At 32.8% G+C, this 53,097-nt stretch carries 44 protein-coding genes, 3 pseudogenes and 1 riboswitch (1 of these 48 cut by a window edge); of the genes and pseudogenes, 28 read left to right on the top strand and 19 right to left on the bottom strand.

Annotation, left to right across the window (positions count from 1 at the left end):
* Positions 1–144 precede the first annotated feature (144 nt).
* The 7 genes from AC1Q7N_RS04410 to AC1Q7N_RS04380 form a co-directional block, all read right to left on the bottom strand.
* Positions 145–2,109: a fructose-1,6-bisphosphatase gene (locus AC1Q7N_RS04410; RefSeq protein ID WP_002438166.1), complete on the bottom strand. Its 1,965-nt coding sequence runs from the start codon at positions 2,107–2,109 to the stop codon at positions 145–147.
* A gap of 173 nt (positions 2,110–2,282) precedes the next feature.
* Positions 2,283–2,897: an undecaprenyl phosphate transporter UptA gene (gene uptA / locus AC1Q7N_RS04405; RefSeq protein ID WP_001831584.1), complete on the bottom strand. Its 615-nt coding sequence runs from the start codon at positions 2,895–2,897 to the stop codon at positions 2,283–2,285.
* A gap of 107 nt (positions 2,898–3,004) precedes the next feature.
* Positions 3,005–4,003, bottom strand: a complete 999-nt coding sequence (gene thiF, locus AC1Q7N_RS04400) for a thiazole biosynthesis adenylyltransferase ThiF (RefSeq protein ID WP_001831616.1) — start codon at positions 4,001–4,003, stop codon at positions 3,005–3,007.
* A gap of 1 nt (position 4,004) precedes the next feature.
* Positions 4,005–4,772, bottom strand: a complete 768-nt coding sequence (locus tag AC1Q7N_RS04395; RefSeq protein ID WP_001831506.1) for a thiazole synthase — start codon at positions 4,770–4,772, stop codon at positions 4,005–4,007.
* Position 4,773: 1 nt separating this feature from the next.
* Positions 4,774–4,974, bottom strand: coding sequence for a sulfur carrier protein ThiS (gene thiS, locus AC1Q7N_RS04390; RefSeq protein ID WP_001831588.1), 201 nt, complete (start codon positions 4,972–4,974; stop codon positions 4,774–4,776).
* On the bottom strand, positions 4,958–6,076 hold the full coding sequence (gene thiO, locus AC1Q7N_RS04385; protein WP_002438170.1) for a glycine oxidase ThiO: 1,119 nt from the start codon (positions 6,074–6,076) through the stop codon (positions 4,958–4,960). The genes thiS and thiO overlap by 17 nt, the downstream gene beginning before the upstream one ends.
* Entirely contained in the window at positions 6,069–6,668 is a 600-nt protein-coding gene (locus AC1Q7N_RS04380; RefSeq protein ID WP_002438172.1) for a thiamine phosphate synthase, read from the bottom strand. The genes thiO and AC1Q7N_RS04380 overlap by 8 nt, the downstream gene beginning before the upstream one ends.
* A 69-nt stretch (positions 6,669–6,737) precedes the next feature.
* Positions 6,738–6,847, bottom strand: a riboswitch (TPP riboswitch).
* A 492-nt stretch (positions 6,848–7,339) separates the two neighbouring features.
* Here AC1Q7N_RS04380 and AC1Q7N_RS04375 point away from each other — a divergent pair.
* The 5 genes from AC1Q7N_RS04375 (at position 7,340) to AC1Q7N_RS04355 (ending at position 12,591) form a co-directional block, all read left to right on the top strand.
* Positions 7,340–8,614, top strand: coding sequence for a pyruvate MFS transporter (locus tag AC1Q7N_RS04375; RefSeq protein WP_002438175.1), 1,275 nt, complete (start codon positions 7,340–7,342; stop codon positions 8,612–8,614).
* 152 nt (positions 8,615–8,766) lie between these two features.
* Positions 8,767–9,057 (top strand): putative quinol monooxygenase, encoded by a 291-nt coding sequence (locus AC1Q7N_RS04370; protein WP_002438178.1) that lies wholly within the window; start codon positions 8,767–8,769, stop codon positions 9,055–9,057.
* A 161-nt stretch (positions 9,058–9,218) separates the two neighbouring features.
* On the top strand, positions 9,219–11,135 hold the full coding sequence (locus AC1Q7N_RS04365) for an FUSC family protein (RefSeq protein ID WP_001831490.1): 1,917 nt from the start codon (positions 9,219–9,221) through the stop codon (positions 11,133–11,135).
* A 77-nt stretch (positions 11,136–11,212) separates the two neighbouring features.
* On the top strand, positions 11,213–11,626 hold the full coding sequence (locus AC1Q7N_RS04360) for a DUF2188 domain-containing protein (RefSeq protein ID WP_002438182.1): 414 nt from the start codon (positions 11,213–11,215) through the stop codon (positions 11,624–11,626).
* A gap of 263 nt (positions 11,627–11,889) precedes the next feature.
* Positions 11,890–12,591, top strand: a complete 702-nt coding sequence (locus AC1Q7N_RS04355; protein WP_002438184.1) for a GTP pyrophosphokinase — start codon at positions 11,890–11,892, stop codon at positions 12,589–12,591.
* 119 nt (positions 12,592–12,710) lie between these two features.
* On the opposite strand, the gene AC1Q7N_RS04350 is transcribed toward AC1Q7N_RS04355, so the two are convergent.
* Positions 12,711–13,628, bottom strand: a complete 918-nt coding sequence (locus AC1Q7N_RS04350; RefSeq protein WP_002505813.1) for a phosphatase PAP2 family protein — start codon at positions 13,626–13,628, stop codon at positions 12,711–12,713.
* 305 nt (positions 13,629–13,933) lie between these two features.
* Here AC1Q7N_RS04350 and AC1Q7N_RS04345 point away from each other — a divergent pair, with 305 nt between their 5' ends.
* Both AC1Q7N_RS04345 and AC1Q7N_RS04340 read left to right on the top strand, forming a co-directional pair.
* Entirely contained in the window at positions 13,934–14,809 is an 876-nt protein-coding gene (locus tag AC1Q7N_RS04345; protein WP_002505812.1) for an alpha/beta fold hydrolase, read from the top strand.
* An 85-nt stretch (positions 14,810–14,894) separates the two neighbouring features.
* Positions 14,895–15,611, top strand: a complete 717-nt coding sequence (locus AC1Q7N_RS04340; RefSeq protein ID WP_032603497.1) for a MerR family transcriptional regulator — start codon at positions 14,895–14,897, stop codon at positions 15,609–15,611.
* A 157-nt stretch (positions 15,612–15,768) separates the two neighbouring features.
* On the opposite strand, the gene glpT is transcribed toward AC1Q7N_RS04340, so the two are convergent.
* Positions 15,769–17,127, bottom strand: a complete 1,359-nt coding sequence (glpT, locus tag AC1Q7N_RS04335; protein WP_001831473.1) for a glycerol-3-phosphate transporter — start codon at positions 17,125–17,127, stop codon at positions 15,769–15,771.
* A gap of 367 nt (positions 17,128–17,494) precedes the next feature.
* Between glpT and AC1Q7N_RS04330 the strand changes: the two genes are divergently transcribed.
* From AC1Q7N_RS04330 to galU, 4 genes are all read left to right on the top strand, one after another.
* Positions 17,495–18,175 (top strand): GntR family transcriptional regulator, encoded by a 681-nt coding sequence (locus tag AC1Q7N_RS04330; protein ID WP_021298771.1) that lies wholly within the window; start codon positions 17,495–17,497, stop codon positions 18,173–18,175.
* Positions 18,176–18,198: 23 nt separating this feature from the next.
* The gene (gene gntK / locus AC1Q7N_RS04325; protein WP_021298769.1) at positions 18,199–19,740 is read left to right on the top strand and encodes a gluconokinase; all 1,542 of its coding nucleotides are present in this window, start codon (positions 18,199–18,201) and stop codon (positions 19,738–19,740) included.
* A 49-nt stretch (positions 19,741–19,789) separates the two neighbouring features.
* On the top strand, positions 19,790–21,148 hold the full coding sequence (locus tag AC1Q7N_RS04320; RefSeq protein WP_021298770.1) for a gluconate:H+ symporter: 1,359 nt from the start codon (positions 19,790–19,792) through the stop codon (positions 21,146–21,148).
* A 248-nt stretch (positions 21,149–21,396) separates the two neighbouring features.
* Positions 21,397–22,263: a UTP--glucose-1-phosphate uridylyltransferase GalU gene (gene galU / locus AC1Q7N_RS04315; RefSeq protein ID WP_021298772.1), complete on the top strand. Its 867-nt coding sequence runs from the start codon at positions 21,397–21,399 to the stop codon at positions 22,261–22,263.
* Between the two features lie 217 nt (positions 22,264–22,480).
* Here the strand turns inward: galU and AC1Q7N_RS04310 are convergent, their stop codons facing one another.
* A complete protein-coding gene (locus AC1Q7N_RS04310) occupies positions 22,481–24,121 on the bottom strand; it encodes a phospho-sugar mutase (RefSeq protein WP_002502572.1) in 1,641 nt (546 codons plus the stop codon).
* A gap of 217 nt (positions 24,122–24,338) precedes the next feature.
* On the opposite strand from AC1Q7N_RS04310, the gene AC1Q7N_RS04305 reads away from it, so the two are divergent.
* From AC1Q7N_RS04305 to AC1Q7N_RS04290, 4 genes are all read left to right on the top strand, one after another.
* Positions 24,339–25,829 (top strand): glycosyltransferase, encoded by a 1,491-nt coding sequence (locus tag AC1Q7N_RS04305; RefSeq protein ID WP_021298777.1) that lies wholly within the window; start codon positions 24,339–24,341, stop codon positions 25,827–25,829.
* 358 nt (positions 25,830–26,187) lie between these two features.
* A complete protein-coding gene (locus tag AC1Q7N_RS04300) occupies positions 26,188–27,654 on the top strand; it encodes a Sau3AI family type II restriction endonuclease (RefSeq protein WP_021298779.1) in 1,467 nt (488 codons plus the stop codon).
* Positions 27,655–27,752: 98 nt separating this feature from the next.
* A complete protein-coding gene (gene dcm / locus AC1Q7N_RS04295) occupies positions 27,753–28,991 on the top strand; it encodes a DNA (cytosine-5-)-methyltransferase (RefSeq protein ID WP_021298778.1) in 1,239 nt (412 codons plus the stop codon).
* A 271-nt stretch (positions 28,992–29,262) separates the two neighbouring features.
* Positions 29,263–29,454 (top strand): hypothetical protein, encoded by a 192-nt coding sequence (locus AC1Q7N_RS04290; RefSeq protein ID WP_001831457.1) that lies wholly within the window; start codon positions 29,263–29,265, stop codon positions 29,452–29,454.
* Between the two features lie 282 nt (positions 29,455–29,736).
* Here the strand turns inward: AC1Q7N_RS04290 and AC1Q7N_RS04285 are convergent.
* Positions 29,737–30,033 (bottom strand): annotated as a pseudogene (locus tag AC1Q7N_RS04285) (DUF1413 domain-containing protein).
* Between the two features lie 187 nt (positions 30,034–30,220).
* On the opposite strand from AC1Q7N_RS04285, the gene AC1Q7N_RS04280 reads away from it, so the two are divergent.
* Both AC1Q7N_RS04280 and AC1Q7N_RS04275 read left to right on the top strand, forming a co-directional pair.
* Entirely contained in the window at positions 30,221–30,913 is a 693-nt protein-coding gene (locus tag AC1Q7N_RS04280) for an SDR family oxidoreductase (protein ID WP_001831420.1), read from the top strand.
* A gap of 88 nt (positions 30,914–31,001) precedes the next feature.
* Complete coding sequence (locus AC1Q7N_RS04275) at positions 31,002–32,258, top strand: acetylornithine deacetylase (RefSeq protein ID WP_080296709.1); 1,257 nt, start codon at positions 31,002–31,004, stop codon at positions 32,256–32,258.
* Positions 32,259–32,425: 167 nt separating this feature from the next.
* Here the strand turns inward: AC1Q7N_RS04275 and AC1Q7N_RS04270 are convergent, their stop codons facing one another.
* The gene (locus tag AC1Q7N_RS04270) at positions 32,426–34,591 is read right to left on the bottom strand and encodes an RNA degradosome polyphosphate kinase (RefSeq protein WP_047500621.1); all 2,166 of its coding nucleotides are present in this window, start codon (positions 34,589–34,591) and stop codon (positions 32,426–32,428) included.
* Between the two features lie 62 nt (positions 34,592–34,653).
* Entirely contained in the window at positions 34,654–36,186 is a 1,533-nt protein-coding gene (gene ppx, locus AC1Q7N_RS04265; protein ID WP_002489160.1) for an exopolyphosphatase, read from the bottom strand.
* A gap of 313 nt (positions 36,187–36,499) precedes the next feature.
* On the opposite strand from ppx, the gene AC1Q7N_RS04260 reads away from it, so the two are divergent.
* Complete coding sequence (locus AC1Q7N_RS04260; RefSeq protein ID WP_001831606.1) at positions 36,500–37,318, top strand: SDR family oxidoreductase; 819 nt, start codon at positions 36,500–36,502, stop codon at positions 37,316–37,318.
* Between the two features lie 162 nt (positions 37,319–37,480).
* Here the strand turns inward: AC1Q7N_RS04260 and AC1Q7N_RS04255 are convergent, their stop codons facing one another.
* Together AC1Q7N_RS04255 and AC1Q7N_RS04250 are read right to left on the bottom strand one after the other, a co-directional pair.
* Entirely contained in the window at positions 37,481–37,669 is a 189-nt protein-coding gene (locus AC1Q7N_RS04255) for a hypothetical protein (protein WP_002456665.1), read from the bottom strand.
* A gap of 16 nt (positions 37,670–37,685) precedes the next feature.
* Positions 37,686–38,762: a M42 family metallopeptidase gene (locus AC1Q7N_RS04250; protein WP_002500576.1), complete on the bottom strand. Its 1,077-nt coding sequence runs from the start codon at positions 38,760–38,762 to the stop codon at positions 37,686–37,688.
* Positions 38,763–38,945: 183 nt separating this feature from the next.
* Here AC1Q7N_RS04250 and AC1Q7N_RS04245 point away from each other — a divergent pair, with 183 nt between their 5' ends.
* The gene (locus AC1Q7N_RS04245) at positions 38,946–39,413 is read left to right on the top strand and encodes a YehR family lipoprotein (RefSeq protein WP_002500575.1); all 468 of its coding nucleotides are present in this window, start codon (positions 38,946–38,948) and stop codon (positions 39,411–39,413) included.
* Positions 39,414–39,465: 52 nt separating this feature from the next.
* Here the strand turns inward: AC1Q7N_RS04245 and AC1Q7N_RS04240 are convergent, their stop codons facing one another.
* Positions 39,466–41,043, bottom strand: coding sequence for an FMN-binding glutamate synthase family protein (locus AC1Q7N_RS04240; RefSeq protein ID WP_002500574.1), 1,578 nt, complete (start codon positions 41,041–41,043; stop codon positions 39,466–39,468).
* A gap of 144 nt (positions 41,044–41,187) precedes the next feature.
* Between AC1Q7N_RS04240 and lnsB the strand changes: the two genes are divergently transcribed.
* The 5 genes and pseudogenes from lnsB to AC1Q7N_RS04215 all read left to right on the top strand — a co-directional run bounded on the left by lnsB (position 41,188) and on the right by AC1Q7N_RS04215 (position 45,325).
* Positions 41,188–41,970 carry a CPBP family lipoprotein N-acylation protein LnsB gene (gene lnsB, locus AC1Q7N_RS04235; RefSeq protein WP_002500573.1) on the top strand — a complete coding sequence of 261 codons (783 nt, stop codon included), beginning with the start codon at positions 41,188–41,190 and terminating at the stop codon, positions 41,968–41,970.
* A 17-nt stretch (positions 41,971–41,987) separates the two neighbouring features.
* Positions 41,988–42,281, top strand: a pseudogene (locus AC1Q7N_RS04230) (CPBP family intramembrane glutamic endopeptidase); the annotation flags it as partial.
* A 295-nt stretch (positions 42,282–42,576) separates the two neighbouring features.
* Positions 42,577–43,239: an ABC transporter ATP-binding protein gene (locus tag AC1Q7N_RS04225; RefSeq protein ID WP_001831406.1), complete on the top strand. Its 663-nt coding sequence runs from the start codon at positions 42,577–42,579 to the stop codon at positions 43,237–43,239.
* Entirely contained in the window at positions 43,232–44,008 is a 777-nt protein-coding gene (locus AC1Q7N_RS04220) for an ABC transporter permease (protein WP_002469550.1), read from the top strand. Before AC1Q7N_RS04225 ends, AC1Q7N_RS04220 begins: the two co-directional genes overlap by 8 nt.
* Positions 44,009–44,146: 138 nt before the next feature.
* On the top strand, positions 44,147–45,325 hold the full coding sequence (locus AC1Q7N_RS04215) for an MFS transporter (RefSeq protein WP_492712833.1): 1,179 nt from the start codon (positions 44,147–44,149) through the stop codon (positions 45,323–45,325).
* Between the two features lie 82 nt (positions 45,326–45,407).
* Here AC1Q7N_RS04215 and AC1Q7N_RS04210 read toward each other — a convergent pair whose 3' ends face one another.
* Together AC1Q7N_RS04210 and AC1Q7N_RS04205 are read right to left on the bottom strand one after the other, a co-directional pair.
* A complete protein-coding gene (locus AC1Q7N_RS04210; RefSeq protein WP_002470191.1) occupies positions 45,408–46,763 on the bottom strand; it encodes a carboxylesterase family protein in 1,356 nt (451 codons plus the stop codon).
* A gap of 315 nt (positions 46,764–47,078) precedes the next feature.
* Positions 47,079–48,758: an APC family permease gene (locus AC1Q7N_RS04205; RefSeq protein ID WP_002438244.1), complete on the bottom strand. Its 1,680-nt coding sequence runs from the start codon at positions 48,756–48,758 to the stop codon at positions 47,079–47,081.
* A gap of 194 nt (positions 48,759–48,952) precedes the next feature.
* Here AC1Q7N_RS04205 and AC1Q7N_RS04200 point away from each other — a divergent pair.
* Positions 48,953–49,207, top strand: a pseudogene (locus tag AC1Q7N_RS04200) (DUF1801 domain-containing protein); the annotation flags it as partial.
* A gap of 150 nt (positions 49,208–49,357) precedes the next feature.
* Here the strand turns inward: AC1Q7N_RS04200 and AC1Q7N_RS04195 are convergent.
* Positions 49,358–50,410 (bottom strand): 2,3-butanediol dehydrogenase, encoded by a 1,053-nt coding sequence (locus AC1Q7N_RS04195; RefSeq protein ID WP_002438246.1) that lies wholly within the window; start codon positions 50,408–50,410, stop codon positions 49,358–49,360.
* A gap of 489 nt (positions 50,411–50,899) precedes the next feature.
* Between AC1Q7N_RS04195 and AC1Q7N_RS04190 the strand changes: the two genes are divergently transcribed.
* The 3 genes in view from AC1Q7N_RS04190 to AC1Q7N_RS04180 are tightly spaced (at most 16 nt apart) and all read left to right on the top strand, a layout consistent with a single transcriptional unit that may run on beyond the window.
* Positions 50,900–52,156 (top strand): betaine/proline/choline family ABC transporter ATP-binding protein, encoded by a 1,257-nt coding sequence (locus AC1Q7N_RS04190; protein WP_001831407.1) that lies wholly within the window; start codon positions 50,900–50,902, stop codon positions 52,154–52,156.
* A 2-nt stretch (positions 52,157–52,158) separates the two neighbouring features.
* Positions 52,159–52,794, top strand: coding sequence for an ABC transporter permease (locus AC1Q7N_RS04185; RefSeq protein WP_001831629.1), 636 nt, complete (start codon positions 52,159–52,161; stop codon positions 52,792–52,794).
* A gap of 16 nt (positions 52,795–52,810) precedes the next feature.
* Positions 52,811–53,097 carry the 5' portion of an osmoprotectant ABC transporter substrate-binding protein gene (locus tag AC1Q7N_RS04180; protein ID WP_002470137.1) on the top strand. 658 nt of this gene lie beyond the right edge of the window, so only the first 287 of its 945 coding nucleotides appear in the window; it begins with the start codon at positions 52,811–52,813; its stop codon lies off the right edge, out of view.

Raw genomic sequence — 53,097 nt, 5'->3', positions numbered from 1 at the left:
AATAAAGAAGCCAGTAAATGAATTTATAATAAACTCATTTACTGGCTAATTTGTTAGAAATTATGTCCCAGCCTCTTTCAATTTAAGTTATTAGGAGATAAGATATGTTATTACACATCAACTTACAAAATATGTTTGAAGATATTATGTTAAATATCGGTCGTGCATTAAAATTTTGAGGATATCAATTTGATCTTGAAGTTGTTTACCGATATTGGTATCTCTAATTTTTTTACGTTGCAATTCTTCATCTACAACGCGTTTCACTGACAATTCATCTGCCCCCATTGATAACACTTTTTCTTTTCTATTGAACTCTTTATGTGCAACCAATTGCATACCAAATGAATTATATAAAAGTGTGTATCCGGCAATACCAGTTGTTGATTGATAAGCTTTTGAAAATCCTCCATCTATGACTAACATTTTACCATTAGCTTTAATTGGATCTTCACCATCAATTTCTTTAACAGGCGTATGACCATTTATGATACGTCCTTCATCTGGATTAAGACCAAAATCCTTTAACATTTTACGTATCATATCAACATCTTCACGTAAGTAATAATAAGGATTTTTCTCCTCTTTATGAGATGCTTTATCTTCTATAAAATAACGTTCAAACGTTGTCATGGCACGTTTACCAAATAAAGATGAATATTTACCTGTCCAAAGATACCATACTAAATCTGTAGAAATGTCTTCGGTAGATTCTTTATGGTCAAAAGCTCTTCTTACATGATATTCAAAAACATCGAGTAGTTCACGACCACTTAAACGTTCACCTTCAATTTCAAATGATTCCATTTCTCCATTTTCATCGACGGGAATACAACCGTGAATTAAAAGGTTGCCATTATATGGAAGATATAATTTTCCTTTTCGCATAAGGAAAGACATATGACGTCTTAATTTTTCAGATTGTTGGAATGAAAGTAATAGCTTATCCATAACTTCTTTTTCCTCTGCTAGTAACTCAGCGGGATTGTTAGGGTTTACAGTTTGGAAACAAGTATCTTTAAGCGGATATGTTTTATTATATATAGTGATTTCATTATTATCATAATCTATTTTTTCTAAAACTAAACGTTCTTCCATCTCAAAAGAAGGACGGCGCTTAATAATAGGCATTTCAAGTTTAAATTGAATCATCGCAATTGCTTGATGAATTTTTGTGATTTGACTTTCTTCGCGTTTTGTAAGACTGACGTCTTTATCTGGTCGTTTCTTAGGTTTAAACGCTGGGTTTTCAGCATCGTAATACTTTTCAGCAAGCGTAAGTAAAGGACGTAGATTGATGCCATATGCATCTTCGATAATATCTAAATTATCATAACGTGCACAGATTCGTAGTAGGTTAGCAAGACATACTTTTGAACCAGCATAGGCGCCAATCCATAATACATCATGATTTCCCCATTGGATATCTACAGAATGATAATTTATTAATGTATCCATAATTTTATCAGGTTTAGGACCACGGTCATAGATATCGCCCACGACATGAAGATGGTCTACGACTAGACGTTGTACAGTATAGGAAAGGCCAATGATCAAATCATCTGATTGTTCTAATTCAATAATTTGGTTAACTAATGTTTCATAATAAGGCTTTTTATTATGAAATTCATTGCTCTTGTAAAGTAGCTCTTCAATAATATAAACGTATTGTTCAGGTAATGCTTTGCGTAATTTTGAACGTGTATATTTTGATGAGCAATATGTAATTAAATCAATTAATCGTTGAATGGTTGTAATATACCAAATATTTAATGTTCCGATTGAATCGAAATTATTTTTAACTAATTTTAGTTTTTCTTCCGGATAGTATACTAATGCTGCTAAGTCGTTGATTTCTTGCTGGGATAATTTATCTTTGAAGATATCATTAATTTTAGCACGCACATTTCCAGATCCGTTTCTTAAAACATGTTGGAAAGATTCGTATTCACCATGAAGGTCACTAACAAAATGTTCAGTCCCTTTAGGTAATTCTAAGATTGACTCTAAGTTAATAATTTCAGTAGCAAGTTTTTCTGCACTGTCAAATTTTTGTGAGAGTAAATCTAGATATTTTTGTTTCATTTCACTTTCTGTAATATGGGTCATGCATAGTCACCTCTAATTATATTTTCCGACCTAACGATACGATTATTTATAATAATGCGCTTACATAGATTATCTTGAAAAATCAATTAATTTTCAATAATTGCGTATCATAAAATTAAAATTAATAAAAAAGCTAAGTTAACCGTTAAGAAACGGAAAACTTAGCATAACATTTATTTAACACTCCGACGACGTTTCATTAAATAACGTATAACAAAATATATGACTGCAATAATAATAATGACATACATGATACGTGAATATGTATGAATACCATTCATCAAAGCGTCAAAACTGTCACTGAGCAAACGACCGAGCAGTATTAAAGCAAAATTCCAAATTGTAGTACCTATTAAAGATAAAGTTGTAAACTGTATAACGTTCATTCGATTAATGCCAGCAGGTATTGTAATTAATACTCGAAGTACTGGGACAAAACGACATAAAAATACAGCCCATGCACCATACTTTTTAAACCAATCATTTGCCCGTTTCAAATCTTTACTTTTTAACTTCATCCACTTACCATGTCGATCAACGAAACGATATAATTTCTCTTCTGAGATAAGTCTACAAATATAATACAAAATGAGTAAACCAATGAATGAAGCAATTGTTGCTATGATTAATAATGTCCAAATAGATAAGTGTGATTTCACAGATAATAAGCCTGCAAAAGTTAAAATAATCTCAGATGGAACGACAGGTAATACGTTCTCTAATAAGATTAAAATGAATATCGCTGTATAACCCCACTTACTAATAAAATCAGTGATAATTTGTTCCATACAACGTTAGTTTCTCCTTTTAAATTAATCGAGTTGTCGTAAACTTGATGTTAAGTATAAGTCATTTTAACAAGAAACAGGTTGAAAGGGTAACAATCTTACTTTAATTAGCGTATGGATTTTAACAACGTATTGTATAGGTGATGTGCTTCTTCATCATTGTGTATACCATATGCATTCATACGACCATCTTTAAACAAGGTGAATTCATAAGTTTGATATTGAATTAATTTGGCAAAGGAAGTAGATTTCACCATATTCCCAGGGAAATGGGCAGCGTGTTTAAAAGCTTTAGGTGGGAATCTAAATAAATAAGCATTCCCACACAAGTCCTCAATAGTACGTTCTTGTTGGCTTTCTAGTAACGTATATTCATGTTTTTCACACACTGGGCAATCTTTATTTTTGAGTGCATCTACATTCATTGACTTATAATTGATATTAAATGCATCAATAGTGATTAATTGCTTTGAAAATCCTTTTCCTGAAAGATAACGTACGGCCTCTGCTACTTCATAGCTTGCAATCATTGATATAACAGGGGGAATTACGCCATTAATAGCGCAACTTTCCCCTGTGTCAGGAATTGTTTGCAATAAACATTTTAGACATGGTCCTTGGTGATCTATTCCATATACTGATCCTTTACTACCAACAGCTGCACCATAAACCCATGGGATTTGATACTTGTGACAAACCTCATTAATCAGGTATCGTATTTTGAAGTTATCCATGCCATCAATGATGATGTCTGGTTCGACATTTTTTATCAAATTTTCGATATTTGATGAAGTAACTTCTAAATCATAAGTTGTTAGATTGACATTTATATTAATTTGATTAACCTTATGCTTGATTGCTTCAACTTTGGATATTAAAGTATGTGCGTCTTCTTCATCGAAGAGTGTTTGTCGATGTAAATTTGAAATTTCAACAATATCCATATCGACGATTGCAATATGATGAGCCCCCATGCGTGCGAGTTGATCTACAATATGGCTTCCTAAAGCACCAGCGCCAAAAATAAGTATTTGAGAGGAGGATAGCTTTTGCTGACCCTCTTCTCCAAATGGTGCAAAGCGTGTTTGACGTTCATAACGCGACATTTTACAAGAACCCTAAACCTTCTGATGGACTAGATGCTTGTGCAGTATACTTAACAGGAATGCGTCCAGCTTCATATGAAAGTCTGCCAGCATTTATACCTAATTTCATTGCTTCAGCCATTTTCACAGGATCTTTTGCCGCTGAAATGGCTGTGTTGAGTAAAATACCATCTGCGCCAAGCTCCATGGCATGACACGCATCTTTAGGGGAACCAATACCAGCATCTACGATTACAGGTACACTAGCATTTTCGATAATATAACTTAAATTTAATGGGTTATTAATACCTCTTCCTGTACCAATAGGGGATGCAAGTGGCATAACTGCGTGTACACCCAATTCTTCTAAACGTTGAGCTAAAACTAAATCGTTAGAGATGTAAGGACAAACAGTGTAACCTTTTTCTAACAATACTTTGCATGCCTCGTATGTTTCGAATGGATCAGGTAATAATGTTTCGTCATCACCAATGACTTCGACTTTAATCATGTCACATACACCTGCGTGATTAGCAATTTCAGCAATTCTGATAGCTTCTTGAGCTGTTTTGGCACCTGCAGTATTTGGAAAAGTGATAAAATCTTTTAAATTAACGTTTGCAAGTGGGTTAGGTAGGTTACGATCATATAAATTCATACGTCTTACTGCAAATGTAAGTACATTTGTTTCAGATGCCTCAATTGCTTTTGACTGAACCTCTTCATTTTCAAATTTTCCAGTACCTAAAAGTAAACGAGATTGTAATTCTAAATTTCCTATTTTAAACATATTAACCGCCTCCAACAATTTCTAGTAATTCTAATCTGTCGTCTTCTCTTACAGTATATTCTTCATATTTGTCTTGCTTGATAAGTTCTTTGTTTAGTTCAACAATCACTCGTTTTGGGTCTAATTCAAGTGAATGTAAAACCTCTTGTATCGATTGATTCTGATCGAAAGTGAAGAGGTCGCCATTAATGATACACTTCATGATTATTCCTCCTTGTAACTGTAAAACTTGAATAACGTGATGGTTTAATACCAGAAAGTAGCCAATTGGCAATGTCACGACCGATAATAGGTGACAATAATATTCCGTTTCGATAATGACCACTTATCACGTATAAGCCATCATCAATTTGATCCATGACTGGCATTTCTTTTTCTGTGTATGGTCTTACTCCTGACCATTTCTTCAGTATATGACTGTCTTTTAGTTGAGGGACACGATGATATGCATGGCGAAGAAGCCAATCCATACCTTCATCTGTAGTACCGACAGAATAATTATTAAATTCACTCGTCGCACCAATTAAAAAACGATTGGGTTGTTTTGGAACGATGTAACAACCATTAGTCATAAATAATGTCTCAGTAAGTGAAAGATCGTTATTTTCTAATAAGATAACTTCACCTTTAACGCCAATCACTTGTCGTTGTAGATGATATTGTGTTAATAATTGCGAAGACCATGCGCCACCTGCAACGATAATTTTGTGCGCTTCAATTGTTGAAGATTGATCGGTTTTCACTGAATAATAGCCATTATGCCGTTCTATTGAAGTGACCTCTGTAGACTCATAACGCTTAATCTCTCTTAACTTCATTGATTCTACTAATGCCAGTGTGTAATGATGTGCATTAATTTGACCATCGTGTGGTATGTGAATGGCCGCGTATGAAGGTTTAACTTCACCATGTGTAAGTTGTAGCAAATCATCATCTGATAATTGTTTGACACTACGGTCTTGACTATTCAGAAATTGATATTGTCGTTTTATAGATGAGATATCATCGTGTTCATTAGCAATTTTGATAAGTCCTGAATTTTTAAATTGAATGTCTATGCCTGTTTCATCTAATAATGATTTACTTAATTGTGGAAACATAGCACGAGATTCGATGGCTAATTGAAACAAGTCACTATCCTCTGTAAATTCATTTTGTGCACCAAGCATACCTCCAGCTTTATATGACGCATGCTTTCCAGGTACATCTCTATCTATGACTGCAACATCTAAGTGTGTTGCACTGAGGTGTCTAGCAATTGACATACCAATAACTCCTGAACCAATGATTAGTACATCATGCATGAGTAGACCACTCCTTTCTTAATTGTTTAATTTCTTCTAGTGAAGCATTGTTAAAATATGATATGGCACATATACCTTTAAATCCAGGTGGCATCTTTTGAAGTGAATGTTCATTAATACCACCAATAGCATAAATAGGGATAGGAACATTTAATGCCTGTTGGATAGCTTCTTTAGAACGCGGTGGTACATTTGGATGTGAAGAGGTAGGAAAAATATGTCCAAAAAAGACAGAATCCAAACCATTTTCGTAACATCGTTTTACTGTTTCAACGTCATGTGTAGACATACTTACACAAATATCAGGATGAGCTTCTTTATATGTGAAAGCAGTTGTGTCATTTTCTTTAAAATGGATACGTTTAAGGTGTAAATCCTCTAACAGTGTCACATCGCTATGAATAATTATTTTATCTTTACTAAAACCCAATTGAAGTAAAGATTGAATCATGTCCTTGTTTTCTTCGTTATTCATGGAAGTGCGAAATAACAAGCCATCAATAGCTTCTTCGATATGTTTATAATGCTGTAAATCGTCCCTAGTCAGTTGTTTATGATATGTAATCGCAATAAATATAAATATCCCCCCCAATTTCTACAATAAAAAACGCCATTTCCCTTATATTGGGAAATAGCGTTGAGCTTTAGTATGACTTCATAAAATTGAGCGTCGCCACTTCCCTACGCCAGTATGAACTGGATCAGGTTCCAGGAATTATAAAGTCAGTTCTTTACTCTCAGCCTTAAACAAAGGCACTTCCAGTGGTTAAATATGAAATTAATTTACAAGATATTAAATGTTTCGTTTACAATATTTTACTACCTTTAATAAAAGACTTCAAATTTCTTTACAATTTCTATTAAGAAGATTGTAGATATCGTATTCATTTAAAAGTTATTATTATCATTTGCAAATCATTTTTAACTTTTATTGGTCAATTACATATTTAGAAACCATTTTTAAAAAATCAATAACTAATGATTGCTAATATATTGTGAGAATAGGGTGTAAGGGGCGCGGTAAAAGATATAAAAGTGTATGATGCATCTAAAATGCACAAAAAATATTAAAAAGTTCAAAAAAAATTCACAAAAAGTATTGTAACCGTTTACACTACGTGCTATATTAATAAAAAATTGTAGCGCTACAACTTAACAGTTGTTTTAAAAATTGAAGTTAAAACAGTCACCAGAGGGGATTTCTGAAACATAACGACATCATAATAAGAAACAACATAATACAAATGGAAGTAGGAAACAAATATGAAAGAAAAACGTAGTAATGTTCGTTGGTATTTTGCAATAGGGTTCTTCTTTATTGGGGTTATTGCTTACATGGATCGATCTAACATATCTTATATTGCAGTACCGATGATGAAAGATTTGGGGTTAACTAAGACACAATTTGGTTTATTAGCATCATTTTTCTCCCTAGGATATGCATTAATGCAAGTACCTTCGGGGATGTTAGCAGAGAAGTTTGGACCACGTAAAATGATTACTGTCGCTTTAGTTTGGTGGAGTGCATTTACCATCTTAACAGGGATGATTAAACATCATGGTTTACTTTACTTTATTAGATTCTTATTTGGTGTTGGTGAAGCGCCAATGTATCCATCCAATGCAGTTTTTAACTCTTTTTGGTTCGCTAAAAATGAAAAAGGTCGTGCATCTAGTGCGTTGTTAGCAGGATCTTATTTTGGTCCAGTTTTAGCACCTATCATCACGATAGCCATTGTCAATGCTTTTAACTGGCAAGCCGTTTTCTATATTTTCGGGGTTGTAGGAATTTTAATGGCAGTTCTTTGGGCAATTATTGCTAAAGACTTACCAGAACAACATAAAATGGTAAACGATGCCGAGAAAAGATTTATTACTCAAAATCGTGATATTGTCGCAACTGAGAAATCTTTACCACCGTGGAAACGTTTTTTAAGTCATTTCAGTTTCTACGCAATCGCATTGCAATACTTTGTAGTTCAGTTTGTTATCGCGTTGTTCCTAATATGGTTACCAACATATTTAACTGAACAATATCATGTGAATTTCAAAGAAATGACTATCAGTGCATTACCTTGGTTATTTATGTTCTTCTTAATTTTATTTGCTGGAGCTATTTCAGACAAGATTTTGAATACAGGTCAATCACGTTTTGTTGCACGTGGCGTAATTGCGATTGCGGGATTTGTGGTATTCTCAATTTCAATTTTCTTAGCAGTACATACAGACAACTTATATGTAACCATTTTCTGGTTATCACTTTGTTTAGGTGGCGTAGGTATTTCTATGGGAATGAGTTGGGCTGCAGCCACTGACTTAGGTCGTAATTTCTCTGGAACTGTGTCAGGTTGGATGAACTTATGGGGAAATGTTGGCGCACTTATTAGTCCTTTACTTGCAGGAATTGTTGTAGATCATTTAGGATGGTCAATGACATTACAACTCTTAATCGTTCCGGCTATTATAGCAGCAATTCTATGGTTCTTCGTTAAACCAGATAAACCTCTTATTGTTAGTGAAGAACACGTTAATAAATAATATTTTTCAAACACATGCAATGACATTCGTATCATTGCGTGTGTTTATTCTTTTATTATGTGGTATAGAGCATGGAAGCGATAAGCGAATTGTTTTTTTTATCAGTTATAAACTGCTAAACTTATAATTAATATGTATAGGAGTTGACTAAAATGATTATAATTAATGCTAAATTAAAAATCGATGCTAATAAACGCGAGGATTATCTAAAACTTATGAAAGAATTAGTCATAAATTCTAGAAAAGAAGATGGTAATTTATTCTATCATCATTACGAAGATGTAACTGAGAAAAATGTCTTTGTCGTAGTTGAAAACTATAAAGACGAACAAGCGGTTCAAGCACACAATCAATCAGATCACTTTAAAGTTTTTAGTGATAATATTAGTCAATATTTAATTGAAGAACCTCAAATTGATGTAAGTCAACCTATTCAATTATAATCACAATCTGTACTTACTCTAAAGTGAAAATGTGATAAAATAATAACTAAATATCATAATTCTCAACAATGTTGATGAAGGGCAGAACAATAAATGTATGAAGTATATGTTCTGTCCTTTTTTAATTGAATTTGTGGGATGTTAGAGAAAGGAAGATTGGGATGCAACAAATCATTAACTCTTTGATACACTTCGACCGTTCAAAAATTGATATAGCTAAAGGAATACGACAAGGATTTTTAATGATACTACCAGCATTGATAGGTTACTTATTAGGATTCCCTATGTTTGGTATTTTAATATCAACAGGTACGCTAGCACATGTCTACGTTTTTAGTGGATCACCGCAATCTATGTTAAAAACAGTCATCACCTGTTCACTATCATTTACTATTTGCATGATTCTTGGCACCTTAACAGTATCTCAGCCTATTTTATTTGGATTACTATTACTGGTTGTTGTTACAATCCCATATTATACGTTTAATGCACTAAAAATCGCTGGTCCATCATCGACATTCTTTTTAGTAACGTTTTGCTTATCTATAAACTTACCGATAGCCCCAGAAGAAGCGCTTTTACGTGGATCTGCAATTCTCATTGGTGGTATATTGGCTACCATAACAGTAATTTTAACAATCATATTTGCTAAAGAGAAAGCAGAAGACAGAGCAATTCATGCGGATTTTAAAACATTACATAACTTGCTACATCATTTTGATGAGCCAGAGGATTTCAAAGCATATGCTCGAAACGCTGTTACAGAATTTAGAAATTCTGAAAAACTTTTAATTACCTCAACATCAGGTGGTAATGGAAAATTAAGTAAAAGGTTTCAGAAATTAATTTTATTACACACATCAGCACAAGGGATATATTCAGAATTACTAGAACTCAATGAAAATCATATTCGTCCATTACCAAGTGACTTAGTTGAAATGATGGATCATATCATTAATAGTGTTCAACAACCTAAACAACAATATCGACCGTGGTCAAAAGTTGTTGATGTGGCACCAGAATTTCAAAATTTAATGGATCATATTTTGAAAATAGATGAAATGATTCACGCAAACGATAATCAAATTAAATATGAAGCAGATATTCGCAAGCCTTTATATAGTAAGCGAATATATCAAAATCTAACTTTCGACTCAATTGTATTTAGAAATGCTTTGCAATATACAGTTATTATGGCAGTAGCTATATTTATTGCTCTAGCGTTTAACATTCAAAAAGCGTATTGGGTGCCATTGTCAGCGCATACCATCATGTTAGGTAATGTGACAACGATTCGTACGTTAGACAGGTCACTTGCTAGAGGTATTGGAACGATAATCGGGACTATTGTTTTGTCGGGAATCTTGGCATTTCATATCGATCCTATTTTCGCTATTATCATTATGGGATTTTCTGCCATGATGACGGAAGCGTTTGTGGCATCTAACTATGCATTTGCAGTCATTTTTATTACGACACAAGTCATTATGCTCAATGGTCTAGCCTCTCAAAATTTAAATATTGAGATAGCGTACACCCGAATTATTGACGTTCTGATAGGTATAGCTATTGCAGTTATTGGTATATTCATACTCGCGCGTAAAACTGCATCCTCAATGTTATCTGATGCTATTGCCGAATTGGTACGTAAAGAAGGTATTTTATTTCATTATTTATTTTCAAAAAATAAACAGGAAACGAATGAACGTGATAGGGTAGAAAGTTTAAATTTAAACGTCAAAATCAGTAATGTGACACAGATTTACAATTCAGCGAATGGTGAATTGTTTAGTAATAAAGAAGCGGTAAGGTATTACTATCCAAGCATATTTGCTCTAGAGGAAATAAGTTTTATGCTAGAGCGTGCCATGAATAATAAACATCGACAAACAATAAATGATGATTTAATGGGTGAATATTTAGTCGTATTTGAAAATATAGCTAAGCATTTCCAATTTCAAGCAGATTTAAATCTCAGAGACATGCAACCATTACCTCAATACAATTACATCCGTGCTTCCCTTATGAATATACAACGTAATTGTGTTGAACAACGTCAGGCCATCACAAAAGATTAATTAATACAGATGTCTCGTATTGTTTAATTAAACAAATTTAGTGGTAAGGTTTAGTAAATTATTGAGGAGGTAAGACGATGCCTTGGACGATGGAAGATTATCCTCAAAGTTGGAAAAACTTTGAAGAACTCGAACGGAAAAAAGCGATTGATATTGGTAATGCGATGCTCAAAGATGGCTATAAAGAATCTGATGTGATACCTATTGCTACAAATCAAGCTGAAAAATGGTATGAACATGCTTCAAAAGAAGAATTAGAGACGTTAAAAAACAAACATATCACGCAACATCAAGAAGATGAATCAGCTAATCCTAAACTTAACGAAGAAAATGTTCATGTATATTATGAAGATCAGCTATGGAAAGTAAAATCTACAGAGGCTAGACGAGCTTCAGATACATTTGACACAAAATCTGAAGCAGTTAACCGTGCACAACATATCGCAGAGAATAAAGGTACCAAAGTGATTGAGCATCGAAAAGATGAGTGATTTTAAACAAAGTAATGGCGATGGATGTATGTTGAAGTGATAACTTCATATAAACATTTGGTATTGGAACATAAAATCTAATAAATATATGAAATTGAATTATCAATTATTAAAAATATGTACGTTACCTGAGACAATTATTGTTGTCTCAGGTTTTTTTATCTATAAATGATATATGATAAAACTGTAATATGACATAAAGTTTCTATATTAAATTTTAATTCGCTATAATGGGTTTGAAGAGAAATCGGAGGTTGAGAAAGATGTATGTAGAGAGAAAGCCTGCACTTTATATCGAAGATTTACGAGACGAATTCAAAAATAGCTTAAAACATTTTAAAGATGATGATGAAGCATTTAATACATTAGTTGGATTTGTGGAACTGGACCACCTATATTCTTCAGCACTTAAAGAAATAAGTACAAAATTAAGTATTTTAGATGATAACTTTAACTATCAATATAAACACAATCCAATTCATCATATGGAACGACGAGTAAAAGAGATGCACAGTTTAGTTAAAAAGTTGAATCGTAAAGGATTTGAAGTAAGTGCACAAAGTGCTAAAGATAACATTATGGATATTGCTGGTATACGGGTCGTATGTAACTATTTAGACGATGTTTATGTCATTGAAAAAATGTTATTAAGACAAGAAGATGTTAAATTATTAAAACGTAAAGATTATATCACACATCCTAAAGAAAACGGCTATCGAAGTTTACATATCGTCGTATCTATTCCAGTGTTTTTAGCAGATTCGGTAGAAGTAACACCAGTAGAAATACAAATTCGTACAATCGGCATGGATATGTGGGCAAGTTTAGAACACAAAATTCGTTATAAAAATGATACAGACACTGAAAAATATAAAGGACTATTAGAACAATGTGCATCAGAAATTACAAATGTAGAAAGTAAAATGCAACAAATACATTCAGAAATTTCAAATCGAGAGAAGTAGTGTGATTTTTTGTTTTAAATCATATAGGAGGAATTAAAAAACGGTAATTTTCTTGTTAATACAAAGAAAATTACCGTTTACTATATTAATTCATTTAAATTATGATTAATATTTTAATTCTAGACTTTACTTAGATTGTTTTTATATCTAGATATGATTTGATTAATGATAAAATCTGCAATAACCATGAGTGAAAACATAATAAGCAAGCTCATTGTTACATCACTAGTGAAATGTGCACCAATACGAATTCTGCTCAATGCCATTAAAATGCTATAACATAATCCGATACTAAACACTATTTTTTGAGTGCGTAATTTTTTAAAGTAAAATGCGATAAACATTAGAAATGCACCATTTCCAGTGTGTCCTGAAGGGAAGGAACTATGTCCAGTGTTTCCATTTATTGTAAGCCAGTGAGTGAAATGTCCAGCTTTGTCAGTGATTTCATATGGTCTAAAACGTCCCCATAAATGTTTCAAGCTATCAACGAGTTCTAATCCAATAAATAAAATCATAAAGCTAATAAGTGAAACTTTGAATAAATGATCAAGTTCTTGGTTATTTGTATGTTTTAACCAAAACTGATAACAAATAATAGTGATAATTATAATGATAATCAAAGAAATAAAAAAACTCATTCCTAAAGATAAAGCATTTCCAGCGTTTCCTTCATTATTTGCCATACCCATTGGCTTATGATTTTTGATGTTTTCTGATGTAGATAACATATATTGAGCGGTTTCTGACACGAATTCATTGGTTTTTATCAACGTAAAGATAAAAGATAAAATCAAAGTTAACGTTTTTGCTAATTTATTTTGAAATGTAGTTAAAATATAATAATTTAAAATTACAGTTGAAATAATTAATATGAGCGTAGGTGGAAATAAACCGTAGTTTTGAAATAAAGTACCGAAAATTGAATCTTGATTCATGAAATAATTTGAAATCTGTTGATCGATCAGAGGTGAACTTAAAAGAATACATATTAAGATACCTATAGTGATAAATGCTAATTTCTTTGAAATAACCATGAAATGCCTCCCTAGATGATGAAAATGTAAATGATGTTGTGCAAAACGTATAAATTATTTATAAGCAACGGTCGTTTCCTAATATTAAGAATAGTAATAAAATGTTAATTAATTATGAGGATAATATTAATTTTTTATTAAGACTATTGGTATGATTCAAATTGTTTAAATCTATTTAAATAGAAAAATCAGTTTTAAATATGTAGTAACATAAAGAGGATGGACATATGATTAGTATAATTATAAAAAATTAAATTATATGATATTATTATATTAATTAATGTATTAAGAATAAGAGGATGTATATGATTAAGCAAAATTTTACAACTAAAGTTTATCCACTTAAACAATTTGAGGGAGAATATAGTGAAGTTGCCTACGCAGGAGATAGCCAAGCTGATGATGTGATTGTATTTATTCATGGTGCACTTTTAACATATAAAATTATGACGATGTTCGAACCTTACTTCAGAGATTACAAATTAATATTTATTAATTGTCCAAGTCGTGGTAGAAGTTCAGATTTAGATCGTGACACACATACATTAGATGATTACGCTGCACGTATATATGATGTATTAACGCAAATTGTTAAGGAGCAACAAATAAAAGAACTGAGTATTGTCGGTTATTCAATGGGAGGAATGATTGCGACACGGTTACTTAAGTATAATACATTACCAGTCTCTCATCTTATTTATTTACATAGCGCAGCGAAAATTAGTCCAGATGCAAGTATGTTAGCACGATTATTTACTAGTGAGAGTAAGAGAGCAGTATTAAAAGATGAAATTAAGGCAGTGAAAAATCTTCCTCAATATATACTAGATAAAACGATTTATGCACAAAAGGAAAACGCACTTGATTTGGTGCAATTTATTGCACCTATTAAAACTATAATTACGGATATGATTTACACGATTAATACAGATTATTTACCAGATATCGATGAGATTAAACAATTTCCGAAAATCTTATTTATGTCTGGAAAAGAAGATCAAATTATTCCTTATACGGATTCTCAAGCTACGTTAGAAAAATATAAGGCGTTAGGTGGAGAAACTAAAGAAGTTATTTATCCAGGAATTGGCCATATAGATTTCCCGAGTGTTTTAGAAACCCAATCGGATGGACAAACTGGCGTGGTAGATGAAATTAAAGCGTGGATTTCCAAAAAATAAGACGTCCGGACGTCTAGAAATGAATAAAGTTATTGATAATGACGTAACGTTATCGAGTACACTTTGACTAGGAGGTGAGATGTCTATGTCGATTTATACTTCAGGAGATATAGCTCATAAATGTCATGTGTCAACACGCACTATTCAGTACTACGATAAACAAGGAATCTTATCGCCAAACTATACTTCTGAAACTAACAGACGCTTTTACACTGATAAGGAAGTGAAGAAACTTGAACTGATTTTACTACTTAAGGAAATAGGTTGCACAATTAAAGAAATTAAAGTGTTATTAAAAGATGATTCATCAATGAAATCTCTTTACACTCTTCTTCAAATCAAAAAGCATGAGATACAACAGTCAATAACAGATAAAGAAAACAAGGTACGAAAAATAGAGCAAATTCAACGCTATGTTCATCAAAATTCAATTTCTCCAATTCATTATTTACAAGATATAGCTATTTATATGGAAGAATCTCATAGACTCAAAGGTGTCAGAAAGAAATTATGGTTAAGTATAGCTCTGATTGGTTCATTACAATATGGTGGTTTGATCACCTCAATTGTAACTCAAAGGAAAAAGCCTTTCTTGTCGATGATGCCTGTGGTAGCTATGTATTCACTTTGGTTAACGAAAAAGTATAAAAAGAATGTTTCATATGTCTGTCCTAATTGCCACCATGTGTTTAATCCTAGTGTCATTCATTTTGTAACAGCATCACATACACCTAAAACTAGAAAGCTTCAATGTCCTGATTGTCACGAAATGCATTACTGTGTAGAAATTGCTAAGCAATGAATGTAATTTGGATATATTAATAAGAATTCATATATGCAACATGACGCAAAGCACAAAAATAGCCTGAGACGAATAGTCTTAGGCTATTTTAATATATAGTACATGGCTGAATAGGACATATGCGCATCGTAATCAATGATTAAGCGTACTCAGGATACTAGTCGATTTGTTCTTGACCACGTTTATTCCAAGTTAAAATGAAACATAACATAGCGAGTATGCTGATGACTGTTAATAACACAAAGCCAATATGCCATCCAAAATGTTGAACTACAAACCCCAATACAATATTAGCCATAACTGCACCGAATAAGTATCCAAATAGACCAGTTAGACCAGCCGCAGTGCCAGCTGCTTTTTTAGGAACATAATCTAACGCTTGTAAACCAATTAACATGACTGGACCATAAATTAAGAAACCAATACCAATTAATGAAAGATTATCTAACCATGCGTGACCTGGTGGATTTAACCAATATATAAGGATAAAGATTGTTACGCCTAACATAAAGAAGAAGCCTGCTGGACCACGACGACCTTTAAATAGTTTGTCAGATAGATAACCACAGAGTAGCGTGCCCGGAATTCCTGCCCATTCGTATAAGAAGTAAGCCCAACCTGAAGCGCTTAAATCAAAATGCTTTTCCTCACTTAAGTATGTCGGAGCCCAGTCCAAAACACCATAACGCACAAAATAAACGAAAATGTTTGTAAAAGCAATCGCCCATACCCATTTGTTATTAAGTACATATTTAAATAATATTTCTTTAGTAGTTAGTTCTGTTTCAATTGTTTGTTTAGTTGAAGTGGCATAATCATTTTTATACTGCTCAATTGGTGGTAAACCCTGAGATTGTGGTGTATCTCTAATTAGTATGTAAGACAAGATGGCAATAATGATAGCCAATAGTGCAGGGTATATAAAGACGCCTTCAAACCCTTTTAAATAACCGAAGTTGTATAATGCAGTCATGGAAATACCCCACGTAGCAATAGGTGCCATTAAACCTCCGCCTACATTATGTGCTACATTCCATATTGACGTTTTGCTTCCGCGTTCGCTGACACTAAACCAATGAACTAACACACGTCCAGATGGTGGCCAGCCCATTCCTTGGAACCAACCAACTAAAAACAGCATGATAAACATAATAGTTATGCTTGAAGTAAAGAATGGAATAAATCCTAATAATAAGTTAATAATTGCTGTCAATACTAAACCTAAAGTTAAGAACATCCGAGCATTACTTCGATCGCTGACAGTTCCCATTACAAATTTACTAAAGCCATATGCGATAGATACTGCAGATAATGCAATACCTAATTCACCTTTACTAAAGCCTTGCTCAATTAATGAGGGCATTGCTAAAGAGAAGTTCTTTCTTAATAAATAGTAACCAGCATAACCGATAAATATTCCTAAAAAGACTTGAAAACGTAGTCTTTTATACGTATCATCTACTTTTTCTGATGGCAATGATTTGATATGTCTAGCTGGTTTTAAGAAATTAAACATGTTGTAACCTCCTAATCGTATGATGATGTATAAAACTGAAAAATAATTACGAGTAAATTTTAAGTATCCAAGTAAGCGTTGTCAATATAATTATGTTTTTTTATGAAATACAAAATATATAATTGAATAATAAGAAACAAACAATAAGTAAGTATGGTTTAAGTGTATTTTACATTATTTTATAAACTGTATTGATAGGATGAAAAGTGAACGAATAAAAGATGGATGTAAATGATTCTAAGAAATAGTTTGTTAAATTGTGTTTAAAATGTCAAAACACCTAAAAGAAAGCGCTTGCACAACAAATTTTTGTATATTAACATACTTGTATACAAGTAGAAGTGCATTGAATTGAGGTGGATAGAACGTGACGTATGGTTATCCGAAAAAGTGGAAGGAAAACATGACTTCAGGACAAGTAATAGCTGCTGAGTTACGTTTAGGAATAGTGAGTGGTGAGATTGAATCCCATATACAACTAAGTGAAAATCAAGTTGCACAACAATTTAATGTTAGTCGTTCACCAGTCAGAGATGCATTTAAGTTACTTCAAACAGATCAACTGATTCAATTAGAACGTATGGGCGCTCAGGTACTTCCTTTTGGTGATCAAGAGAAAAAGGAAATGTATGATTTGCGTTTGATGCTCGAATCATTCGCCTTTTCAAAATTAAGTGGAACAGATACACAACATATTGGTAAGGAAATGAAAAAGCAATTAGAAATGATGAAGGTTGCAGTCCAATTTGAGGATGCTGAAGCATTTACACAACATGATTTTGAGTTTCATGAGGTGATGATTCAAGCAACAAACCATCAGTATCTTAAAGTGTTTTGGAATCACCTTAAACCTGTTATGGAATCACTCATACTCATTTCAATGAGACAAAGAATGGCAAATGACCCCAAAGATTTCGAGAGAATTCATAAAAATCATCAAGTTTTTATAGATGCTGTTGAGAACGATGATGCCTCCATATTGAGAAAAGCATTCCATTTAAATTTTGATGATGTAGGAGAAAATATTGAAGCATTTTGGTTACGTTAATTTATAGAAAAGAGGGATGAAATATGAAATATATGATTGGTGTAGATATGGGGACAACGAGTACGAAGGCTGTGCTATATGATGAAAATGGTAAGTTTATAATGAAACATAATATTGGCTATGACTTACATACACCAAACGTAGATGTGTCTGAAGAAAATCCTGATGAAATATTTGATGCTGTGCTTATGACGGTTAAATATATTGTAAGAGAATCTGGCATCGCAAAAGAAGATATTAAGTTTATTTCCTTGAGTGCACAAATGCATAGTTTGATTGCTATGAACGAGAATAATCAACGTTTAACTGAAAATATCACTTGGGCTGACAATCGTGCGAATGATTATGCTGATTTAATAGAAAAATCATATGGCGGTTTTGAATTGTATCAACGAACTGGTACACCGATTCATCCTATGTCACCATTATCTAAAATCTTTTGGATGAGACATGAGGAACCGAAAATATTTAAACAAACAGCTATGTTTGCAGATTTAAAAACATACGTACTGTTTCAATTATATGAAAGATTCGTCATTGATTATTCTTTAGGATCAGCTACAGGTATGATGAACTTAGAACAATTAGATTGGGATAATAAAGCTTTAGAATTGTTAGGTATTGAAAGAAATCAGTTACCACAACTTGTTCCAACTACACATGTTTTAACTGGAATGAAAAAACGCTACGCAACGTTGATGGGGATTGATGAGCAAACGCCTGTGATTGTCGGAGCGAGCGATGGCGTATTATCTAACTTAGGTGTAAATAGTTATCAAAAAGGTGAAGTTGCTGTAACTATTGGCACATCGGGCGCAATTCGTACGGTAATTAATCAGCCAAAAACAGACGAGAAGGGGCGTATTTTCTGTTATATTCTCGATAAAGATCAATATGTGATTGGCGGTCCCGTCAATAATGGTGGTGTCGTCTTGAGATGGTTACGAGATGAAATTTTAGCGAGTGAAGTTGAAACGGCTAAAAGGTTGGGGGTCGATCCTTATGATGTGTTAACTCAGATTGCCAGCAGAGTAAAACCAGGTGCAGAAGGATTAATTTTTCATCCCTATTTAGCTGGAGAGCGCGCACCATTGTGGAACGCTGACGCTAGGGGTTCATTCTTCGGATTGACATTATCTCACAAGAAAGAGCATATGATTCGTGCAGCATTGGAAGGTGTATTGTATAACTTATATACAGTTTATCTTGCATTAATTGAAGTGATGAATGAAACACCGACAACAATTAAAGCAACGGGTGGTTTTGCTAAAAGTGAAATTTGGCGACAAATGATGGCAGATATTTTTGATACAGACTTAATCGTACCTGAAAGCTACGAAAGTTCATGTCTAGGTGCATGTGTACTTGGAATGAAAGCTCTGGGAGAAATAGATGATTTTTCAGTCATTAAAGATATGGTTGGTACAACACATGCCCATGAACCTAACCAAGAAACAGTTGCCATCTACCAACAACTTGTTACCATTTTCATTAACATTAGTCGTTCTATGACTGAGAATTACAGTGATATTGCGAATTTCCAACGAGAACATTTAAGTGATTAATTGATTATATATTATATGAATAATAAACGAGAGAAAGAAGGGGAATGCGATGTTTGGAGAGATTTGGCCACTCATCAGTGTTGTATTAGGAATTATTATCTTATTAACATTAATTATTGGATTGAAGCTTAATACGTTTATTTCATTAATCATTACCTCAATGATAACGGCGTTATTATTAGGTATGCCACTTAACAAAGTTATGGAAACCATTGAAAATGGTATGGGTAGTACGTTAGGTCATATTGCTTTAATCTTTGGCTTAGGTGCGATATTAGGTGAATTATTAGCCGACGGTGGTGGCGCAACACGTATTGCTGATACACTTATTGCAAAGTTTGGTCAGAAACATGTTCAATGGGCTATGTTGATAGCAGCATTTATCGTTGGTATTGCGCTATTTTTTGAAGTAGGTCTTGTACTATTAATACCACTCGTATTTACAGTAGCTAAACGCGCAAATGTATCAATATTAAAATTGGGACTACCAATGGTTACAGCGTTATCTGTTACACACGGATTCTTACCACCACATCCTGGACCCGTTGTCATCGCTAAGGAGCTTAAAGCAAATATAGGTGAAGTTTTGTTATATGGTATGATTATTGCTATCCCTGTAACACTTATTGCAGGTCCAATCTTTAATCGATTTGCACAAAAGATGGTTCCAACAGCCTATACGAGAGAAGGGGATATTTCTTCTTTAGGTACTCAAAAGGAATTTAAAGAAGAAGAGATGCCTGGTTTCGGAATAAGTTTATTGACTGCTATTTTACCTGTTATTCTTATGTTGATTTCTACAATTGTGCAACTGATTACAGGACACGAAGAAGCAACAAATGTATTCGAACAAATTGTTTACTTCATAGGAACTGCTGGTACTGCAATGCTTATCGCAGTGATATTTGCAATCTTTACAATGGGAATGAAGCAACAACGAAAAATGGAAGACATTATGAAATCAGTTACGCATGCTATTTATCCAATCGGCATGATGTTACTCATCATCGGTGGTGGTGGTACATTTAAACAAGTGCTCATCGATGGTGGCGTAGGTGATACAATCGCTAAGATGTTTGAAGGAACAAGCATGTCGCCCATTTTATTAGCATGGATTGTAGCTGCAGTCTTAAGGATTTCATTAGGATCAGCTACAGTTGCTGCCGTATCAACAACAGGCATTGTGTTACCACTTTTAGAACATTCAGATGTTAATGTAGCTTTGGTCGTTCTTGCAATAGGTGCAGGTAGCGTAATTCTCTCTCACGTCAATGATGCTGGATTCTGGATGTTTAAAGAATATTTCGGGCTGACAGTCAAAGAAACATTTTTAACATGGTCGTTATTAGAGACAATTATTTCAGTATCTGGTATTTTATTTATTTTATTTATCAGTTTATTTGTATAGAGAAAAAATTCCTGAAGCTCTCATTTTAAAAATATAGCGAGTGTTTTTCAGTAGATGTCTGTCACCGATATATTTAAAATAAAGTTAATTTCTATTCGAGTATTTTTAATTTCTAACTCAATTCTTGATTAAGTTAATGTTAATATTGAAAAAGATTGTGGTGAAAAAACACTACTATGAAAGCATTTTAAATAGTGATACACTTTATTAAGAGTTTAATTACGTAAATAGGTAAAGGAGTTTATAGATTGAAAAAGATAAAAAAAGCAATAATTCCTGCCGCTGGTTTAGGTACTCGTTTTTTACCAGCAACTAAGGCGATGCCAAAAGAAATGTTACCAATATTAGATAAACCAACAATCCAATATATAGTAGAAGAAGCTTCTAAAGCAGGGATTGAAGATATTATTATAGTGACTGGCAAGCATAAACGTGCAATTGAAGATCACTTTGATAATCAAAGAGAATTAGAAATGGTTCTTGAAAATAAAGGAAAAGCAGACCTGCTTGAAAAAGTACAATATTCAACAGATTTAGCTAATATTTTTTACGTACGACAAAAAGAACAAAAAGGGCTAGGACATGCAATACATACTGCAAAACAGTTTATCGGTAACGAACCATTTGCAGTGTTATTAGGAGATGACATTGTAGAATCTGATACACCAGCTATTAAACAATTAATGGACGTTTATGAAGAAACAGGCCATTCAGTAATAGGTGTTCAAGAAGTGCCAGAATCTGATACACATCGTTATGGTGTGATTGATCCTTCTGCTAAAGAGGGAAGTCGATATGAAGTACGTCAATTTGTAGAAAAGCCGAAACAAGGTACTGCCCCTTCTAATTTAGCAATCATGGGTCGTTATGTATTAACACCAGAAATTTTTGATTATCTTGAAACACAACAAGAAGGTGCTGGAAATGAAATTCAATTAACTGATGCGATTGAACGAATGAATAGCAAACAACAAGTATATGCATATGATTTTGAGGGTAATCGTTATGATGTTGGAGAAAAATTAGGATTTGTTAAAACAACGATTGAATATGCTTTAAAAGATCCAGAAATGAGTCAAGACTTAAAAGCATTCATTAAACAACTAGATATTTAAATTCAATAAAAAATGCCTGGGACAACTATTTTGTCCTAGGCATTTTACGTATTTATAGTGGATGATTGGATTGAGTATTCACTGTCATCAAGTTTTAATTACTAGAAAGGATGGTCCCCAATATCGTGAGTACCACCTAGCAATTTTACTAACCATGTTAATTCTATTTCTTTCGATTTTAAGATTGCAAAGAGAATACATTTCCATCTTATTCTACTTAAGAGTTAAATATAGCATCATTCATTTTTTGTGCAACTACGTCAAAATGGTCACAAGAAAGTGATACATAAAGTTTAATTTTAGGCTCTGTACCAGAAGGACGCAAAGCAATAAATCCTTCATTAAAGTATATCTTTATTACATTCGCTTTAGGTAAAGTTATATCGCTGACTTCATCATTTTGTAAGTCAGTCTTTTTACCTGTTTCAAAATCTTCGATTGCAATGACTTTAAGACCACACATTTCCGAAGGTGTTTCACTTCTAAATTGAGTCATAATATTTTCGATTTTTGCCTTGCCTTGAGTACCTTCAAATGTATGTGAGAAAAGCTTGTCATTAAAGTTACCGACATTTCGAGTAATGTCTTCTAATTCATCTTTAAGCATGCGTCCTTTGTTTTTTAATTCAGCTGCATACTTAATCATTAATGGCACAATTTGAATCGCATCTTTATCTCTCACGAAAGGACGGGCTAAGAAGCCATAACTTTCCTCGTAGCCAAAAATAAAGTTTTGTTCAGGAGACAGATGTCTTATTTCAGCTGCGATATATTTAAAACCTGTCAAAACTTCTTTGAAATTGACATTATGATATTGAGCAAGAGATTTAGCTAAGCCACCACTGACAATTGATTGGAACATAATTCTGTTAGGTAATTCTTCTGTTTGTTTGATACGATAATTTAACAAAAGTGCACCAATCTGATTTCCATTGTAATAGTGGATGTTACCTTCAGCATCACGTTCAACTATTCCTAAACGGTCTGCATCGGGATCTGTACCAATAAGTAAATCAGCATCAATCTTATTAGCGAGCTCTATCGATTGATCAAAGGCTTTATGATCCTCTGGATTTGCACTGGCTACAGAGCTGAAATCTGAATCAGGTTCACATTGTGATGCAACTAACTCAAATTGATTAAAGTTAAGGGAAGATAAGATGTCAGGTACAACTGGCACACTCGTACCATGCAAGCTTGTAAAGACAACTTTTAAATTAGACTGTGGAATCGTTCCAACTAAGTCTTGTACGTTTCTGAAATAATCTTCTCTGACTTCGCTCGGGACTGAATGAATTAATGATTGTTGTTCAGTAGTTAAACTAGGTAAATTAATATGAAGCGGATGACCTAACTTATCGATATATGTGCTTAGTCGTGCGGAATCGTCGGTTGATAATTGAGCACCATCTTTTCCATAAACTTTAATTCCATTGTAATCTTTAGGGTTATGGCTAGCTGTAATCATAACACCCGCATCAGCCTGTAAGTATCTGACTGCAAATGATAAATCAGGTGTTGTTCTGTATGTATCAGCAAGATAAACTTTAATATCATGACTTGCTAGAATATTAGCGATAATTTGAGCAAATTCAGGTGATAAGTGTCTTGTGTCATAATGTATGACGACGACAGGATGCACGATACTTGATGTTAAATAATGGGCAAAGCCTAACGCTACTTTAGATACTGTGAACTTATTTAATCGGCCTTCACCTAAACCGAATTTCCCTCTAATACCAGCCGTGCCAAAAGACAGTGTAGTATTAAGTCCTTCTTGTTGCTCTTCGGAAGTTTGATTATTATAAAAATCTTTGACTAAACTTTCATCTAATACATCTATCCAATTATTTTTCATATTTACAAATTCCTCTTTATTAAAATTAAAATATACATTATACTATATTTTTAGTTTATGTTTATTTTCGAAAACATAAAAAGTTCTTAGCTTATTTTAAAACAACATATAAAATACTTCTTAAATCACATTATAAAATTTCTAGCTTCAAAATGCATCAATATTTTTATAATTAACTATAAAATAGCATACATCTTAAAAGGTGGGGATTAAAACAATGATATATACAGTAACAAGCACATTACCCTTAGTGCACGGAGGAAGAACTAAATCATTATTAACAAGAATTCGATTTCTTGATAAAGAAATGGGCATTCACAATAAAATATTAACAACGAATTATAACGCTAATTATAATGAAGTTTATCAAAAGTTCGAAGAGAATCAACTCATAACGAAAAATACGCAAATCGAAAACATATATGATTGGTTATCTGATTTCAAATTACTTTCAATACCTAAAACAAGATTTAAGAAAAAAACGCTTTACTCTGAAAAAGATAGAGACATAGAAGGTTTAACTTCTAAAGCATTCAATGATGGCAATGTGATGAGATATTATGATCAAAAAACTTATGTTTTATATCGGAAATTTTATGAAGATACAAATATCATAGAATTTGAAGACGTGATGTCACCAATTTCTAAGAAAAAAATTGAACGTAGAGAATATAATCACTTCGGTCAATTACATAGAAAGATTTACTTCTCAAGCCGCACATATCACAAAATTTTGGAAGAATATTTTGACACAGAGGGAAGTATTTACTGTAAAAAATTCTTCAATTCACAAAAGGCAAATGAATTAGATTTTATTCAAATTTTTAAAAATCAACGTATCATGAAGGCTTTTAAAAACGAAAAAGATCTCTTTAAATATTATTTCGAACATCGCTTTAAACAAAATGATATTGTGTTTAATGATGCTAGACTTCTAGATAAACCACTTTTAAATAATTGTATGAACACAAAAAATGTGCTTGTATTTCATAATAGCCACATTGATGGCGATAATATTAAATCTTCATACAAAATTGCACTGGAAAATTCTGATAAAGTAGCTCAATACCTCTTGCTCACACATATGCAAAAAGACGATATACAACATGCATATGGTATCAGCGATGAAAAAATATCGATTGTACCTCACTTTATTAAAAGCTATGGACAAAAATATACTCATGATAAAGAGGATAGATTCGTATTTATTGGTAGACTAGGCAAACAGAAACAAGTGGACCATTTAATCAAATCTTATAATCAATTCTTAAAATATGGACATCAAACGAAATTAGCTATTTATGGTGCAGATGAACAAAATCAAAAACAAGTCATACTAGATTTAGTTAAAGAATATCAAATTGAAGATAAAGTTGATTTAAATGATTTTACCAAGCATCCACTTGAAGAATTTAAAAAATCTAAAGCCTCACTATTAACCAGTGAATACGAAGGTTTTGGTTTAACCGTTATGGAAAGTATTGAAGTAGGTTGCCCAGTCATTGCTTATGACGTAAGATACGGTCCTGGTGAAATCATAGAGCCCGGTGAAAATGGCTATCTTGTTGAGCCGGATAACATTGAAGCATTCGCTGCCTATATGGATAAAATAATTAAAAATCCACTAACAAAAGTTGAAACAAAAAATGCACTCAAGTATGAACAAGCAAAGAATAACTATCAAAAGTTGTTTGAGAGAGTAAAGTAATTTAAATAAGGTTCATATTATAAGAAAATATTAATAACAATAAGACTAAATTACAATTTATTTTGAACTACACGCTGTTAATAATCAAAAACAGCGTGTATTTTTAGATTATTAAGATAAATTAATTTAATAATTTATCTAATATTTTCTCATATATTCACTAATAATAGAGAAGGAATAGTATGGTTGGAACAATTAAAAGTGATATTGTTTGTCTAATAAATTCGATATAATATTAAAGAAAAGGAATCTATTTTCAAAGAATAATAATTTTATTGTTTTAGAATATATATCTTTGAAAGATAATTATGTCATAGAATTTTAGTATCGCATGATAATTAAATAAGGATGATGGAATATGGAATTTTTAACTAAACAAGAAGTTCATAATAGAGCAAAGGAAGCTGTAGGTAAGACAATAAAAGAATTAAATGATGGCTTTTCTGTTTCAGAAACTAAAAGTTCTGTGGGGGATGCTTTTGAAAATTGGTTTGGGAAAAGTAAAGATAGTGAGAGTAGACCTGATATGGAAGAGGCAGGTGTTGAATTAAAGGCAACACCTTTTAAAAAATTAAAAAGTGGTAAATATAGTGCCAAAGAAAGATTGGTTTTAAATATTATTAATTATGAAAAAGTAGTACATGAAAAATTCGAGACTAGTTCATTTTTAAATAAAAATAATACTATAGAGCTAGCGTTTTATGAGTATAAAAAAGATGTATCTAGAGATGACTGGATTATACATGAGGCTGTTTTATATGAAATGAAAAAAAATCCAATTGATTATGAAGTAATAAAAAATGATTGGGAATTAATACATAATTATATTAATGATGGTAAAGCACATGAATTAAGTGAGAGCTTAACAACTTATTTATCCCCTTGTACGAAAGGAGCAAGTGCTAAATCTGTTAGAACTCAACCATATTCAAACATAAAAGCTAAACAGAGAGCATTTTCTTTGAAGTCTGGATACATGACATCGATATTGAGAAAGTATATTTTAGGCAATGAAGAGATTGATTCTATTGTTAAATCACCGTTTGAGCTAAAAAATAAATCTATTGAAGATATAGTGCTTGAAAAATTCAAACCATATTATAATCAAACTATAGATTCCATAGGAGAAAAATTTAATGTAGATAGAGGTGGGAAAAATTACCATAATCGCATTGCTTCTGCTATTTTAAATTTAAAAGGCAAAATTAAAGGAAATGAGACTTTTCCAAAGGTAGACGAATTTGAAAAAGCATCTATAGTTGTTAAAACAGTAAAATTTAATAAAAATAATATTAATAAAGAAAGTATGTCATTCCCTGCTTTCAGATTTAAAGATTTAATTAAAGAAAAATGGGAAGATGAAGATGGTAATCCACTAGCTCAATGGCATAATTTTCTTCTGGAAACGAGATTTCTCTTTTTTATCGTCAAAGAAGAAGAAGGTACTGAGGTGTTTAAAGGCGTTAAATTCTTTTCAATGCCAGAAGACGATATCGAAGGTCCTGTAAAAAAAGTATGGGAAGACACAAAAAATAAGTTATTAAAAGGGGTGTGTCTCAAAGCAACTTATAAAAAGGATGGTAACGTATATAGAATTGAAAATAATTTTATTAATAAATCAGATGAAATGATATGTCATATACGACCCCATGAAAGCTACTCTGACTATAGGGTGAACGGTAAATATGCAGATGAATTGCCATCTCGTGCAAATTGGATTAATCGACCTAATGATACATTAAAATATTCAGATAAATGGATGACGAAACAATGTTTTTGGATAAATAATACTTATATTAAAGAACAAGTCAAAGAATTTCTTTAGGCTATTTATGTTACAATTAATTTTGTTATCTTTTAAGTAGAACGATCGTTCGGTTTTATGGTATAATTATTGATATTCAAAAGTGAGGAGGTTGCCAATTGAATAATTTAAAAGTAGCAGAATTATTTGCAGGGGTAGGTGGATTTCGTTTAGGTTTAGAGAGAACAAAAAATAAAATGTTTGAAATTACTTGGGCTAATCAATGGGAACCTTCAAGGAAAGTACAACATGCCTTTGATTGTTATAATAAAAGGTTTAAAAACGGTGTACATATTAATCAAGATATAGCAACAATAAGTAATGAAGAAATGGCTAATACGAGAGCTGACATGATAGTAGGTGGATTTCCCTGCCAAGACTACTCTGTAGCTAGAAGTCTTAGTGGAGAACTAGGTATACAAGGAAAAAAAGGCGTGTTATTTTGGGAAATTATAAGATTTATTCAAAATACTTATCCAAAATATTTATTATTAGAAAATGTAGATAGGTTATTAAAATCACCTTCAAGACAAAGAGGAAGAGATTTTGCAGTAATGTTATCAACTCTGAATGAATTGGGATATTCAGTTGAATGGAGAGTGATTAATGCTGCTGACTATGGAAATGCGCAAAGACGAAGACGAGTATTTATTTTTGGTTACAAAAAAGATCTTGAATATGGTAGAAAAATGAGTAAATTTAGCTTAGAGAATATTATTTATGATGAAGGATTGTTCGCTTCAGGGTTTCCAGTAGAAAAAGTACCTAATAAAGAAAGAATAAATAATATAAAAATTGATAATGATATAGTAGAAATTTCTAATAATTTTAGTTTCGGTTTTTTTAATAGTGGAGTAATGAGAAATGGAGAAATACTTACCATTGATACTATACCTAAATATGAAAAACCCACTCCACTAAAAGATGTTATTCAAGGTGAAGTAACTGATAATTATGAATTGAACATAGATCAAATAAATAAGTTTAAGTATTTAAGAGGTCCAAAAAAAATTAAAAGAACATCTAAGGATGGTCATGAATATTACTTTTCAGAAGGAGGAATGTCTGAAACTGATTCTTTAGACTTGCCTGCAAGAACCATGTTAACTAGTGAAGCTTCTGTAAATAGAAGTAGCCATCTATTAAAGGTTAATGATACCTATAGAACACTGACTCCGATAGAAGCAGAAAGACTGAATGGATTCCCGGATAATTGGACTGATACAATGCCGGATAGAATGAGATTCTTTTGTATGGGAAATGCTTTGGTTGTACCAATAATTACTAGAATTGCTAATCAGATAGAAATTATTGAAATAAATAATAATGATAAATATAGCCAATTAGAATTATTTTAACAGAGGTGTGTAGTCCTCTGTTTTTTTGTTTTATTTAATATAATAAATATATATTACAGATAAATAATAAGGAGGCGTAGATATGAAAGAGCCAGAGTGGAATAAAGATTTACAGAATTAAAAAGAAGTAGCTAAATTCTTAGATAATTATTTTTCTTTATAAACAAATAAGTGATACTTTTGTGAAATGTATCACAAAATGCTTTTAATTTACATAAAATGATGTAATATATGAAGTGTAAGGAAAGAGTAAATTATTGAGGTGATGACTATGAGAAATGCTATAGAAGAATTAATCTTCTCCGATGTAAGTAGTTATGACATCTATGTAAACACAGGCGTTAACCAAGGGTTGGTTGGAGACATTAAAGATGGATATTTGACGATTGATTCTATCCCGTATATTGATGCTGAAAGATTATATTATTATAGTTTAGAGCGCAAAGCCCTCGTTACAAGTTGATTTTTAACGAACTCCCACAATGTTGAACTCGCTTGCTCTCAAAGAGTAATTGAGGGCAAAATTGACACTCTATATACCCCTAAAATCTAAATTAATGTGTTAGGAGACCGTAACTTACTACCCCTGTGAGTTATGGTCTTCATTTTTGATCTGTGATTCAACGATGATTTACATTAATTTTAATGTGTCATATTTTCTCACACAAAATATCCAATGATTCCATCAAATATTTTATTTCTCAACATATTTTAGTCATCACAATGCAACCTGTCTTGATAATTATTAAACGTTTCGACCTCTAGGATTTCTAGAGTCTTCAGCCTGTTTAAAGTTTTTTACGGCATTGTAAGCATAAATAATATTAAACAACTTATTTTTAGCATCGTTTTCACGTGAAAATGTCATACGTATATACTCTCGCTTGTTCACTTCGCATCAAAATGCTTTTTCTTGTTTCTGACGTTCTGCTAGCGATAATGCGCACCATTATTCATTTGAAAATAACTCTTCAAAACGAAATTCAAAAGCAGTACGATGATTATTTTCACCTAGTTTTAATACCCGTTCATAAAACGACATTACTGTTTCTCCTAAAGTTTGACTTTTATTCTTTAGTTACTATGTTTTCTTTATAATGAAAATGACTAAATATATGTTTGATTCTTTTGTTTAAAGTTGATTTCTAAATCACATTAATGTCCTATTCTCTAACAAAACGTTATGATAAAGATGTTCAAAATAATTCTATGATAAGGAGTAATGATGTATGGCAAAAGTTAAAGAGAAAGTTGCAGTCGTTACAGGTGCGAGTAGCGGTATAGGAGAGTCGATTGCCAAAAAGTTAAGTCAACAAGGTGCATCAATAGTTCTGGTTGGTCGTAACGAACAACGTTTAAACGAAATAGCCCAGCAATTAAATACCCCGACTAAAGTTGTTTCAGCAGATGTCACTGTAAAATCGAACATAGATGATATGTTAAAAGCTGTAATAGACCATTTTGGTCATATCGATATTGTTGTGAATAGCGCAGGTCAAAGTTTATCATCTAAAATTACAGACTATAATGTTGAGCAGTGGGATACTATGATAGATGTAAATATTAAAGGTACACTCCATGTTTTACAAGCAACATTGCCTTATTTGTTAAAACAATCTAGTGGGCATATCATCAATCTTGCATCAGTATCAGGATTTGAACCAACAAAGACGAACGCCGTTTATGGTGCAACAAAAGCAGCAATACATGCAATCACACAGTCTCTTGAAAAAGAATTAGCACGTACAGGTGTTAAAGTGACTAGTATTTCACCAGGAATGGTTGATACCCCTATGACGGAAGGTACTGATTTTGGGGAACGCAAAAAACTTGAAGCACAGAATATTGCTGATGCTGTAGTATATGCTTTAACACAACCTAGTCACGTTAATGTTAATGAAGTAACGATAAGACCTGTTTAAATGATGACATTTCTCTATTTAAAATAGCATTTTTGTTTCATGTTACACTTAAATTGTTACGTTTGAATTCAACCACTTTACACAAAGGATGGGATATCAATTGGATAAACGTCAATTTGAAATTTTAGATATGCTAGTGAGATTTAATACTGAAAGTCCACCTGGACGTAATACAGATCCATTGCAAGATGAAATCGAAACGTTACTTAAACAACTGGATTTTTCAATACAGAGAGAACAGTTATACGACAATGATAGTGTGATAGTAGCTACCTTAAAAGGGCACAATCCTAAAGCGCCAAAACTGATATTGAATGGACATGTTGATGTAGCTTCTGTAGATGACGATCAATATTGGCAGTATCCACCTTTTAAACTTACCAACAAAGAAGAATGGTTATACGGTCGTGGCGTTAGCGATATGAAAGGTGGTATGTCTTCATTATTCTACGTCTTGGAGCAATTACATCAAGAGGGGCAACGTCCAGAAGGTGATATTATTGTTCAATCAGTAGTCGGTGAAGAAGTAGGTGAAGCAGGAACTAAACGTGCATGTGAAATAGGACCTAAAGGTGACTTAGCCCTTGTCTTAGATACGAGTGAGAATCAAGCACTTGGGCAAGGTGGCGTGATTACCGGATGGATTACAGTTAAAAGTAAAAATACAATACATGATGGTGCGCGTAGTCAAACGATACATGCTGGTGGGGGCTTGTTTGGTGCAAGTGCCATTGAAAAAATGACAAAGGTGATTCAATCGCTTAATGAACTTGAAAGGCATTGGGCTGTCATGAAGAAGAGCCCTGGAATGCCTCCAGGTGCGAATACAATTAACCCAGCTGTCATAGAAGGTGGACGTCACCCTGCATTTATTGCAGATGAATGTCGATTATGGATTACTGTTCATTACTTACCGAACGAAAGTTATGAATCTGTAGTTAATGAAATAGAGCAATATTTAAATAAGGTTGCAGAAGCAGATGTATGGCTCAGAGAGAATCCACTTGAATTTGAATGGGGTGGTACATCCATGATTGAGGATAAAGGAGAAATCTTCCCAAGTTTCACTGTTCCGACACATCATCCAGGTTTTAAGCAATTAGAAGAAGCACATGAACATATTCATAATAAAAAGCTTGAACATGGTATGAGTACAACTGTAACTGATGGAGGTTGGACAGCACATTTTGGCATTCCCACGATATTATATGGCCCAGGTAGTTTAGAAGAGGCACATAGTGTAGATGAGAAAATAAAAGCAAAGGAATTAGCTCAATATAGTGATGTTTTATATACATTTTTAAAAGAGTGGTATGCACACCCACAATCCTATAAATCATCATAGATAAAAAAGAGGTACAAGCACGACCTTTTATACTCACAAAATGTTGAGTTAAAGTGATGTGTTCTGTACCTCTTAATTATTATAAAGAATAACAAGTTGTATATTTATAAAAAGATATTTATTAATTTCGTGTTCATTTCATATAAAATACAATTGTCAAGGTGAGTTTATCTTTTAAATGTACTTTTTAATTTTCGTATCCAACTACCACCACGTCTAGAATGAACGGGTTGTCCAGAAGGTTGTACCGATTGTTTTTTTAGTTCTTCTCCATACTTAATTGCTTCTTGCATCAAGTAAGATTGAGAGTTTAAAGGAGATGAATTGTTTTCGACATAATGATAAACGCCTTGTGCATCTTGGTAACGACCTTTTTGGTTGTCAGATAATTGTAAATTCATATAGTTAACTAATCGTTGTCCTATTGATTTATCTTCAACAGGGAATAATATTTCGACACGTTTAATCATATTACGTGTCATAACGTCAGCTGAAGATAAATAAATATGCGCCTCACCATTATTATGGAAGTAGTAAATACGTGAATGTTCAAGCAAACGACCCACAATACTAACAACCTCTATATTTTCGCTAATACCTGGAATGCCTGGTTTAAGACAACATATACCACGAATGATGAGTTGTATTTTAACGCCTGCTTGGGATGCTTCGAAGAGCTTTTCGATAATCGTTTTATCGGTTAAAGAGTTCATTTTCATCATAATTTTACCGTTACCATGTTGTAAATGACTACGTATTTCTTTATCGATACGATCAATGAAGACGTCTCGAATATCGTATGGTGCTACAATCAATTTATTGTATTCTGGTTTTGTTGAGTAACCACTCAAGTAATTAAAGAAGTTAATTGCATCCTCAGCGATATCTTTATTTGTCGTGATGATACCCATATCTGTGTATAATTTAGCAGTTTTATCGTTATAGTTACCTGTGCCTAAATGAACAAATGACGTAAGTTTATTGTTGATGCGTTTAACGACTAGCGCAATTTTACTATGCGTTTTTAGATGTGTCATACCATAAATAACGTGACAGCCAGCATCTTCTAACATACGTGCCCAATGTACGTTATTTTCTTCATCAAAGCGTGCTTTTAATTCTACGAGCACCGTTACTTGCTTGCCGTTTTCAGCGGCTTCTTTTAAGCTGTTAATAATCGGCGAATCCTTACTCACTCGATACAAGGTTTGTTTGATAGCGATTGTATTTGGGTCATCTGCTGCTTGTCGAATAAAGTCAACTATTGGTTCAAATGATTCATACGGATGGTGGAAGAATATATCTCTTTCTAATGATAATTGATAGATATTCTTGTTGCCTAATGATCTAGGTGGTTGAGGGGTATATTTCTCATACGTTAAATATTTGAGCTTATGAGATAGATGATCAACCAATCCAAATAAGAATGTTAAATCAAGTGGACCATCTAAATAATAAATATCATTATCTTCAATTTCTAATTGATCGATTAACCATTCTACGTTCTCTTTTTCAGAAGTGCGACAATCTAATTCTAAACGTACAGCCGAACCACTCTTACGTTCTTTTAAGAAACGTTCAATTTCTATAAGCAAGTCCTCAGCGCCATCTTCATGAATGGTTAAATCTGCATTACGTGTGATTCGGAAAGTAAAAGTATTTAGTACTTCGTATCCTGTAAATAAATAATTGATGAAATACGTAATCACATCTTCTACCATGACAACGTATTGTTTTGTACCCTCATTTAAAGTTAAAAAGCGTGGAATTAATGAAGGAATTTGAACGATAGCTGAATTAATGGCATCTTCCGTATCGATATCAACAAAAATATTTAAACTTTTATTATTTAACTTTGGAAATGGATGATACGCATCAATGCCTAACGGAGTGAGTGTCGGCAGGACACTTAACTTGAACTCTTTTTCTAATTTTTCTATCAATGCATCTGATAAGTCTTCAGGTTTTACCATCTCAATATCGTAATTGGCTAATTCTTTAATTAATTCGTTATAACGTTGATATTGAGTGTTCACATAGTCTGTATTTTTAATTTTAATAGCATCAAGTTGTTCTTGAGGCGTCATTTGTGCTTTATTTTCAGGTTTGTCATATCCCATTTTGACTTGGTCTTTTAACCCAGCCACTCGAACCATAAAGAATTCATCTAAATTTGAACTGAAGATAGAAATAAAATTAAGTTTTTCAAGCAACGGATTATTTTTATCATATGATTCTTGTAATACCCTATAGTTAAAATCTAGCCAACTTAACTCCCTATTGTTGTAATACTGCGGTAAATTAATATCTTTTTCTCCCAATCGAGTTTGCATACTATACATACACCTCATTAATTTATCTTTATTATGCACCAATCTAAAATATCATAATAATTTTAAGATTTTGTAAATATAATAGAAACCTTACCTTTTAATATTTTTTCAATATGCTTTTTCTGACGATTTGCTTGGTATTCTTCTGCAATAGGTGAACCTTTGTAATAAACTAATAAATCGTATTTGTCATCTTTCTTTGCTTTTAGTTTAACTTCCTCTACAAAACTAGTATGTGAGATATTCAAGGTGTTTGCAAATTTAATAATCCCCCCTAAAGCTTGTATTGTATCTATTTCTTTATTACTAAACCACTGTGTTTCTTTGCAATAAAATTTAAGTAAAGATTTGTTTTTAAAACTAGCTAACAAAGCTAATTTCACACGATCTTTATGCGAAAAGCCGTTAATCATTGAATTTGCGATTAAGTAATACGTATTTGGTGAACTTGAGTCTGAATCAATGAAACTACCTAGGTAATAAATGTAGGCACCTTCAATAAATAATTCTTTTTCCATTGCTGAAATATTAAGTGATCGTTCACTTATAATTTGATTCAATAAGGATTGAGCTAATTTCACACGACGATTAGCACTCGTTTCTTCAATATGATATTCATTCGCTAAATGACGTAATGCATCTTTACGTACGTTACTTTTATTAAACTCATCAGGATATCGTTTGCTGATGTGGTTCATAATAAATCCTTCACGAATTCCTTTTCTTGAGAAGGTGAATTGTGTGGCGTCAATTTTTTTGAAAAGTGTTTTAAAGACGGAGATAGCCGGCAGAATAATATCGACGCGATCGCGACTTAAACCGTCTAAATTTGTAAGTTCATCGCGAGAACTTTTACGGATTAGATCATAAACATTGTTAATATCTTTCGAAGTCATCGTATAGTTATGAACGCCACCGATTGGGTATGCATGCGCTGATTGATGAATGCGTGCAACATTACGTGCAGAACCACCTACTCCTACAAGTGCAATATGTTGATTGGATAGCCAGTCTAGCTGACTAAATTGCTCACGTAAAAACTGTTCCATATTTTTAATGGCTGTTTTGTCATTGTGTGCTTTATCACCAAAAAACTGACGCTTAAGTGATACCACGCCGAATGGAAAGCTATGAGCCTCTTTAAGTTGTTTGTCTTTGAAAAGGGTAACTTCGGTAGAACCGCCACCGATATCGACAGAAATTCCATTTTCAATATCAGTAGTATGTGTAATCGCATAGTAACCGTAAAATGCTTCATCTTCTTCAGGTACAATTTGAATTTCTATATGAATATCTTGTTTAATTTCTTTAATGATAGCTTCACGATTTTTTGATTGACGGATAGCAGCTGTTGCGATGGGATATAATGCATCAACGTTAAATTTATCCGCAACTTTTCTAAAACTGCTTAATGTTTCTTTTAAAACATGAATACCTTCATCATTCATTTCATTGGACTTAGTGAGATATTGACTTAATCGTGCAGGTGTCTTTATATTCAGTATTTCATTGAGCCCAGTTTTTTTATTGTAGCCAAATATAACAAGTCGAATCGTGTTGGAACCAATGTCTATCAAACCAATTCTTTCTTCCATGTTTGCCTCCTATAATTGAAACAATGCGTTTAAAATAATCCCTATTTAATTTTATTGTACATGATATAGATAAATTGAAAAGAACTTACAGTTAATTTTTCTGAAATATTTAAGATGATTGATAAGTAATTATATTTAAAAATTAATATTAGAAGTTAAGTGGTTTTCGGAAGTGTATTGACTCCCTAAAAAATAATAGGTTTTCCGTCTTATTCTTATCACTGTTTAAGGTGATTCACATCGTGGAAAACTAAAAACTAACATGATACTTAATTATATTAAGTATGTACAAGTGATAGGAGAGTGAGTTTGGATGGAACGTTTAGAAAACAAAATCGCAGTGATTACTGGTGCGAGTACTGGTATTGGACAAGCATCAGCCGTGGCGTTAGCAAAAGAAGGAGCACATGTGTTAGCGCTTGATATATCAGATCAATTAGAAGAAACTGTGCAGTCTATTAATGATAATGGTGGGAAAGCAACTGCATATCGCGTAGACATTTCAGATGATAAACAAGTCAAACAATTCTCAGAAAAAATAGCACAAGAATTTGGACATGTAGATGTTATTTTTAATAATGCGGGTGTAGATAATGGCGCCGGACGTATTCATGAGTATCCAGTTGAAGTGTTTGATAAAATTATGGCTGTTGATATGAGAGGAACGTTTTTAGTAACTAAATTTTTATTACCTTTAATGATGAAACAAGGTGGTTCTATTATTAATACAGCTTCATTCTCTGGACAAGCTGCGGATTTATACCGTTCAGGGTATAATGCTGCAAAGGGCGGTGTCATTAATTTCACAAAATCTATCGCTATAGAATACGGACGTGAAAATATTCGTGCTAATGCCATAGCACCTGGAACAATCGAAACACCACTTGTTGATAATTTAGCAGGTACATCAGATGAAGAAGCCGGACAAACATTCCGAGAAAATCAAAAATGGGTAACACCATTAGGTCGACTAGGAACACCGGATGAAGTCGGGAAACTTGTAGCATTTTTAGCTTCCGATGATAGTTCATTTATAACTGGTGAAACTATTCGTATAGATGGTGGCGTTATGGCTTATACATGGCCTGGAGAAATGTTAAGTGATGAAAGTTGGAAAAACTCTACTAAATAAAATTATAGAAAATAATGCATGCCTAAGACATCATTTCTTGTCTCAGGCATGTTTTAATATATTGTCAGGTAATCAATGAAATAAATTTAATTTTTGTTATTGAGATGTGGTAGTAAATTCTCATATGAATGTTAACTTAATTCATTTGTGCTCTGGTAATGCTTATTCTGAGCAGTTTTCACACAATTTATACTGTGCATCAGCCCAACTTGATAAGTGAGTATAACCTTTTAATTCTTTAGTATTGATTTTGATGGTAATATTTTCATCATTATTGAGTGTCTTACCACATTTTGAACAAGTCATAGCTCCAAATATAGTCTTTTTAGCTTTATTACCAGTAGAAAACATGATACGCCTCCTTCATTTACCACATAAGTGCTTGATAACTGTCATCATTTAATGATCGAACAATCTCAGTAATTAAGCGCACTGAATTTGTATAATCATCAATGTTGAGCACAGATACATTAGAGTGCATATATCTTAATGGTACGCCGATTGTAATCGTTGGGATACCTTCATTGGCTACATGAATGCTACCTGCATCTGTACCACCACCAGGTGTTGTTGCCCACTGTACTGGAATATTATGATGCTCAGCAACGTCTTTAATATGTTTGCGCAAACCATCGTGAGCGATACTAGTAGCATCCATTAATATTGCTAATGGACCATCGCCCAACTTACCTTCATTTTTTTCACTCGTCATACCTGGAACATCGTATGCAACCCCGACGTCCACCGCAATTGCTAAATCAGGTTTAATCAAATTTGCTGCAACTTTAGCACCACGTAAACCTACTTCTTCTTGTACAGTTGCACCGGCATATAAATTGATGTCTATGTTTTCATCTTTTAGTTGTTGAAGTACTTCAACAGCGAGTGCACATCCATAGCGATTATCAAAAGCTTTAGCAGTTAAGTATTTATCATTCGCTAAAGATTCAAATTCGCTATAAGGTGTAATCATATTACCTAATTCGATTCCCGCTTCTTTCGCTTCTTCTTTATTAGGCACACCAATATCGATGTACATATTTTTAATATCAACTGGTTTTTTGCGTTCTTCCGGCGAGAGGGCGTGTGGAGGTTTAGAACCAATAATTCCACGTATCTCTTTGCCACTTTCAGTAGTAATCGTCACTTTTTGAGATAACATGACTTGATTCCACCATCCACCAATTGGCGTGAAATAAATGTATCCTTGTTCATCAATTTGTGTAACGATAAAGCCAATTTCATCTAAATGGCCAGAAATCATTAAAGATTTAGTTCCATGAGTAGCATTCTTTTTACCAAAAATACCACCTAATTGGTCTTCAACGATATCATCGCTCACAGGTGTTAAATAATCTTTCATTAAAGATTTAACTTGCATTTCATGTCCAGAAATACCATTAACATCTGTTAAAGATTTAAGTAACGCTTTAGATTCTGGCATAGTCATTCCTCCATTAATAAGTCTTTAAGAGTAGTATAACATTCTAAGTAGTGAAATTCTGAATACCATGTTTATAGATGTTTAAATTTTCGAAATAAAAAGATATTTATCTTCATATAAGTAACATATTCAAATTAAAGATGATATAATTAACATGATTAAAGATGAGAGAAGGCGACTACTATGAAAAAAGTCATATCGCTTTTAGTAGTATTAGTTATAAGTGCTGTATCTCTTTCGGCATGTGGGAAAGAACGCACAAAAACTTATGAAGGCGAAGTCAACGGAAAGCAAGTGATTACATCTTTGACATACAAAGATGATGAAGTTCTCAAACAATCTACTATAGCAACAATTAAATATGATGATTTAGGCATCGATAAAGATGAAGCTAAACAAATGTTTAAAAATGATGAACAAGCATTCAAAGGGATAGACGGGGTTACATATAAAACAGATTATAAAGAGCGAAAGGCCATCGAACATATCGATATTGATTATAAAGATGCGGATATAGATCAGCTTAAGAAAAATTTAGGTTTCATATCATCAGATGCCAAAAAAGGTGACCATGTGAGTGTGGATAGGGTTGTTAAACAACTCAAACGTAATGGTTTAAAAGATAAAAGTAAAATGAATGAAGATAATTAAATTGAAAATGAGCGAGACAGCATTCTGTCTCGCTCATTTTCGATGTTGTGATTTAAGAAATTAATTTAAGTTTATAATCCTGAATTGACGTTGTAGTGCCATCTAATTGTCTATAGATAATATGGTCGGAAGTAATCTCCGTTGGACTATGAACGCCTACAGCTGCAGCGATGTTAAATAAACCTTCATGCAAACTTGTAACATAATTTGTAACACGGTATTGTTTTTCATCAACAATAAGTCCCTTTTCTTTTTTAGGATCGGTTGTTGCTACTCCAACTGGACATGTATTTAAATGACATTGTTGGCTCATGATGCATCCTACACTTATCATCATACCTCTAGCAATATTGACGAGATCCGCACCTAATCCTAATGCAATTGCGATTTTATCTGGAGTCACTAATTTACCGGACGCAAAAATTTTAACCTTGTTTCTTATGCCATACTTTTCTAACATACTTGAAACGATAGGAATTGCTGTAAATAACGGTAAACCAACACCATCTTCAAGCTCTTGGAAGGTAGCGCCTGTACCACCTTCACCACCATCAACAGTAATAAAGCTTGGATAGGTGTCTATCTCTACCATTGTTTTAACTAACGCCTCTATTTCTTCAACTTTACTGACAACAATTTTGAAGCCGACAGGTTTTTGACCTATCGATTGTAAATGATTAACGAAATTCAGTAAATCTGTTGGATTTTTAATAAAATCAAAACGATTAGGTGAATTAATAGTTTCATATGGTTTCACATTTCTAATGCGTGCAATCTCTTCTGTGACTTTGTTTCCCTCCATATGTCCACCACGTGTTTTAGCACCTTGAGCTAACTTAATTTCAAATGCGCGTACATTATTGTGTTCGACAAGATTGATAAACATGTCTCTATTAAAATTGCCATCATGATCTCTTACCCCAAAGAGTCCTGGACCAATTTGATAGATGATGTCACCATTACCTTTCAAATGATATTCAGATAATCCACCTTCACCTGTATTCATCCATGTACCAGCTTTAGCTAACCCCATTGACAGTGCAGTAATTGCATTTTTACCTAAAGCGCCATAACTCATCCCAGATTGACCAACTAAGCGTTTGATTTTAAAGGGATGCTTAAGGTTAGAGCCCAATACTACTGCATGTTCATCAGTTAAGAAAAACGGATCAACCTGAGCGCTTTTTCTGTATTCTTCTCTACTAAATAGGCGCTCATTCTCAATATGATATAAGAATGTAGAAATGAATTCAGTATGATCGATATGTAATTCAGTTGCTTGAAGTGGGAACATCGTATTTTGAATATAAAATCCCTCTAAGTAATCTTTCCCTGTACCAAAACTGGTCATTCTTGATTTATATTTTCCAGCTAAAACGATGTTTTTATAATCACTTCGTGAAAAAGGTTTTCCTTCATTATCGTTAGCGAAGAAATATTGTCTTAATTCCGGACCGATTTTTTCAGAAATATAACGGATTCGACCCAAAACAGGAAAATTTCTTAGTACACTGTGTTGATTTTGACCTTTGTCTTTAAATAACCAAATAACCCCAAGAATCATAATCGTTAATAACACAATCATGATGATAATATTGACTATGAATTGCATGACAGTTAAAACTGACATAAACAATACCCCCTAAAAACGTTTTCAATATTATGATACAACAATGTATGCGTTTTACAATGAAAGTCTAATAGAAAAACATTAAAATTATTGTACGGCTATATTAAGATGAAAATAAATGTTTTATGCGAGAAGAGGGACAATATGGATATTAAACAATCTTCAGAGAAACAAGGTCGACCGCATCATTTATCAGACAGTAGGACAGTTTTAAAAAGAAATTTTATATTAATACCAGCTTATATTTTATTACAAAGTATCGTACCAATCATTGTTGTTTTCGGCTCATTAGGCATCACTGCCATGATAACACAACAGGCACCACCACAATGGTTGTATCATTGTTCATTGAGTTTAAGTTTTGTGATTGCTCAAGGTCTAATATTAGTTATCTTTTATAAAATGCATCAATCTGTAATAAATGATGTGATGAAGCAACAATGGATAGTTGCAAAGAATAAAATAATTAAAATTGTAATAGTTGCGATTGTCGTATATTTATTATTACTTATAATTCGGGTGATTGGAACATCATTACCTAATCATTTAAGTTATCATCTCACGCAATACGAACAACGTACGCTAGGGCTATTTAAATCACCATATGTGTTGTTAGTTACTTTTATATCCATGGTATTCTTACGTCCAATGGTAGAACAAATCATTTATAGATATCTCATCATCCATGAATTAGGAAAAGTATGGAATAGACAATTTGTAATTGGTTTGTCTATTGTTATTGAAACGATCGTACATGTTTACGACATGGCATCGATTTTTGAAATTTTTCCATATATCGTTATTGCTTCAGCAGCTACAATACTATATATTAAATCGCGGGATAATTTAATTGTCGCTTATATATTTCAAGTGATTTTGCAATGTATCCTTTTTATAGAAATTTTATGTAAGTATACCAACTTTTAAGAAGAAAAGTTTGAAAGTGGATAACACCCATACTATTTATAGATATTGTTATTTTTACACCAATCATTGAAGAACTTTTATTTCGTCATTTAATCATTCATGAACTAGGTAAAAAATTAACTTATGGTTTGATGTATATTGTGTCAATAGTGGGATTTACATATTTTCATTGTACTGATGCAGTTTCACCATTTGAAGCAGGACCTTACTTTATTGCAGCAGTCGTATTTGTTATAGGTTACCATTTTAGCCACCGTAATTTAGCAGTACCCATTGCTTTGCATATGATTACAAATTTAATAGCATTTTAAACAGTACTGCTACTTATACGATTGCGTTTAAGTAAACTATTACTTCATATTAGAACCTAACAACCGCAAATAAACTAGTTCAGATAATAAGTATTCTAGTGGTGAAAATTTAGCAGTTGCTATACTAGTGCATATGATTTTAAGTGTGGTTGCATTTATAAGTATGTATACATCTATAATATAAGTGAGTGATTGAGTACAATAATTTAACAGGTACAAACTTAAATTTAATAATATTAAAATAGTCAAAATAGGGAATAGAGTTTAGTAATGTCGATATAAGGATGTGTTTAAATTGCTACTTAAGGTTGAACATCTTACATACAAGGTTGATAATCGTACGATTTTAGATGATATTAATTTGAATATTAATAAAGGAGACACGATTGCTATTGTAGGACCTTCTGGAAGCGGTAAGAGTACTTTACTCAAACAATTGAATCATTTAATTAGTCCCACGAGTGGAGATTTATATTTGAATGATCAATCTTACTTTAATTATAAGCCGGAAGAGATAAGAACACGTGTGAGTTATTTAATGCAACAAAGTGAGTTAATCGGTTATACAATTGAAGATAATATGAAATTTCCTGCTGAGGCTAGAAGTGAAGCTTTTGACCGTGATAAAGCGAAACAACTCATCTCTCAAGTAGGATTAGGTAATTATCAGTTAGATGCTCAAATTGAGCACATGTCTGGAGGAGAGCAACAACGTATTACCATCGCTAGACAACTCATGTATGAACCTGAAGTTTTATTATTAGACGAAGCTACTAGCGCTTTAGATACACATAATAAAAAGAAAATTGAAGAAATTATATTTAAACTAGCAGATAAAGGGATTGCCATTTTGTGGATTACGCATAGTGATGACCAAAGTATGCGTCATTTTAAGCGTAGAATCACAATTACTGACGGTAAGATATCGAGTGATGAGGAGTTGAATGGTAATGAGTAATACAGCACTTTGTCTGACAGCACTTTTATTACTAATCCCTATCTTTATTTCTTATAAAGAAGGATTACATATTATCAAAGATTTAGTTATTGCTACAATTAGAGCAACCATACAACTATTGATTTTAGGCTTTTTATTACATTATATTTTCGAAATTAATGAAAAATGGTTATTAGTGCTATGTGTGTTAGTCATTATTATCAATGCATCTTGGAATACAATAAGTCGTGCTTCACCTGTCATGCATCATGTTTTTTGGATATCATTTGTGGCTATATTTGTGGGAACAGCGCTACCATTGGCAGCAACTGTTGCTACAGGTGCAATTAAATTTACAGCGAATGAAGTGATTCCAATTGGAGGTATGTTAGCTAATAATGGTTTAATCGCGATTAATCTCGCTTATCAGAATTTAGAAAAAGCATTTGTTCAAGATGTTTCTGATATTGAATCCAAACTTACGTTAGCAGCGACACCTAAGCTCGCATCAAAATCATCTATTAGAGAAAGTATACGCTTAGCGATTGTTCCTACAATTGATTCTGTAAAAACATATGGTCTAGTTTCAATTCCAGGTATGATGACAGGATTGATTATCGGAGGCGTTGACCCACTTCAAGCAATTAAATTTCAATTGCTTGTCGTGTTTATTCATACAACAGCGACGATTATGTCTGCACTCATTGCAACGTATATGAGTTACGGTCAATTCTTTAATGCTCGTCATCAACTCATTGCTAGAACGCAACGCACAAGACAAAGTAGTTAAATATAGTTGTTAACCTACACAGTACAGCTTTAAATATTATATAATAAAACAGTTATAAACAATGATAAGTTTGTAGCTGTTTTATTTTAGTCAAAATCAATAGTTACGTTATTACTTTGAAAGGGGCATCTAGTTGTTATGACTGTCGCACGCACAACAACATTTATATTAAGTGTTTTCATCGTAGGTATGGTTGAGATGATGGTTGCAGGTATTATGAATTTAATGAGTCAAGATCTTCATGTTTCTGAAGCGGTGGTTGGGCAACTGGTAACGTTGTACGCGCTTACCTTTGCGATATGTGGTCCGTTATTAGTGAAGTTGACTCATCGGTTTTCTTCGCGATCAGTATTATTATGGACGTTAATTGTCTTTATCTTCGGGAATGGTATGATTGCCATTGCGCCACATTTTGGAATAATAGTTGTAGGACGTATTTTATCTTCTGCCGCAGCTTCACTCATTATTGTGAAAGTTTTAGCACTCACAGCGATGCTCACATCAGCAAAAAACAGAGGTAAAATGATTGGTATTGTTTATACAGGTTTTAGTGGAGCGAATGTCTTTGGTGTTCCCATCGGTACAGTGATTGGCGACTGGGTAGGATGGCGATTTACATTTTTATTCATTATTATTGTAAGTGTATTTGTTGGTGTTTTAATGTTAATATATCTACCAAAAGAAGATGAATTGTCACATCCAAATCAAACACCTCGTTCATCTAGTATTGAATCACAAACTGGCTCAAGCGTCATAAGACCTCGTGAGGTTTTTAAATATCTGATGATTACATTTTTAGTGCTGGTTGCTAATTCTGTAACATTCGTGTTTATTAATCCATTAATTTTATCCAATGGACATGAAATGTCTTTTGTGTCTTTAGCACTACTTGTTAATGGTGTAGCAGGTGTGATTGGTACTTCATTAGGCGGTGTTTTATCTGATAAGTTTACTAGTAAGCGTTGGTTAATAATTTCGATTTCAATATTTATAATAATGATGATAATTCTTAACTTATTATTACCAGGAACAGGATTATTATTAGTTGGCTTATTTATGTGGAATTTAATGCAGTGGAGTACAAATCCAGCTATTCAAAGCGGTATTATTGAACACGTCGAAGGAGATACAAGCCAAGTGATGAGTTGGAATATGTCGAGTCTCAATGCCGGTATTGGCGTTGGCGAAATCGTAGGTGGACTCGTTATGACACATTTATCAGTGGAATATGTTACTTATACTAGTGCATTGATAGGTTTAATTAGTCTTATCATTGTATTCACTTTAAAAAATAGACATTATGCTAAAAATTTATGACTGGAAAAGGTGTGCACGATAGCACATAGAAGTATCTTTATGATATTAGATTTGTGTATGCTATCAGTGCCTTTTCCAGTCTTTATCTATAGATATGTAACGCTTGATGTTGAGGTTCATAACATTTCCATGGCATCTTACCTTTTCGGGCAAAATAAGCTAAGTCAGATATCATGTTACGACTTAAATTCATATCATGTTGAGTTATAGAATAATGATTTTTAGTCAAAATAGAGAGGTGACCAAACCAAAATACTAAATCCAATATATGATATGCACTTTTAAAGTAGGAGGTATGGGGTTGGTGCCAATCAAAACGTGCTAGCCAAGTGTCGCAACTATTCATTTTATTTAAAAATAGATAAATCGGACGAACAAAACAATACTCTGTTATTAAATTTCTTTGTTGTTTCATTGTGAGGGCATCATTTTTTTCGACGTGTGTACCATATTGAGACATCAAGTGAATAAAACGTTCAGAAGGTAAGGTGCGTGTTGCGTCTTCAATATAAATATCACCTTCATCGTGTGTATAACTCATGAATGTCGGTTTGGGAAATTTTTTAATGGATCGTGACATATGATGATCTTTAATAGGTTGATAAATCAAATCAAGTCCACGAGATCTTCCACGCTCTATTTTTTGAGACTCCATTAGATATAAAATGTCATCACTGGTAAGTGTCTTAAGTGTTTTATTAGGAAAATAATGTCTCATGAGTTGTGAAAAATGTTGTACTTTAGTATGTGCATTGAGTGGTGTATCAGTAGTTAACGTTCCACTTAATAACATCACTTTATGATAATAATCATCAAGTTCGGGCATTTGCATTAATGTCATGATACTCATACTACCTGCAGATTGACCCATTAGTGTCACGTTATTTGAATCACCGCCAAAATGTTCGATATATTGATGTACCCATCTTAAAACGTTAATTTGATCAGAAATCCCATTATTATAGTTCAAATGTTGATTAAAATAAGACCAATCTAGGTAGCCGAGTGCACCTAAGCGATAATTAAAAGTAACTACTATTATATTTTCTTGTTCTACTATGTGTTCAGGACAATATAGTTCAGCTGTGCCATGTCCTTGAAGAAAACTACCACCATAAAAGTAAATCACTACAGGTAAATGATTTTGATTGGATGATGGTTTCCAAATATTTAAAAACAGGCAATAATCATTTTGTTTAAAAGAATTAAACGATGAATCTGTCATCGAAAAAAAGTCTTCAAGTGAATTGTAGGGTTGTGGTGGGATGGATTGAATATGAGTTGCATCAATCATTGGTTTGCTTAGTTCCATAAGCTTTGAATGTTGGAATCGAGATATCTTATTGAATGATTTGGCATACGGGATACCTAAGAATACATCAATATTCTTTTTGTGTAAGCCATTGATGGTACAGTTACCTATCTTGACTTGAACCATGTTTGAACACACCTTTACATATAAAGTCGTAGCTTAACTATAACATGAAAAATTATATTTAGATGAAATGTGAGCAAGTAACAAAGTGAAAGAATTGTTGATGATTGACTTGAACAATGTGTTAAAAAATTAAATTTTACAAACGAAATAAAAATGATATTAAGTGTTTAACTAAATATTTAACGAATGATATCAGATAGAATTAAATGAATTTTTGAGTTTAATTCATAATTACTGGTATATTAAAAAGCTTGAGACAGTAATGATAGTCCCAAGCTTTTATTATAAATATTTTATATTCTATAAGCTGTCGTCTTATTGATTTTGCTCTTGTCGATCGCGTTCTTTCCAATCTTTATGACGCGCTTTTTTGCGTGTTTTACGCAACTTATCGCCCATTTTCTTATTCAACTTGTTCGCACGCTTGAAATAAATACTTTCAAAGTAACTTGTCGTACCTAGTTGATAGAAGATTAAAGCAACGATTACAATGACTAAGAAATCCCATGGATAGTGAATCCAATTTAAGCCTTTGAACTCTTTACTTCCAATAAATGATAAAAATGCGAGAACAATAAGGTAGATAATAATCCATAAGCTTCCGCCAATTTGTTTTTTAGTATTCTTCCAATTCATTTTATATTCATAGAAGAAATAAATAGGTAAACCTAAAATAATAATTAAAATAACTTCTGCTGTTGTTGGCCACATTGCCCAATAGATAGCTAATGATGCTAAAACAAAGGATAAAGGTGCCATAAATTTTAAAATATTAGCTTTGAATGGACGAGTCATTTTTGGTGCCATTTTACGTAATGAAATAACCGTAGTTGGACCAGTTAAATATGCAACTAATGTTGCAGTAGAAATAACCGCAGCTAGTGTACCCCAGTCACGGAACAATGTCACCATAACCATGCTGATAATTGCATTAAATGCAATGGCAACACGTGGGATATTATACTTTTTATTAATTTTACCTAAGAATTTAGGAATATGCCCATTTTCTTCCATAGCGCGTAACACACGTCCAGTAACGGCAACAAAAGAAACCCCAGTACCAAACGGTGACACAACTGCTTCCATATAAAGTAATATTGCTAACCAGTTAAGACCTAATAAAATTGCCATATCTGCAAATGGTGAATTGAAATTGATACCGCTCCATCCATGCTCATGCAACATTGAGCTTGGCATAGATGTAATGAACGTACTTTGTAAAACTATATATAATATAGCACTTAATGTAAGTGAGATAACAATCCCACGTGCGATGTTTTTCTCTGGATTTTTAATCTCTGATCCCATGTTAATAATTGTCTGGAATGCATTAAATGAGAAGATAATTCCAGATGTTGTTGTTGCAGCAAAAATAGGTGCACTTCCGTAAGGCATAAATGTACCGATAGAGTGTCCATAATTACCTGTATCAAAACCGGAAACTAATAACATAATTATGGTTAAAATAGGGACACCTAATTTGAATACTGAAATTAAACTTGTAAATGATGTTAATAATTTTACTGACCAATAGTTTAATAATGAAAAGATTGCAATAATGATGTAAACAGCAATCAAACCGTAAGTACTGATTGAGCCATCTTTCATTAAAGATCCCATTGGTTTAGCCCAATCCCAAGGCCAAGAACTCATATATTGAACAGCAGACACAGCTTCAATGGGAATAATTGTTACTAATGATACCCAGTTCGCCCATGCTGCAATAAAACCAAGTAATGAGCCGTGAGTATACTGTGCATAGTTGCTCATACCGCCTGATTGAGGGAACATAGTTCCTATTTCAATATAGTTATAGGCAATCGTTCCAATTACTAAGAAACCGATAACCCAGGAAATAATGGCGGCTGGACCGGCCATTGAAGATGCCTCCCACGCTCCAAATAACCAACCTGATCCTATTAGTGAACCAAGACCAAGGAGGACGAGTTGAGAAAGACTTATCTTATTACTTTTTGATTTGCTATTATTTTTCATAAATACTCCTTTGTATATGTTGAATAATCAACAAAAATATTACGATATAATTATACGCTAGTTAAAACATTAGTCAAACTAAATTTTTGTAATAATACAATTAATATTGTTTAATTAAATATCAATAAAAAACAAATATATAATATAAGAAGGTAATGCTTATTTAAAAGAGGTGTAGTAATGAATAAACAAAAAATGAGCAAGTTGAGCAATTTTTAGCTAAAGAAAGCCAATGGCAAGATTGTTATAAATTTTTGAGAAATTTAATTTTTAATGAAACTGAACTTGAAGAAAATTATAAATGGATGCATCCTTGTTATACGATAAACAATAAAAATGCTGTGCTAATACATGGATTTAAAGGTTATGTAGCGTTGCTTTTTCAAAAAGGAGCAATACTTGAAGAAAAGTATCATACATTGATTCAACAAACTGAAAGACTACAGGCTGAAGCTGTCTCCTAAGAAAGCGAGCCAACAATACGAAGTATTGTAAATAAAGAAGCCAGTAAATGAATTTATGAAAACTCATTTACTGGCTATTTTGCTAGGAATTATGTCCCAACCTTTCGTATAAAATGAACGATATTCTGTTTAGAATTATTTTTGGTCACCATTTAAACGGACTAAAATTTTAGCTTGAGATTTATCGTTTACAAGTTGATTGAAGCCACTTTCAACAATATTATCTAATTCAATTTGATCTGTTACGACGTCTTTAACATTTAAGCTACCGTTAGCGATTAAATCTATTGTTTGTTGGAATGTAGTTGGTGTATAAGCAATTGTAGTTGTTAACTTGACACCTTTATTCATTTGTAATAATGGATTGAATTCTACGGGATGACCGAAGATTGATACGATGACAGCAGTACCACGTGGACGTGTTACTTCAATAGATTGTTGTAAAGTAATACCTACACCAGCAACTTCAAATGACACATCTACACCGTTGTCAGTATGTTCATAAACCGTTTGTACTGGATCGACGTTACCTGAGTTATACACGTGAGTCGCACCGACACTTTTAGCTTTCGCTAAACGTTCTTCTGATAAGTCAAAGACAAATATTTTACTTGCACCAGCAGCTTTTGCTGCAACAATAGTTAACAAACCAATTGGCCCAGCGCCAAATACTGCTACAGTATCACCGAATAATAATTCGCCTTCTTTAACTGCTTGGACAGCAACGGCTGTTGGTTCTACAAGAGCACCTTCTCGTGCTGAAACATTATCTGGTAGATGATAAACATTTGTTTCAGGAGCATTAGTAAACTCGGCAAATGCACCATCAGAACCTAGTCCTATAAATGAATAACCATCATACAAGTCAACATTTTCCGGCTTTTCTCTTTTAGACACTGTTGGATTAACTACCACACGATCCCCTTTTTTAAAACGTGATACGTCTTTACCAACATTTTCTACGACACCTGAAAATTCATGACCTAAAGTCACAGGTGCAGTTTGACCAAGTAGTGGGTCCGGTTGATCAGTTGAAATAAAGATAGGTCCTTCCAAATATTCATGTAAATCAGTACCACAGATACCGGCCCAAGAGACTTTAACTTGCACTTCATTGTCTTTTATTGCTTTGGGTTCGCGATCTTCAACGCGTACATCCTTTTGTCCATACCATACTGCTGCTTTCATAATAAAAACCCCTTAAATATAAATTTGACTGTAAAATATGAATATCAGTCTTTAATGTGATGTAATAATTCTTATTACATTTTGAGCATAATACTAAAATGCTCTATTTTCAAGAGGACACTGACATATAATGTGATATTTTTCACAATATTATAAAAATTAAACTTTTAATTCATAGATAGTGAATCATTTGCATAAATAACCGTAGATTTCTTAATTTATAATTTTTTTAACATAGAAAAAATTATAAAAATTCTGTGAAAAGTGTTTATTTTCAACTCATTGGGTATATATTAATATCTGTCTCTGTTTTCATGTATAGCAAATTTATGGTTAATGTTTAAGACTATTAATTTAACGTAAAAATATATAAGCAAAGGCCTTTGTCTTTTGTTTAACTTTAGTCATTATTTGTTTAACAATTGCATCAGAGGTCTTTTTTTAGGTCATGGAACAAGACATTCTTTATATAGGAAGGGGAAAACAATTATGTTAAGTATTAAAAACTTAACCAAGATTTATTCAGGGAATAAAAAAGCGGTAGATAATATTTCTTTGGATATTCAATCTGGTGAATTTATCGCTTTTATTGGGACGAGTGGTAGTGGTAAAACAACTGCACTACGCATGATTAATCGTATGATTGAGGCGACAGATGGACAGATTATGATGAATGGAAAAGATGTCCGTAATATGAATCCTGTTGAATTGCGGAGAAGTATCGGTTATGTCATTCAACAAATTGGTTTGATGCCACATATGACTATTCGAGAAAATATTGTTTTAGTACCTAAACTTTTAAAATGGTCTAAAGAGAAGAAAGATGAAAAAGCTAAAGAACTTATTAAACTGGTAGATTTACCTGAAGAATATTTGGATCGTTATCCAGCTGAATTGTCAGGAGGGCAACAACAACGAATTGGTGTTGTGCGCGCTTTAGCAGCTGAACAAGATATTATATTAATGGATGAACCTTTCGGTGCATTAGATCCTATTACACGCGATACATTACAAGATTTAGTAAAGGAATTACAACAAAAATTAGGAAAAACATTTATTTTTGTCACTCATGATATGGATGAGGCTATTAAATTAGCAGACAAAATATGTATTATGTCTAAGGGAAAAGTCGTTCAATACGATACACCTGACAATATTTTACGATATCCTGCAAATGACTTTGTTAGAGATTTTATTGGGCAAAATCGCTTGATTCAGGATCGTCCTAATATGAAATCTGTGGAAAGTGCTATGATCAAACCCGTCACTGTTAAAGCAGATGATTCATTGAATGATGCAGTAAATATTATGAGAACACGTCGAGTAGACACTATTTTTGTAGTCAATAATCAAAATAAATTATTAGGATTTTTAGATATTGAAGATATCAATCAAGGATTACGTGCGCGTAAAGAATTAATTGATACCATGCAAAGGGATGTCTACAAAGTACATATCAATTCAAAGTTACAAGACTCAGTGCGTACTATTCTAAAACGTAATGTTAGAAATGTACCTGTGGTCGATAATGATGAACATCTCATTGGTTTAATTACACGTGCAAACTTAGTCGATATTGTGTATGACTCAATTTGGGGCGAAGAAGATTCTGATAGTTATGAGATCCCAAATGAAAGCTTAGATGAGAATAATCACGATTTACCACAAAATCAAACTGATACACGAACAAATATAAATGAAGATGTGAATGATTATCATGATGCTCAACATAGAGGTGAGGATTAATAATGAAAGCATTCTTACAAGAATACGGTAGTCAACTTTTATCAAAAGCAGTAGAACATTTTTATATTTCTATGTTTGCATTATTGTTAGCGATTGTAGTAGCTGTCCCTTTAGGTATTTTATTATCAAAAACGCAACGCACAGCTAATGTGGTATTAACAGTTGCTGGCGTGCTTCAAACCATTCCTACTTTGGCTGTGTTAGCTATCATGATTCCAATATTTGGGGTAGGAAAAACACCAGCTATTGTTGCATTATTTATCTATGTATTATTACCAATTTTAAATAATACAGTATTAGGTGTTAAAAATATCGATAAAAATGTCATTCAAGCTGGTCAAAGTATGGGAATGACTAAATTTCAATTAATGAAAGATGTAGAAATGCCTTTAGCTTTACCACTTATTATTAGTGGTATTCGTCTATCAAGTGTATACGTCATTAGTTGGGCAACACTCGCAAGTTATGTAGGTGCAGGTGGACTTGGGGATCTTGTATTTAATGGATTAAATCTCTATCAACCACCTATGATTATTAGTGCAGCGATTGTTGTTACTTTATTAGCATTAGTTATTGACTTTATACTTTCATTAGTTGAAAAATGGGTTGTACCTAAAGGATTAAAAGTATCTAGATAAATGGGAGGAATTGACATTGAAGAAGTATCTTAACTATACACTGATTCTGATTGCATTATCTCTCATCGTGTTATCTGGATGCAGTTTACCAGGCTTAGGTGATGGAAATGCTAAAGATGATGTGAAAATTACAACGACTGAAACAAGTGAAACTAAGATTATAGGTCATATGGAAAAATTATTAATTGAACATGAAACTGATGGAAAAATCAAACCGACGTTAATTGGTAACCTAGGGTCTAGCATTATTCAACATAATGCGTTACAACGTGGAGATGCAAATATGTCAGCGGTACGTTACAC

The organism is Staphylococcus sp. GW823-FHT05F06 (assembly GCF_058795495.1).
This window is presented reverse-complemented; position numbering and strand designations above follow the sequence as displayed.

What these genes read in the sequence shown, in the direction of transcription:
- AC1Q7N_RS04220 (WP_002469550.1), top strand. Translation starts at nt 43,232, where the DNA reads ATGAGTAATACAGCACTTTGTCTGACAGCACTTTTATTACTAATCCCT.
- AC1Q7N_RS04215 (WP_492712833.1), top strand. Translation starts at nt 44,147, where the DNA reads ATGACTGTCGCACGCACAACAACATTTATATTAAGTGTTTTCATCGTA.
- AC1Q7N_RS04270 (WP_047500621.1), bottom strand. Translation starts at nt 34,591, where the DNA reads ATGCAAACTCGATTGGGAGAAAAAGATATTAATTTACCGCAGTATTAC.
- gntK (WP_021298769.1), top strand. Translation starts at nt 18,199, where the DNA reads ATGAAATATATGATTGGTGTAGATATGGGGACAACGAGTACGAAGGCT.
- AC1Q7N_RS04185 (WP_001831629.1), top strand. Translation starts at nt 52,159, where the DNA reads ATGAAAGCATTCTTACAAGAATACGGTAGTCAACTTTTATCAAAAGCA.
- AC1Q7N_RS04195 (WP_002438246.1), bottom strand. Translation starts at nt 50,410, where the DNA reads ATGAAAGCAGCAGTATGGTATGGACAAAAGGATGTACGCGTTGAAGAT.
- AC1Q7N_RS04245 (WP_002500575.1), top strand. Translation starts at nt 38,946, where the DNA reads ATGAAAAAAGTCATATCGCTTTTAGTAGTATTAGTTATAAGTGCTGTA.
- AC1Q7N_RS04275 (WP_080296709.1), top strand. Translation starts at nt 31,002, where the DNA reads ATGGGATATCAATTGGATAAACGTCAATTTGAAATTTTAGATATGCTA.
- AC1Q7N_RS04355 (WP_002438184.1), top strand. Translation starts at nt 11,890, where the DNA reads ATGTATGTAGAGAGAAAGCCTGCACTTTATATCGAAGATTTACGAGAC.
- AC1Q7N_RS04210 (WP_002470191.1), bottom strand. Translation starts at nt 46,763, where the DNA reads ATGGTTCAAGTCAAGATAGGTAACTGTACCATCAATGGCTTACACAAA.
- AC1Q7N_RS04320 (WP_021298770.1), top strand. Translation starts at nt 19,790, where the DNA reads ATGTTTGGAGAGATTTGGCCACTCATCAGTGTTGTATTAGGAATTATT.
- AC1Q7N_RS04240 (WP_002500574.1), bottom strand. Translation starts at nt 41,043, where the DNA reads ATGTCAGTTTTAACTGTCATGCAATTCATAGTCAATATTATCATCATG.
- AC1Q7N_RS04280 (WP_001831420.1), top strand. Translation starts at nt 30,221, where the DNA reads ATGGCAAAAGTTAAAGAGAAAGTTGCAGTCGTTACAGGTGCGAGTAGC.
- AC1Q7N_RS04375 (WP_002438175.1), top strand. Translation starts at nt 7,340, where the DNA reads ATGAAAGAAAAACGTAGTAATGTTCGTTGGTATTTTGCAATAGGGTTC.
- AC1Q7N_RS04350 (WP_002505813.1), bottom strand. Translation starts at nt 13,628, where the DNA reads ATGGTTATTTCAAAGAAATTAGCATTTATCACTATAGGTATCTTAATA.
- AC1Q7N_RS04290 (WP_001831457.1), top strand. Translation starts at nt 29,263, where the DNA reads ATGAGAAATGCTATAGAAGAATTAATCTTCTCCGATGTAAGTAGTTAT.
- ppx (WP_002489160.1), bottom strand. Translation starts at nt 36,186, where the DNA reads ATGGAAGAAAGAATTGGTTTGATAGACATTGGTTCCAACACGATTCGA.
- AC1Q7N_RS04205 (WP_002438244.1), bottom strand. Translation starts at nt 48,758, where the DNA reads ATGAAAAATAATAGCAAATCAAAAAGTAATAAGATAAGTCTTTCTCAA.
- AC1Q7N_RS04250 (WP_002500576.1), bottom strand. Translation starts at nt 38,762, where the DNA reads ATGCCAGAATCTAAAGCGTTACTTAAATCTTTAACAGATGTTAATGGT.
- AC1Q7N_RS04365 (WP_001831490.1), top strand. Translation starts at nt 9,219, where the DNA reads ATGCAACAAATCATTAACTCTTTGATACACTTCGACCGTTCAAAAATT.
- AC1Q7N_RS04410 (WP_002438166.1), bottom strand. Translation starts at nt 2,109, where the DNA reads ATGACCCATATTACAGAAAGTGAAATGAAACAAAAATATCTAGATTTA.
- AC1Q7N_RS04395 (WP_001831506.1), bottom strand. Translation starts at nt 4,772, where the DNA reads ATGTTTAAAATAGGAAATTTAGAATTACAATCTCGTTTACTTTTAGGT.
- thiO (WP_002438170.1), bottom strand. Translation starts at nt 6,076, where the DNA reads ATGCATGATGTACTAATCATTGGTTCAGGAGTTATTGGTATGTCAATT.
- thiS (WP_001831588.1), bottom strand. Translation starts at nt 4,974, where the DNA reads ATGAAGTGTATCATTAATGGCGACCTCTTCACTTTCGATCAGAATCAA.
- AC1Q7N_RS04360 (WP_002438182.1), top strand. Translation starts at nt 11,213, where the DNA reads ATGCCTTGGACGATGGAAGATTATCCTCAAAGTTGGAAAAACTTTGAA.
- uptA (WP_001831584.1), bottom strand. Translation starts at nt 2,897, where the DNA reads ATGGAACAAATTATCACTGATTTTATTAGTAAGTGGGGTTATACAGCG.
- AC1Q7N_RS04260 (WP_001831606.1), top strand. Translation starts at nt 36,500, where the DNA reads ATGGAACGTTTAGAAAACAAAATCGCAGTGATTACTGGTGCGAGTACT.
- AC1Q7N_RS04345 (WP_002505812.1), top strand. Translation starts at nt 13,934, where the DNA reads ATGATTAAGCAAAATTTTACAACTAAAGTTTATCCACTTAAACAATTT.
- AC1Q7N_RS04310 (WP_002502572.1), bottom strand. Translation starts at nt 24,121, where the DNA reads ATGAAAAATAATTGGATAGATGTATTAGATGAAAGTTTAGTCAAAGAT.
- lnsB (WP_002500573.1), top strand. Translation starts at nt 41,188, where the DNA reads ATGGATATTAAACAATCTTCAGAGAAACAAGGTCGACCGCATCATTTA.
- glpT (WP_001831473.1), bottom strand. Translation starts at nt 17,127, where the DNA reads ATGTTTAATTTCTTAAAACCAGCTAGACATATCAAATCATTGCCATCA.
- AC1Q7N_RS04370 (WP_002438178.1), top strand. Translation starts at nt 8,767, where the DNA reads ATGATTATAATTAATGCTAAATTAAAAATCGATGCTAATAAACGCGAG.
- AC1Q7N_RS04255 (WP_002456665.1), bottom strand. Translation starts at nt 37,669, where the DNA reads ATGTTTTCTACTGGTAATAAAGCTAAAAAGACTATATTTGGAGCTATG.
- AC1Q7N_RS04300 (WP_021298779.1), top strand. Translation starts at nt 26,188, where the DNA reads ATGGAATTTTTAACTAAACAAGAAGTTCATAATAGAGCAAAGGAAGCT.
- AC1Q7N_RS04190 (WP_001831407.1), top strand. Translation starts at nt 50,900, where the DNA reads ATGTTAAGTATTAAAAACTTAACCAAGATTTATTCAGGGAATAAAAAA.
- AC1Q7N_RS04340 (WP_032603497.1), top strand. Translation starts at nt 14,895, where the DNA reads ATGTCGATTTATACTTCAGGAGATATAGCTCATAAATGTCATGTGTCA.
- AC1Q7N_RS04305 (WP_021298777.1), top strand. Translation starts at nt 24,339, where the DNA reads ATGATATATACAGTAACAAGCACATTACCCTTAGTGCACGGAGGAAGA.
- thiF (WP_001831616.1), bottom strand. Translation starts at nt 4,003, where the DNA reads ATGTCGCGTTATGAACGTCAAACACGCTTTGCACCATTTGGAGAAGAG.